The following is a 56087-nucleotide window of genomic DNA, read 5'->3' as shown; positions in this document are numbered from 1 at the left end:
CAGAGCCCCCTGATGGCGACGTGCTCCTCCTCCCAGCGGTGCACTTCGGGCTGCCAGGCCCGGCGTTCCATTCCCGCCAGGACCGGACCGCGCCAGAGGGAAAGGGCCTTCTTCAGCGAGGCCAAGGCGGCCGAGGGGTCCCCGGCATCCACCTGCTGTCGTGCGTCGAGGCGCAGTTGCTGCACCACGTGCGTGTCCAGCCGCACGCCTTCCGTGGAAAACCGGTAACCGGGCGGTTGGGTAAAGAGCAATTCACGCCTGATGCCGCTGTCCCAGAACTTCCGCCGGAGCATCGACACACATGCGGCCACCTGGTTGGCCGGATCCCTTGGCGACGCCCCTTCCCAGATGCTCTCCACGAGTTCCTGCACCGACACCGTGGAATTCCCTCGAAGGAGCAGTGAGCCCAGTACCGCCTGAAGGCGGGGGGCGGTTATCTGGACGGGCTTTCCCGACGCGCGGATGTCCAACGGCCCGAGCAGGCCGATTTCCAACGCATCGACTTCCTCTGAACCTGTGGCGGACACGCCAATCCCCCTGGATTTTAGCCAACCGCTTCCCGGTGACAGGTGGATTCATGGCATGCGCATCGCCTCGTGGGGCGCATGGGTGAAGAATCAGGCGCGGCTGGTCGATGAAGTGCGGTGGACCACGGTGGCTGCCGGAACCGGAATTCCCCCTTCGCGCGACGAGTTCGGCGAGGCATGCGGTCCATGTCGAAGAATCAGAGGCCTCGTCGGCGCGGGCTTCGGCGCGAACTCATGGATCACCAACAGCGGGCGACACTATTCACAACCCAGATGAACGTCAACTGAGGTAAACAAGAACGGGCAAGATCCGGCCAATCTATTCTCACCAGCTATCAACCGGCATCCCGCAGCGGTAAGTTGCGGCTGAAGTCTGAGTGACGTTTCCCGCGGCATCGGACGGCGTCCACCATCTCCGCCCCACTCCGGACAAACCGCGACACCGCCGAGACGTGGTCGCCCCCGGTGACGACGCATCGACGGCCGCACGCCCCAGGGCGCCGCCGTCGGTCCGCGCCACGACCAGCGCACCGCCCCGGCTCGGCAGACGACGCCGCACACCGCCACCTGCGCACGCATCGCACCACCGCGCCCGCGAGTTGCCCCGCGGCCGCCCGCACCATGCCCCTCCGCGTCAGCGCACCCCGACCCGGAGAACAGCATTCCGCCCCTCCGCTCCCCCACCACCCGAACAATCCGCACGCGAAACCGGTCCGGCGTCAACCAGCATGAATACCCGAGGCGTATCAGACGTGATTTCGCGCCCGTTTTCCGGCCACCGGTCAGGTCTCATATCGACTCCGCTTCCCGATACCCGCCGACCCCACATATAGGGTGCGCATATGTCGATGAACGCAGAAGAAGACCGCTCGGCCGAGGTCCACTTAACCGTTTCGGAGAAACTCGACCATCTGCTCGAACTGCGCGCCCAGCTGAGCGAGGACGGCGTCCCCTCGTACAAGAAGCTGGCGGCGGAAATCGCCGCGCAGTCAGGTGAGTCGTTCTCCGGTGCGTACCTGTGGCAGCTGCACCGCGGCGAGCGCGCCAACCCGACGCTGCGGCATCTGCGGGCCCTGGCCGGGTACTTCTGCGTTCCCGTGTCGTACTTCACCGACGACGAGGTGGCTCGCCGGATGATCGACGAAGACCTCCTGTCCCGCCGCGAGTTGGACCAGTCCATGGCCGAAGCGGGCGTGAGTCTGCACTATCTCCGGGGAGATCTCGCGGCCCTGTCCCCGGAGGGCAAGCGGATGGCCGCGGACATGATCCGGCAGCTCCGTGAACTGGAGCAGAAAGCCGGCCGCCCGGGCGACCCCGGTCAGCGGCCGGACTTACCTCGCCCGCGTCGGGCATCGCCTGGTTGACTCTCCCACGAGGGGAGAGTCGAGGGTGGGGCGCATGCACGTCGATGACGCGGTGGTCTGGAACATCGGGGAGATCGCGCGGAAGACCGGACTGTCGGTGAAGCTCATCCGGCACTGGTCCGATGCCGGAGTGGTACCGCCCGCCGGGCGGACCGCCGCCGGGTACCGCGTCTATGACTCCGAGTCCCTGGCCCGCCTGGAGTTGGCACGGACCCTGCGGGATCTCGGGCTGGGGTTGTCGCAGATCCGCGACGTCCTCGACCGTGGGCACACCCTGGCGGAGGTGGCCGCGGCCCATGTCGACGCGCTGGAGGTGCGGATCCGCGCGCTGCGCACGCAGCAGGCGGTACTGCGCTCCGTCACCCGCCGGACCACCACTGCCGAAGGACTCGCCGCCATGACCCGATCCGCCCGTCTGTCCGCCGCCGAACGCCGCACGCTCATCGAGGAGTTCGTGACCGGGGCGCTCATCGACCTGGACGTACCGGCGTACCGCCGCGGACTGCTGGCCGCCACCCCGGACCTTCCCGACGACCCCACCGACGAACAGGTCGATGCCTGGCTCGAACTGAGCGAGTTGGTGACGGATCCGGATCTGCGGGCCGGGATGCGGCGGATGGCCCGGTACGCCGCCGAGCATGCGCCCGGCGACCATGACGAGGGTGCGCTGCGCGAGGCCCGGCAGCTCACCGATGACTGGACGCTACGGGTGAACACGGCGATCGGCGAGGGGATCGCCCCGGACTCGCCGGCCGCCGACGAGGTGGTCGCCGCCGTCGTCGCCGCCTGGATCCCCACCCAGGCACGCACCCGCAACGCCGTGCGGACGGACGGGGCGCAGGCCCGCCGCGTGTTGCTGGAGCAGCTCGACGCCGCCTCCGACCGCAAGGTCGAGCGGTACTGGCAGCTGATCTGCCTGGTGAACGGCCAACCCGTGCGGCCGGCCATGGCGGCGGTCGGTGACTGGCTGACGACCGCACTGCGCACCAACCCCGCTCCCGGCGCCCGGGCCGAGGAGCTCGGCACCCTGTACGACGCCGGGGAGGATGCCTGGCGGCCCGCGGGAGTGCTCGACGCCTGCGAGCGGACCCTGGCCGCCGTGGAGGAGCTCGTCCGCGCCGTCGAGCCGGACCAGTTCGGCCTGCCGACGCCCTGTGGGGACTGGGATGTGCGCGCCCTGCTCAACCACCTGGTCTGGGAGAACCTGTTGTGGGCCGGCCTGGCCGACGGCACCCCGCGCTCCGATGTCACCGCCGACCACCTCGGCCAGGACCCCGTCGCGGCGTTCCGTGCCGCCGCGGGGAGCGCGCTGGCCGCGTTCCGCCGGCCCGGGATGCTGGACCGGCGCTACGGTCCTGCGCCGGGCCGACGGCTCGTCGAGCAACTGGTCATCGAGATGCTGGTGCACGGCTGGGACCTGGCCACGGCCCTCGGGCGCCCGCGTGACCTCGTGCCGGACCTCGCCGGTTCGGCGCTACCGGTGGTGCGGGAGGTCTACGGCGGTCTGCCGCGGACGCCCGGCGGTTCCTTCGGCCCGTCCCGGCCCGTGCCGCACGACGCGCCCGCGCTCGACCAACTCGCCGGCCACCTGGGCCGCACCGTCACGGAGCTCGGCGGTCGCTTCAGCGGCCGGGCTCCCGGAGCATGCACCACGTGACGGGGCCGTCGTCGGGCAGGGGGACCTCGGCGGTGACGGTGAAGCCGAGACGTTCGTAGAACCGCACGTTGCCTGGGCTGGAGGTCTCCAGGAAGGCCGGGAGCCCCGCGCGCTCGGCCGCTTCCAGGCCGGGCCGGATGACTGCGGCGCCGCGGCCCTGGCCCTGGACCGACGGGTCCACCCCGACCGTGGCCAGGAACCACACCGGTGCGCTCGGGCGGTGCGGTGCCAGCGCCTGCTCGGCGGAGGCGAAGGCCGCCGCCCGGTCGCCCGCGAGCTCGGTGATCAGGGGCCCGATCTCGGCGAAGGCGGGCCCGGGGTCCTGCTCGGGGGTGGTCCAGGCGGCCACCGCACGGCAGTCGTCGGCGACCCATGAGCGGCCGTACTGCATCGCCACCCGGGTCAGGAACAACTCCTGGAAGCGGCGCACCCGTTCCTGGTGGTCGTCGGCGGCGACGACGTGCCGGGTGAAGGCGTAGTCCGCGAAGGCGCGGGCCAGGGTCCGTACGCAGGCGGGTACGTCCTCGTCCGTCGTGGGGCGTACGGGCGGGGTGGTGATGGGCAATGCGGCCTCACAGCGTCGGTGGTCTTCCGTCACCATCCTCACTGCGGTCGGCGGGCGGGCAACCGGTTTTCCCGTGGTTCTCCCCTCGGGGGTCGGGGCCGGGCGCCGTCCGGCAGGCGCACACGGGCGTGGGCGGTTCCTCGTGCGCGGGCCGTGCGCCTCGGACACCCCCGGTTTCCGGCCAAGTTCGGGCCGTATATAGGCTCACGGCGCGTAACGAGCTTGAGGGGGAAGAGTGGAGAGGCTGCGGTCGGACGATCCGGCGCGGATCGGGGATTTCGTCACGTTGGCGCGGGTCGACGCCGACGGCAGCCGGGGGGTCCCCGACCGCCGCTATCTGGCCCGCAGTGCCGACGGCGGCCGGACCGTACTGGTGTGTCTGCCGCCGCCCGGTGGGGATCCGGTGCGGTGGGCGGCCGAGGCGCAGCAGGCGGCCCGGCTGACCCAGCCCGGGTTCTGGCCGGTCGGGCAGCTCGGTGGGACGCCGGCCTTCCCGTGGTACGCCGCTCCCTACCGGCCCGCGCTGCCGCTGCCGGCCGTCCTGGCCGCGCACGGCGGCCCGCTTCCCGAGGCGCTGGTCCGGACGCTCGGCGGGACGTTGGCCGAAGCCCTGGCCTCGGCCCATGTGGTGGGCGTCGTGCACGGTGGTGTCTGTCCGGCGGGTGTGTTGGTGACCGCGTGCGGGCCGCTGCTGGGGTGCTTCGGCGCGACCCGCGCGCAGGCGTCGGCCGGGGCCTCCACCGCGCAGGGAGCGGTGTTGGACAGTGGTTGTCTGGCGCCGGAGGTGGCGGCGGGCGGGCCGGTGGACCGGGCCGGGGACGTCTACGCCCTGGGCGCCGTGCTGGCGTACGCGGCGACCGGGCACACCGTGCCCGAGCAGCAGGAGATCCCCGCCGGCCTGCGGGACCTCGTCACCGCGTGCCGTTCCCGCGATCCGCACGGCCGGCCCGAACCGGCAGGTGTGCTGGCGGAGTTGCTGCCGGGCGCGGCGTACGGCTCGCTGGCCGGTGCCACCGAACCGGTGTCGCTGCCCGGCCGGGTCGTCGCGGCGTTGTCCCGTCAGTCGGCGCAGCTCCTCGCCGCCGCCCTCCCCACCCAAGAGCGTTGAGGCCATGATTTCCGCACTGCTGCACGACGACCCGCACACCGCCGGGCCGTTCCGGCTCCTCGCCCGCCTCGGCGGGGGCGGTATGGGCACCGTCTATCTGGCGCGTTCCGCGGACGGGCGCACGGTCGCGGTAAAGACGCTGCACACCCGGCTCGCCTCGGACACCACGCTGCGGACCCGCTTCCGACTGGAGACGGACGCGACGCGCGTCGTGGGGTCGCAGCACGGCGCGGCGGTCGTCGACGCCGACCCGCAGGCGCCGACCCCGTGGATGGCGACGGAATACGTCCTGGGCCCGCCGTTGGACACCGCCGTCGAGGTGGGCGGGCCGCTGCCGGAGCCGGTGGTGCGCGCCCTGGGTGCGTCCCTGGCCGCCGGGTTGGCGCAGCTGCACCGCTCGGAAGTGGTGCACCGCGATCTGAAGCCGTCCAACGTCCTGGTGACGGCGCAGGGTCCGCGGATCATCGACTTCGGTATCGCCCGGGCCTTCGGCGACGAGCATCTGACCAGCGTCGGCAGCGCGGTGGGCACGCCGGCGTTCATGTCGCCGGAGCAGGCGGCGGGCCTGGAACACGCGGCGGCGGGCGATGTGTTCGCCCTGGCCGGGGTGCTGGTCTTCGCCGCCACCGGAGTCGCTCCGTTCGGCGGCGGGGCACCGACCGATCTGCTGTACCGGGTCCGCTACAGCGAGCCCGACGTCGGTGGGGTTCCGCTGTCGCTGCGTCCCCTGCTCCTGTCCTGCCTGGCCAAGGATCCCGCGCAGCGCCCCTCCACCGCCGAGCTGCGCAGCGCGCTGGGCGGTCCCGAAGGCGCCCCGGGCGAGGGCGGCTTCGCGGAGCTGCTGCCCGACGCGGTGCTGCGGGAGATCTCCCGGCGCGGCGACGAGGTGTGGCGCGAGCTGCCGCACCGCATGCCGCCGCCGGCTCCCACCCAGGCACCGCGCGCCGAGGTCGCCTCCGCGTCGGGCGTCTCGCGGCGGCGGCTGCTGGCGGTGGCCGGCGGCGCCCTCCTGGGCGGCGGTCTCCTCGGCGGCGGGGGGTGGGCCCTGTTCTCGGACTCCGGGGGCGGCGACACTCCGAAGAAGGACGCCGTCGACCGGCCCAAGCCCCCGGCGCCGCTGTGGAGCGCCGGCCTGTGGTGCCCGGAGTCCGGCGGCGAGGTGATGCCGGTGGGACGCAATCTCGCCCTGCGGGCGGGGATCGTGCTGTGCGGCATCAACGCCGAGTCGGGCGCCTCGACATGGCAGGCGAACATCGCCGAGACCTGGCGGTCGGCCACCGACGGAACCCGGATCTACGCCCTGCGCGGGTTCACCGAGCAGGCGCCGCTGGCGGTGTGCGAGGTGTCGCAGACCGACGGCCGGCCGGGCAAGCCGCTGGTGGAACTCTCCGCGTACGCCGGCATGGAGCAGTACAGCCAACTGCTGTGCGTGGCCGACGACATCGCCTACCTGGTGGCCCGGGCCGCGTCCGGCAAGGGCTGGTACCTGGTCGCGGCCGATCTGCGCACGGGCAGGGAGCGCTGGCGCAGCCCGGTGGACGGCCCGCGGTCCCAGGGCCTCCCGGCGGTGCTGTGCGGTGGTGTGGCGGGGTCCACGGTGGTGCTCTACGGGAGTCCGGATTCGGGCTCGAAGTTCCTCCACCTCTCCGTGCACGACAAGGGCAGCGGCCGCCGACTGTGGGAGTTGTCCGAGACGTTCGCCGGCACCCCGCCGACCCGGCTGGTCGCCGACGACCACAACCTCTACCTGGGCGCGGAGAGCCTCACGGCCCGCCGGCTGTCCGACGGCAAGCTGGCGTGGCTGTTCGGCAACGGGCGTGAGTCCGGCGACAGTTCGGACGAGCAGCGGCGGTACGGTGCGCCCCTGCTCCAGGACGGGGTCGTCTACTGCGTCGCGGCCGACCGGGGGCTGCTCTCCGTCGACGCCGCCTCCGGCACCCTGAACTGGCAGGAGAAGGGGCACTCCGGCCAAAAGGACCTGCGGGACGTGGCTCCGGCGGTCGGCAGGCGGTACGCCTACTGCGCCGACGACAAGGGAGTGCGTGCCGTCGACCTCCAGGCGCACCAGGCCGTCTGGACGTACGAGGCCAAGCCCGTCGTCCTGACCGCCGACCCCAAGGGCGGCCGGCTGTACGTCCGCCAGGAGAAGCGGACCGCCGCCCTCCCGCTCGCCTGAACGCCCCGCACCGTTCCCGATCCAGGAGACGATGGTCTGTGAAACCCCTCGGCCAGGGAGATCCGCTGCGCCTGGGCCCCTACCGCCTGCACGGCGTCCTCGGTGCGGGCGGTATGGGCAAGGTGTACTTCGCGGCGGACGCCTCCGGACGCCCCGCGGCGGTGAAGGTCCTGCTGCCGGAGCTCGCCCACGACGGGCATCTGGCCGAGCGCTTCGTCCGGGAGGCGCAGACCGCGCGGGCGGTGACCAGTGAGGGCGTGGCGCGGGTACTGGCCGCGGAGTTGGCGGGCGGCAGGCCGTGGATCGCCACGGAGTTCCTGGCCGGCCCGACGCTGGACGACGCCGTCGAGCGCTTCGGGCCGCTTGCGGAGCCCGCCGTACGGGAGTTGGCGCGGTCGTTGGCCCGCACGCTCCAGGACGTGCACGCCGCGGGGCTCGTCCACCGTGATGTGAAGCCCTCCAACGTCGTCCTCACCCTGCGCGGCCCCCGCCTGATCGACTTCGGCATCGCCCGTCCCGAACACGGCCTGACCCTCACCCGTACCGGGCAGATCCCGGTCACTCCCGGCTACGGTGCGCCGGAGCAGGTGTTGGGGCGGCGCGTCGGGCCGGCGGCCGACGTCTTCTCGCTGGGCGCCGTCCTCGCCTTCGCCGCGGCCGGTCGGCCGGCGTACACCGGCGCCGAGGTCACCGCCGTGCTGTACGAGGTCGTGCACGGCAATCCCGATCTGGCGGCCGTTCCCGAGGGCCTGCGGTACCTCGTCACGCCCTGCTTCGCCAAGGACCCGGCGGCGCGCCCGCTGACCGGCCAGGTCGCCGAGGCCGCGGCCGCGACCGGGCAGCCCGAGCGGCTGTGGAGGTCCGGCAAGCTCGGGGAGGAGATCCGGCAACGGGAGGCGGCGGCCCGCCGGTTGACGGCCCGTGCGGCCGCCCCCTCCCCCGCCTCCGAGCATCAGGTGGCCGGCGACGGCCCCCGGCTGAGCCGGCGCGGGCTGCTCGCCGCCGGCGGCGGGGCGCTGCTGGCCGCGGCGGGCGGCGGGACCTTCTGGTGGCTCAACCGCGGTGATGCGCCCGCCGACCCCTTCGACATCCCGCCGCCCGCGAAGGTGCAGGCCGCGCCGCTCGGCTCCGCCGCGGGCTCCCCCACCCCCCTGTGGGGCCCCCTCCAGGACGTGGCCGCCGCCACCTCGCCGGCACCGCTGCCGGTACGCGATGTGGTGGTGTTCGCGGCCTCCGGCGGCGGCATCGCCGCCCGCCAGGTCACCGACGGCCGCGAGCGGTGGCGGATCGCCGACGCCGAGGCGGACGCCGGCTACCTCTCCATCGGCGACCGGCTGGTGGCCACCGCCGACAGCAAGGGGACGCTGCGCACCTGGGTGGCCGCGACCGGTTCCCCGCGGTGGACGGTGGACGCACAGGTGGGTGCGCTGCTGGCCGCGGACGCCCACGCCGTCTATCTGCTCACCTCCGACGGCCGACTGCGCTGCGTGGGGACCGACGGGAAGGTGCGGTGGACCCGGCAGCCACCGCTGGCGCTGTCGGGCCACCCGGCCGCGGCCCTCGGCGCGGGCCTGCTGGTGCTCTGCACAACGGGCGGCGACGTGGCGGCGGTCCGCACCGGGGACGGCACCCGTGCCTGGCTCCGCAAGGGCCAGGCAGCCGGACCGCTGCGCCCGGCCGTCGACCGCACCACCGTCTACCTGGGCGGCCGCAGCCTGGCCGCGGTGCGGGCCGGCGACGGCCACGAACTGTGGAAGCTCGAACCGCACTACCCGCCCCGGCAGAACACCTACGGATGGGGCCCGCCCGCGGTGGCCGACGACGTGGTCCACGCACTGGACAGCGACATGATGCGGTCACTGCGCCTGGACGGCAGCCAGGCAGCCGACCCGGTGATGATCGCCGGCGTCGCGCCGCCCTGGCAACCACCGGTCATCCAGGGCAGCGGCTTCTGGATCGTCGAACGCGAGGAGACCGGCGTGAGCGGCCTACCGCTCTCCGGCGAAGGCCACCCCCAGACATACCCCCTGACCGCCGGCCGGTCCCGCACCATCGCCGCCAGCGACAACCGCCTCTTCGTCCTCAACGACACGACGTTGCTGGCGCTGCCGGTGTACTAGAAACGGGCGCCGGCCCGTCGGGCGGGAGCAGGTGCGGGGCGTGGGCGCGGACCGACTCCCGTACCTGGCGGGCGGTGGGACGGGTCAGCGGCCGCCCGGCGCAAGCTCTGCGCGCCGGGCACGCAGAGCGGTCAGCGACTCCGCGGCGAGCGCGGCGAGGGCGACCGGGCACAGGAGGTTCTCCAGGGGTGCGGTCCGGTACGCCTGGTGGTCGCGCGCGTAGCGGGCGCGTCCTCCCGCGGAGGAGAGCGTGATGCCGAGTTCGGCGAGATCCGGTGCCCAGCAGGGCAGTTCGGCGTGTTCGGTGTGATCGCACGTCGCGTCCGCGTAGTGGGGCAGGGTCTCCTCCACAGCGCGGATGAGTTTGTCGAGCGTGGACGGCTCCTCGCACATCTCGGACGCGGCGTAGGCGGCGACGGCCCGGACGGTCAGCAGGTGTCCGGGCCGCTCCTCCGCGTCGGCTCCCGACCGGCCCGACCGCCCCGGCCGTGACACGCACGCCCGGCCGCGAAGAACGGGCGCATCTGAGTAGGCTTTCCGGCCGAGCAAAGGAGCACATCACACATGAGCTGCCATCTGAAGGCGATCAGCCGCGAGGAGCACGCGGCCTTCGTCGCGGCCCGCCCCTCGGTGAGTCATATGCAGGTTCCCGCCTGGGGGGACGTGAAGTCGGACTGGCGGGCGCAGAGTCTGGGCTGGTTCGACGAGGGCGACCGCCTCGTCGGGGCCGGACTGGTACTGCTGCGGCCGTTGCCCAGGCTCAAGCGGTACCTCGCCTACCTGCCCGAGGGACCCGTCATCGACTGGACCGCGCCGGATCTGGAGCAGTGGCTTGCGCCGATGCTCGCGTATCTGAAGAAGCAGGGGGCCTTCTCGGTGAAGATGGGGCCGCCCGTCGTCACCCGCCGCTGGAGCGCCGAGGCGGTCAAGGCCGCCATCGCCGCTCCGCAGGCCGGCAGGCTGCGGGAGGTGGCGGCGACCGCGCACGAGCCGGGGGCGTCGGACGTCGCCGACCGGCTGCGCCGGATGGGCTGGCAGCAGACCGAACCCGGCGCCGAGGACGGCTTCGCCGCGGGCCAGCCGCGCTATGTGTTCCAGGTCCCCATGGCCGGGCGGTCGTTGGAGGAGGTCTACCGGGGCCTCAACCAGCAGTGGCGGCGCAACATCAAGAAGGCGGAGAAGGCCGGCGTCAAGGTCGTCCAGGGTGACTACGAGGACCTGCCCGCCTTCCACGAGATCTATGTCGAGACCGCCGAGCGGGACCGGTTCCTCCCGCGTCCGCTGTCCTACTTCCAGCGCATGTGGACCGCGCTGCGGGCCGAGCACCCCGACCGGATGCGTCTCTACCTCGCCCGTCACGAGGGCGAAGTGCTCGCCGCCGCAACGATGTTGACCGTCGGTGAGCACGTCTGGTACTCCTACGGCGCCTCCACCGGACGCAGGCGCGAGGTCCAGCCGAACAACGCCATCCAGTGGCGCATGATGTCCGACGCCCACGAACGGGGAGCCGGCGTCTACGACTTCCGCGGTATCACCGACACCCTGGAGGAGGACAACCACCTGCTGGGCCTCCTCCGGTTCAAGGTCGGCAGCGGCGGCGAGGCCGTCGAGTACCTCGGCGAGTGGGACTTCCCGCTCAGCAAGGTGCTGCACAAGGCGTTCGACCTCTACATGTCCCGCCGCTGAGGCCGGCGCGCCGCGAGGAACGGCGGCGGCGCCGGCCTCAGTTCCAGGGGCGGTCGAACGTGATGCCCAGGTGCTCGCGGAGCCCGGCGCGCTGCTCCGCCGTGGCCAGGACCATGAGGTCGTCGTCGAGGTCCGGGCCCTCCTGCGCGACGCGGCGGAAGTCCCGGGGGTCGTCTTCGGGGCTGAGCGCCTCGATGGCCATCTGGGCCGCGCCCATGTCGAGGTAGTCGTTGGACTCCTGCTCGACGGCGAGGGAGACGGGCTTGCCGTTGCACTCGAAGTGCATCGTTCCCAGGCCGCAGTCCTCGTCGTCCGGGTGGTCCTTCTCGAAGCGGTAGTGGGAGACGGTGACCTTGCCGCCGGTGAGGGCCGCGGCCTCGCCCGGCGGCCCGCTCGGCTTCTTCAAGGGCCGAAGCCCGTCAACCGGCCCCAGGCAGACCGGAACGGCGGCGACGCAGCGCGATTCCCGCCCCTCGGACCTTGACGGACGGACCTCTCCTCAACGCCAGTTGCAGCCGATAGTGTGCCGAACGCGGTGGATTGCACCACCGCCACTCCGACTGGACAAGAGGGGGTTGTTCTGGCGTGAAACCCTACAGACCCACGGCCTTCCGCAGAGCGCTGACCATCCTGATAGCTGCTCTCGGCCTCACCCTGGGCCTGACCGCCCAGGCCGGCGGCGCACAGGCCGCCGAGAACTGCGCGGACCTGTCCTGCCTGACGTTCACCTCGGCCAACAGCGGCCGGAACCTCGACGTGCAGAACGGCAACAGCGGCGACGGCGTCTTCATCGTCACCAACTCCGCACCGGGCTACCACCAGAAGTGGCAGGCCCGCCTCCAGGGATCCGACTCCTCCTTCACCCTCGCCAACGACGACACCGGCAAGTGCGTCGAGGCCGGACTCCCGCTCAAGCAGCAGTCCTGCTCCGGCTCCTCCGCACAGCGCTGGTACTTCCAGCCCGTCAACGGCACCACGGACACCTTCATGATCCGTAACGCCGGGGACGACAAGTGCATCGACGTGGTCCTCGCCGCGCAGTACGACGACGCCTGGACCCAGACCTACGGCTGCAACGGCTCCAAGGCCCAGCAGTGGAAGCTCCCCGGCAGCGCCGGCGCGGCGGCGCTCAAGGCCGCCGTCGACCACGCGTCCCAGCGCTGCCAGAAGGACGGCTCCACCTGCTCGTGGACGAAGGGCTCCCAGGCCCCGGCCGAGCCGCTGCCCAAGACCTGCGTCTCCCCCGTCTGGTACAACGGCACCGCGGCGCCGGTGCCGTGGACGTTCTCGCTCAACACCTCCTCCGGCTGGTCGAGCCAACTCGGCGTCAGCTTCACCTCGGGGATCGGTGCGGGCAACACGAGCCCCGTCCAGGCCACCGTCAGCGTGACCCTCTCCGGCCAGGTCACCTACGACCTCCGGCAGGACCTGGGCAACAGCCTGACCATCGAGGTCCCGACCCACCAGTACGGCTGGGTGGCACTGTCGGAACTGGCGACGAAGGTGACCGGCGAGTGGACCTTCGACGCGAACGGCTTCCCGTGGCAGGCCAAGGACACCGTCACCGTTCCGCTCAAGAGTGACGACCAGGGCCGGTCCAGCATCTACCTGGCCCAGACAAGCCCGGACTTCACCACCTGCAACAGCTGAACGCGACGCCCGGGGTGGGCCCGCTCAGGCGCGGCCAGGCGGGCCCACCCTCCGCGCCGTCCGGCGCCTTCCCCGGCCGTCCCTTCACCCGGGCCCGAACCGACGCCGGTATGCCGACGGGGTGATGCCCGTCTCGCGGCGCATCAGCGCACGCAGGTTGGCGGCGGTGCCCAGCCCGCTGCGCCGTGCGACCAGCTCGAAGCGGGACTCGCCCCGCTCGATCAACCGGCAGGCCAGGGCCAGCCGTTCGCCGGTGAGCCACATCAACGGGGTCGTTCCCAGCTGGGCCCGGAAGCGGCGATGCAGCGTCGCCGGGCTGACCGCCGCCCGCGCCGCGAGGTCCGCCACCGTGAGGGGTACGTCCAGTCGTTCCTGCGCCCAGGCCAGGACCGGTGCCAGGGACTCGTCCGGCAGGTCGGGCAGGGGACGCTCCACGAACTGCCGCTGCCCGCCGTCCCGGTGCGCGGCGAAGACCAGTCGCCGGCTCACGGAGTTGGCGATCTCCGCGCCGTGGTCGCGGCGGACCACATGCAGTCCGAGATCGAGCGCGGCCGCGCTCCCCGCGGCCGTGAGGATGTCGCCGTCGTCCACGAACAGCACATCCGATGCGAGGTGGACGGCAGGGAAGCGGGCCCGGAAGGAATCCGCCCACTGCCAGTGCGCGGTGGCCCGGCGTCCGTCGAGGACTCCGGCCTCGGCCAGGGTGAAGGCGCCGCTGCAGAAGCCGATCAGGCGCGCACCGCGCGCATGCGCCCGTCGGACGGCGTCGAGCACGGCGGGCCGGCGGGGCACCTCGACGTCGGGGCGGTTGGGGACGATCAAGGTGTCCGCGGTATCGGCCGCCGCCAGGCCGGCGACTCCGGTGAGCGTGAAGAATCCGTCGCGCATCGGGGTGCGGGGCTCGGGCGAGCAGAGCGTGAAGTCGTAGAGCTCGCGGCCGATCTCGGGTCTGCGCAGGCCGAAGACCTCCGTCGCGCAGCCGAGTTCGAAGGGGTTCGAGTTCTCGTCCACGATCACGACCACCCGGTGTACGTCCGCCGCGCGCGCGTGGTGCGAGGATCCTTTCGCCATGTGCAATTCCTAGCACTCACCCGGCCCGTGCGAAACGGTTCAGGATGAGCCCATGAGCAATCGTCCCCTCTCCCTCCACCAGGCTCTGGCCTCCTTCGACGCGCTGTGGAGTCCCCGCGTCGTCACGCGCGTGAACGACTACGACGTCCGTATCGCCAAGGTCGAGGGCGAACACCTCTGGCACGCCCACGACGACACCGACGAGTTCTTCCTGGTGCTCGACGGAGAGCTGCACATCTCCCTGCGCGAACCCGAGGGCGAGCGCACGGTCCTGCTCCCCCGGGGATCGGTCTTCACCGTCCCGCGCGGCACGGAGCACAAGCCCTCCGCCCCGTCCGGCGCCGCGATCCTCATGTTCGAGCCGACCGGAACGCCGTCCGTGGGCGATCGCCACGACGAGATCCCCGACCATGTGGACGCCACGACGGGCCACGCCCTCGACGCCTGAGCCGCGCCGGAGGCCGGACGTCAGCCCCGCTGGACGCCGGCGAGCAGGATGTCCGCGAGCTTGTCGGCGTAGTCGTCAGGGTCCCTATGGGGGTTGCTTCTCAGATATCCGAGCATCACGTCGATCGCGCCTTGGTAGGTGACGGCCATGACGCGGGTGTCGAAGTCCCAGAGGGTTCCCTCGGCCTGGCCGCGCCGGAACAGCGACTCCTGTGCCTGGTAGGTCTCTTCGTAGGCGTCGAAGGTCAGACGCAGGCTGCCGTCGGGGTGCCGGAGGTTGTGCACGATGCTGTCGAGCGCGGCGAGTTCCACCCGGTGGGTGAGGTGCAGGGACGCGGCCTGGCGCAGCGCTGCCCGCAGGATGTCCGGCACGGGGTCGGTCAGGTCGAGCGTGCCCGCGATGCGGTGCCTGATGGAGGTCATGGTCGCCTTGGCGGTGGACTCCATCAGGTCGTCCTTGCCGGCGAAGTAGTGCCAGATCAGGCCCTTGGAGACGCCGGCCCGCTCGGCGACGCGGGTCAGCGTGAGGCCGTCGTAGCCCCGGTCGGCGAGCTCCTCCACGGCCGCGGTGATGATCTGCGCCCGACGTTGGTCCTCGTCGAGTCGTTGCCGGCGCGCGCCCGGTCCCGAGGCCGGTGAGGACAAGCTTGTCATGGCGACAAGCTTGTCATGCCGTCGCCGCCGGTCGGCGGCCCGGTCACCGTCGACCGGCGGGCAGGGTGCGGCGGGCCCGGACCGACAGGGCCGCAAGGGCCAGCATCATCGCGGCGATGACCAGCATCTCCACGCGCATCCACGGCGGGAAGACACCCGGCAGCGCGGCCTCGACGAGGTTCACCGCCAGCAGGACGCACCCGATGATGGTGACCGCGCGGAGACCCGTGCGGCTCCCCTTGAGCGCCGCGCGGGTCCGCAGCGGGAGCACGATCGCGAACACCGCGACGACCACGGCGTGGCCCCATGCCTCCGAGGTCGCCCATGACGGCGCCAGCTCCGCCATGACGGCCAGCGCCACCAACGTGCCGAGGGTGAGCGTGACATAGGCGCCCACCAGTCGCTTCATCTGCATCAGCGGGGCAGACGCGATCGCTGCCGCGTCGCATGCGCCTGCCTCTACGTTATTGACCATGCGGTCAACGCTATCCACTGTTGACCACGGGGTCAATATCGGGAGTCCCGCTGTCCGCGGATTCGCCGCAGCCCCAACTGGCCCTGCCGGCACGGAGGGAGCGGGCCACTGCGGTGCCGACGCACCGCCCGCGCCGCCACCCGGGTCGACCCGCCGTGACGACGCAGTGGCCGGACATCCGCCGCGGCGCCGGCGGCGATGATCGGATCGGTCGCCCCAGGCCGTGACCGGGCAGGAGGAGCGGCGTTCTTGAAGGCATGCGAAGGATCGTCACGCGCGGCAGGCCGGTCATGCGGCGTTCATGGGAGAGCTGCCTTGATGCCGCAGGCATCCATGACCGGTCGTTGCGCGCCGACTACACGTGGGCCGCGCGGAGTCTGCGTCGCAGGAGGATGTCGATGTGGGGGCCGGCCAGGCTGCTGGTGCCGCCGGAGTGCCAGCCCTTCGGGTTGGCGTGTGCCGCACTGCATGTCTTCTCCGACGACGTCTGCGACACGGGCCCGGCGGCGGTGCGGCGTCGGCGTTTCGAGGCCTGGCGCCGGGAGGTGCGTTCCGCGTTGGAGACGGGCGACTCCCACCATCCCGTGGTGCGGGCCTATCTGCATGCGTCCGGCAGGCGAGGAGTGTCCCACCGGTGGCTCCTCTCCTACCTGGACGGCGCACTCGCCGACCTGGACTTCGCCGGATTCGTCGACGAGGCGGCCTATCAGCAATATGTGGAGACCCTCACCTGGCCGGCGCTGATGCTGACGGCCGGGCTGACGCCCCGACTGGTTCCGGAAGACGTCTTCGCCTCCTCCTGGCGGCTGGTCGCCGACACCGTCCAACGCACCGACTTCCTCATGGACCTGCGGCAGGACCTGCGCGATGGCCGCCTCTACCTGCCGCTGTCCGATCTCGAACGGTTCGAGGTGACGCCCGCCGACCTGGCGGCCGGGCGTGACACGCCTGCCGTCCGCTCGCTGATCGCCGCTTCCGCGCGGCGCGGGCTCGCCTCTTTGAGCTCCGCTCAGCGCGTGATGGAGGAGATCTCGCCGCCCTACCGGCCGGTGACCCGCTTCCTGCTCGACCTGTGTCATCACCGGCTGCAGACGATCGCGGCGGCGGGGGCCGCGGTGACGCGCCGGAAGTTCCGGGACGAACCGGTGGCCTGTCTGCGGCTGTTGGCGCGGGCCCGGCACACGGGGTGAAAGGGCCGCACCCTGCCGGCAACGAACCCCCGCCGTCCGGCATTCATCCCTCCCTCTCCCCCGCCTCGGAGCCTTGGAATGAGCCGCCGAGCACTGGACGCAGCCGGCATCACGGACCCGGCGCTGCGCGGCGAGGAATGCGCCGCACCGCAACTGCGCACCCTGGCCCATACGGTGACCCGCTACGCCATCGACCGCCGGCACCTGGACGACTTCATGAGCGCCACCGCCCTGGAGTTCGCGGCCAGGTCATCGCCGCCCGCCCGACGCGCTCGTAGCGCCGGGGAAGCCGGCCCGCACGAAGTGCTCGTAGCGCCGGGGAAGTTGACGTCGCGGCGGCCGTCGTGCCGGGCGGGCCCCCTCGCACGTGAGGCGGTCCAAGGCCGCCCGGATACCGTTCCCGTCGCCTGCCCACCTGCCAGTCTTTGACATAGGCACGCCAAAAATCATGCGTCATCTGCCTTGTTCTCTTCAGGGGTGCGTGCCTCAATTGGCACCCCCTCACAAAGGCGGTGTCCCATGAGACACAGCACACTCGGGATCGGCTCCCTGCTCGGCGTCGGCATCGCCCTCGCGGGCACCCTCGCGATGGCTCCGGCCTCGGCCGCGGTGACACCAGACACCGCAACCCTCTCGTTCGACTGCGGCAGTTACGGCTCCGGCACGGCCACGCTCACCGCAACCGAGGACGGCACCAACGCGACCATCAGCCTGTCCACGTCGGCGATCACCTCCCCCATACCGATCGGGGCGAACTCGGTCTCCTCGCAGCTCACGCTGACCAAGAACGGCTCGGACACGGCAGTGTTCAGCGGCAGCTCCAATCCGGCGATCCCGGCCGGCGGCGCGGTCTCCACCGGGCCGCTCTCCGGCACCGTCGCCTCGGGCGACCAGCTGGAGGCCACCTCGCTTCAGGTCGTGGTGCTGGGCATCACCGCGACCTGCAACGCCACCTCGCCGCAGTCCCCGGGGCCGTTCGTGTTCTGACGGCGGGTCGCGACGGCACAGATCGACGGCAAGAGGGGCCGGCGGACCGCGGCCGCCGGCCCCGCACACCGGCCACCTTCTTTCCCCGAGGGAAAGAAGGTGGTATTTTCCTGTCAGGAAAGTACGTGGTTGCCGAACGATCAGGAACACTCATGACCTCTTTCGATGCCCAGGAAGCGCTCGACGCCATCCACCAGCGCCAGGAGCAGACCCGCGACGAGTACGTGCGCCACAACTCCTCCGGCCTCTACGGGTTCTTCGCGGCACTGGCCGTGTTCGCCGGGGGATCGTCCGTCGATCTGCCGAGCCCCTGGAGCCTGGTCGCCAGACTGGTGGCGACCGGCCTGCTCGTCGGCGGGCTGATCGTGCAGTACCGCCGGACCCGGGTGCGCAGAAAGGCCACCCTCGCCGAGACGATGTTCCTCGGGTGGGTGGCGGTGGCCATCGTCGTGCTGTTCATCGCGGCGACGATCTGCGCCCATCTGCTCGATCTGCCGATCCCCTCCATGGCCGCCGCGGCCGTCGCCGCCGTGGCCACGCTGGTGGCCACGTACGCTGGCCGCCCGATCATCAAGCGGATCACCAGGAGGGACGGCCAGCACGATGGACCCGGACTTCGATGAATTCCTGCACGTACAAGCCCGGTTGTCGATCGTCGCCCTGCTGGCGCCGGCCGACTGGGTGGACTTCGGCTTCGTGCGGGATGCCGCGGCCACCAGCGACTCGGCCCTGTCCAAGCAGGTCGCCGCGCTGGCGGACGCCGGCTATGTGGAGGTGCGCAAAACCCGGAACCGCACGGGACGCCACACCCACCTCCGGCTCACCCCGCACGGACGGCAGGCGTTTCAGCGGCACGCCTCGGCCCTGGAGCGGATCGTGGCGGCAGCGCGCGCCGCAGGAGACGGCTAGCCGCACCAGGCGGCGTCCGCCCCGGCTGACCCGTCACGGTACGGCCGCCATCGGGCAACGCGGCAGGGCCGGAGTCGGCCGAAGTCAGCCTCCCAGGCGCAGCCGCATCCGCACGTAGTCGGCAGCCCGGGGCCCGGGCCGCCGCTCACCGTCCTCCTGCCAGCCGCGCTCGGCGTAGAACCTCCGGGCCCGCACATTGGCCTCCCACGCCTCCAGCACACCGCCGGTGTACCCGCCTGCCACCAGATGGTCGGTGAACGCCTGGTGCAGGGCCCCGCCCGCGCCGCGCCCCCAGACGTCCGGATCGACGTGGATCTGGAACAACTGCCGGTAGCGCGAGGCGTCGAGGTCCGCGTCCTTCGGCGGTCCCATCGCAAGGACGCCCACCACTTGGCCGTTGCCCGCCACCGCGCACAGGGCGGTCATGCCGGGTGAGGCGATCGCCCTCGCCCAGGCAGCCTGCCGTTCCTCCCGGGCGGCCGGGTCGGCCGACGCCTCCCCCGCCGCTCCGGCAGCCGCGTAGTAGGCAGAGCGAGCCCTGGTGTGAATCTCCGCCATCGCCCCCGCGTCCCCGGCGAAGGCCCCGCGCACCCGCATGCTGTGGTCCATGCACGGTACGACGTCGGGCACGGGGGCGTCCGGTTCCCGCCGGCGGACGTGCCGTGCGCGGGCACGGCGGTTCGGACACCGGTGTCGTTGCTACGGTCGCCGGGTGGAGAGCTGGGATGAGGACGGCGTACGCGGTCGGCTGCGGCAGATGGCGGCAGCGGATCCGGGACGGGAGCGTTTCGGGGCGGACACGCACCGGTACGCGCTGGCGCCGGCGCTGCCGGAGGCGGAGATCAGGGCGTTCGAGGACGCCCATGGCGTCGAACTGCCCGCGGAGTACCGGTCCTTCGTGGCACAGGTCGGCGACGGTCCCGCCGGTCCGGCTCACGGGCTGATGCCGCTGACCGTCCCCCGGGCGGAGGCCGGCGAGGAGTGGGCCGTGGACGACGAGTGGACGGAGGACCGGCTTCCGGGGCGACTCGCCGAGCCGTTCCCCCTCACGTCGCCCCGGCCCGGCCGCATCGGCGCACCCGCCGACGCGTTGACCCGGGGCACGCTCATGTTGGCCGAAGGGGGCTGCGGCATGTACGTCCGGCTGGTCCTGAACGGCCCGCGAGCGGGTGAGATCTGGCAGATCGACGTGGACTGGGCCGGCTTCGTCCCGGTGAGCCCCGGTTTTCGCGCCTGGTACACCGACTGGTTGCGGCGCGAGTGACGTTGCGGCCCTCGGCGCACACCTCACGGGCGACGTGGCGTTCTCCAGGCTCAGGCTCGGCTTCCCGAGCGGTTCGGGTCAACTCTCGGGTGGGTGGGGCGTGTTGGGCGCCGCCGGCAGGGGGACGACACGCCCTAGTGGCGGAGGTGCACACCTGGTGTGTGCCCGAAGGCCCGTCGGAAGACGTCGATGAAGGCGCTGGTCGAGGACCAGCCGCAGCGGCGTGCCACGGTGGTGACCGGGTGGCCTTCGCTGAGCAGCACCACGGCGTGGTAGAGCCGCAGTTGGGTCCGCCACTGGGGAAAGGTCATTCCGAGTTCGGACCGGAACAGCCGGCTGAGGGTGCGTTCACCGGCGCCGACCCGCGCCCCGAAGGCGGCCAGGGTGCGGTCGTCGGCGGGGTCGTGGTGGAGCAGGGCGCAGACGGCGGCGAGTCGGGGGTCGGTGGGGGTGGGCAGGTGCATCGGCTGCTGGGGCGAGGCGCGCAGCTGGTCGAGGAGTACGGCGCGCATCCGCAGCCGCTCGGGGCCGGCGCCCGCCCCGGCGGAGGCCGCCACGTCGCGGGTGTAGGCGAGGATCAGCTCACGCAGCAGCGGACCGACCGTCAGGGCCGTCGGGGCGTGCAGGCCGAGCGGGTTGACGGACCGCGGCAGGCCGAGGGTGTGCAGGTCGAGGTCGCCGTGTGCGCGGTGGGAGTGGGTGGTTCCGGCGGGGACCCACAGGGCGCGGTTCCCGGGGGCGATCCAGGTGCCGGCGTCGGTGGTGACGGCGAGTACCCCGCGGCCCGCGTAGATGATCTGGTGCTCGTCGTGCCGGTGGGCGTCGACGCCCTGGCCGGCGGCCAGCGGCCGGACCACGGTGACGGCTTTCGGCTGGTGGCGGACTTCCGACATGTGATGGCATTTTATCGGAAGCGCGCTGCGCCCCGCCGCGACGAGGATCGCCTCATGTCGTCGCCTACGCACCCCTCTTCCCTGTCCGACCGCTCGTCGCAGCAGTCCGGCTCCCCGCGCACGCCGGGGTCCCGGGCCCGGCGGCCGATCGCCGTCCTGTCCGTCGGTCACGCCTGCGTGGACGTGTACCAGGGGGCCGTCTCCGCGCTGGTGCCGTTCTTCGTGGCGGAGCGCCAGTACTCCTACGCGGCGGCCTCGGGGGTGGTGCTCGCCGCCTCGCTGCTCTCCTCGGTGGTCCAGCCCGTCTTCGGGGCGCTGACGGACCGCCGTCGGATGCCCTGGCTGCTGCCGTTGAGCACACTCGCGGCCGGGTTGGGGATCGCGCTGAGCGGAGTGAGCCGTTCCTATCCGCTGACGCTGCTGTGCGTCGCCGTCGCCGGGGTGGGGGTCGCCGCCTACCACCCGGAGTCGGCGCGGGTGGCGCGGCTGGCCGGCCGCGGCAGCCACACCGCGATGGGCTGGTTCTCGTTCGGTGGCAACGTCGGGTTCGCGCTGGCCCCGCTGCTGGTCACCCCGGTGGTCGCGGCGGGCGGGCTGGGTGCCACCCCCGTGCTGGCCGTCCCGGCGGTGATGGGCGCGGCGCTGACCGTGTTCGCCCTGCGGCGGGGCTCGGTCGGCGGGGACGAAAGCCGTGCGGGAGCGCGCTCCACCGGGCGGGACGACCGGCGCTCCTTCGTCCGGCTGGCACTGGCGATCGTCTGCCGGTCGATCGTCTTCGTGGTGCTCGGCAGCTTCGTCTCGCTCTACGCCCGCCAGCGGACCGGGGGCGGCGCGAGCGCGGGGGCGGCGGCGCTCTTCGTCCTCTACCTGGGCGGCGCGGTCGGCACCGTCCTGGGCAGCCGGCTGGCGGCGCGCTGGGACCGGGTGCGGGTCGTGCGGTGGTCGTACGCCGCGACGGTGCTCGCCGTCGCGGGTGTGGTCCTCGTTCCGGGCCCGGCCCTCTATCTGTGCGTGGCGCTGGCCTCGGCCGGTCTGTACATCCCCTTCTCCCTCCAGGTGACGTTGGGTCAGGACTATCTGCCGTCCCGCGTCGGCACCGCCAGCGGGGTCACCCTCGGCCTCGCGGTCAGCGTCGGCGGGGTCGCCAGCCCTCTGGTCGGTGCCCTCGCCGACGCCACGTCCCTGCACACCGCCCTCCTCCCCCTCATCGCCCTCCCCGCCGTGGGCTGGGTCCTCACCCGCCGTCTCCCGGAGCCCCCGGCCCCGCCGCGGAGTTGACGCCCGGCGGTCGGGGGCGTGCGGTGACAGCCGCGAGGTGGTCGCCCTCGTTCATCCCCGGGGTGCCTGGGCCAGCCTCGGGACGAGGACGGCCGCGTCGACCGTGCCGAGCCCGGAGGCCAGGTCGTAACCCGGCTTCGCCTGGAAGCCGTTGGGGCCGTTGTTCCCCTCGGTGATGTCGATGACCCCGCCCCGGGGATCGGTGGCCAGGCCGTAGAGCCGCTGGTGGATGTCGCCGAGCCGGTGGCCGGCCTTCTGGTTGGCGAGGGCGACCAGCGCAGCGAACATGGGGGCGGCCTCGCTGGTGCCGCCCACCGTCAGCCAGCCCCGGCCCGCGGGGAGGAATCCCTGGTAGACGAGGGTGCCGCCGGCGGCGGAGCCGTCCATGACGATGTCGGGGGTACCGCGGCGCCCGCCCACGACGTGCGCCACCCGGTCCTGGTAGCCGGGGCGGGCGAAGGTCTGGGAGGGGCCGCCGCCGGAGGCGCCGCCCCGGTCGCGCCAGACCGAGTCCGGCCGGGTGCGCCGGCCCTGGCCGTCGAGGTGCAGGCGGGAGCCGCCCAGGGCCAGCACGCTGGGGTCGGAGGCGGGCCAGGAGACGGACCTGACGCGTGCGCCGCCCGGTCCGATGGGCGGCGCGGCGCCGGTGTCGCCCGTACTGGCGGTGAGGGTGGTGCCCTCGGCCACGACCTCGGCCAGTGCGGGGCGGAACGCGGCCAGGTCGCGGGCGGGTGCGTGGTTGTTGCCGGCGGCGGTGTACTCCTCGATGCCGAAGCTGATCGAGATCGCGTCGGGGTGGTGCCTGCGGGCGCTCTGCGCGATGCCGTCGAGGATCAGGGCCGCGCCGGCCGCCGCCGACCGCCTGGCATCCTCGGCGCTCGCCGCCTCGGGCACGGCCCGGGGGGTGCCGGGCACCGGGGAGGGAGAGGTGAAGGCGCGCTGCGGCAGGCCGATCTGGGTGACGACGATCTTCGCGTCGGGCGCCAGCATGTGCACCATCTGCGTGTCGAGGGTGGCCTCCAGGGCGATGTCCGCCATCTTCTTGTTCGTCGCGTCGAACGGTGCGATGCGTCCGATCGGGGCGTACCGGTCGACGGTCAGGTCCGGGGCGGGCAGCTTCATGGTCGCGCTGAAGGTTTCGAGGTCCTTCTTCAGCGTGTCGGGCACGACCTCCTCGTAGACCACGACGGTCCGTCCTTTGCCGGTGATGCCGGCGGAGTTGAGCTTGTCGACGCCGTACGCCCCGCGCACCAAGTCGGCGGTGTAGCAGGCGGAGCCGAGCGTCCGCAGGCAGGTGGCCTGGGACGGGAGGTGCCTGAAGGGGCGGAACGTGGCCGACGGCGGGGAGGCGGCGGGGGCTGCCGCCGATGACGTCCTGGGCGTCTCGGGAGCGGGGGCGGGACCGCCCGCGCAGCCGGGGACGGCAACGATCAGGGCCGCGATCGACGTCGCGGCGAGGGAACGACGCAGGGATACCAGGCTCGGAATGATCACATACCGATCATGAGCACAGCCGGCGGGCGGGCGCCCCTCGCGCTGGTCCGTCGGGAGCCGCGGGCCGGTGGTGGCGTCAGGGGCCCCTCTTCCCGGCGCCCGCCGCTCATCCCACTCCCGGGCTCCGCATCGGCTCGCGCAGCGGCTGCTCGGCGACGCCCTGCTTCGGTGGTGCGAGGTGGATCAGGGCCGCCGACGCCAGTGCGACGACGCCGCACGCTCCCCACAGCAGCAGGTAGGCGGTCAGCGACGGCTGGTGCGTGGACTCCTGCAGCAGGCCGTTGAAGACCGCGGCCGCCGCGGCACCGGTGATGCTGCCGCCGGCCGTCTTGAGGTTGTAGTAGACCGCGGTGGACGCCGCCCCCCGGTCGCGCGGGCTCCCCTCGCTGATGATGGTGGGCAGCCCGCTGATCGCCAGGCCGACGCCCGCGTCCGAGACCATGTGGCCGGCGTACCACAGCGGCAGGACGGCGTATCCCACGATCTTCAGCAGGAATCCGGCGGCCAGGAGGAGGAAGGCGAGGGCGAGCATGGTGCGGTAGCCCAGCCGTCGGCCGACGGCGGCCGAGACGCCGGCGGTCGCGAAGCTGACGAGGGCCGGGACGGCGATCCACAGGCCGATCTGCCAGTGCGGCAGCCCGAAGCCGTATCCGGTCTCTTCGGGAACGGCGTCGAGGAAGGCGACGGTGACGCTCTGGCTGCCGAGGACCACGACGCCCACGGCGAATCCGCAGCCGAAGGCCGGTGCGATGCTGCGGCTCGCCATCGCACGCACGTCGATCAGGGGTTCGCTGCTGCGCAGCGAGACGGCCACCCACAGGGCCAGGACCATCGGTGCGAGGAGCAGACCGCCCAGGACCAGTGGGGAGAGCCAGCCCCGCGTGGTGCCCTGGGAGACGGCGCCGAGCAGCAGGGTGAGGCCGAGGCCGAGCAGTATGGCGCCCCTCCAGTCCATCCGTCCGTTCGCCCGCTGTCCGGTCGCGGCGATGCGGGGGGTGAGGGCGAGGGCCAGGCACAGGACGGCCAGCGCCGCCAGGTTCCACAGCACCGTGCGTCCTCCGCCGGTGACGGAGGCCAGCGGTCCGGCCGAGGCGGTGCCGGTCGTCGCGCCGAGGATGAGCGCCGCGGCCAGGAGGCTGACCGCGCGGCGGCTGCCCGCGGTGTCCAGCCGGTCGCGCACCAGTCCGACGGACAGCGGGAGCAGCGAGTCGAGCGGACCGAGCAGGACGCGGCCGGCGAGGAAGACCTCCAGCGTCGGCGCCACGGCGCACAGCACGGAGCCGACGGTGATCGTCACGAGCGCGACGCGCAGCATGAGGCGATGGCCGTGCAGGTCCCCCAGGCGCCCGAAGGCCGGCACGCACACGGCGGCGGACAGGAACTGCGCGGCCGTGATCCACATGGCCTGTCCGGTGCTGGTGTGCAGCGCGTCGCGGATGACGGGCAGCAGGGAGACGACGCTGCCCTGGATGAACCCGTCGAGCAGGACGAAGGTGAGGAGAGGGACGATAAGAGCTGAGGGAACAGACACGGATACCCTGCGGGCAACAACCGTGCTCATGGCACTCCAGGGGGATTCGCAACCGGCGGTGGCTGCGGACCGGTCCGCACGGCGTCGAATGGCATTGCCCGCGCCACGGTGGTGAAACCCGGCGCGCCGACAACACCGCACTCCCGGGCGACACGATTGCGCTGTGTGAGTGCCCCGGCGCAGCGCCGGGGCATCGCAGCATGGAGAGGTAAAGGCCCCCGGAACAGCCGAAGTTCGAAGATCAGCGGTCGATGCGGCGCCACGCCCCCCTCCACCGCATCAACACGCCCATCACACCCACCAGTTCGACTCCCCGCCGCGGCGCCGCCCTCACCTCCGTCGAGCACGGCTTCCCTCAACACCTGTATGCCGAACGCGAGATGGGCGCACCCATGGACCAGGAGGCAGCGCCGCCCAGAGCCTTCGCGGCCGCTCCACACGTCCGCCCAACAGGAGTTCGGCCCGCGGTGCGTTCACACCCTGGCGCCCCGGCCTCCTGAGACCGCACGCCCCAGGAGGCCGATCACGTCGCCCGGAGCGGCGTCAAGGGCTGGTGAGGATGACGAGTTGCCGAGTCGCCCGGGTCATCGCGACATAGCGGTCCACCGCTCCCTCGACGCCCTCGCCGAACGCCTCCGGGTCGACGAGGACGACCAGGTCGAACTCAAGCCCCTTCGACAGCCCGGGAGTCAGCGACCGGACCCGGGAGGTCGCCCGGAACGTGGGATCGCCGATCACACAGGCGATCCCCTCGGCGTGCGCATCGAGCCAGGCATCGAGGATCGCGTCCCGCTGCGCGACGGACCCCTGCACGACGGGGGCGCCGCCGCGGCGGATGGACGTCGGCACACTGGCATCCGGGAGCACGGCGCGGATGACCGGCTCGGCCTCCGCCATCACCTCTTCCGGTGTGCGGTAGTTGACGCTCAGGGACGCCACCTCGACCCGGTCGAGCCCGATCCGTTCGAGCCGCTCCCGCCACGACTCCGCGAACCCGTGCCTGGCCTGGGCGCGGTCCCCGACGATGGTGAAGCTCCGGGACGGGCAGCGGAGCAGCAGCATCTGCCATTCCGCGTCGGTCAGTTCCTGCGCCTCGTCCACGACGATGTGCGCGAACGGCCCGGCGAGCACGTCCGGGGCGACGGTGGGCAGTTCGGCCTCGTTGACCAGACTCACCTTGGCGTCCTCGCCACGCAGCATCCTCACCAGGCCCTCGCCGTCGTCACCGTCGGCGCCGGAGTCGGCCGCGGCCTGGATCAGATTGTCGACGACCTGGTCCATCTGCGCGCGCTGGGCAGCGAGGACGGCCTCGTGCCGGCGCTTGCGACGGGCCGCCTCCGGGTCGCCGAGCCGCTGCCGCGCCGCGTCCAGCAGCGGCAGGTCGGACACCGTCCATGCCTGGGCGTCCGCGCGCTGCAGCCTGCGCACCTCGTCGCGGCTGAGCCAGGGAGCGCACCTCCGCAGATAGGCGGGGACCGACCACAGGTCTCCGACGAGGTCGGCCGCCTCCAGCAGCGGCCATGCGCGGTGGAGGGCGGTGACCAACTCCTCGTCGTGCCGCAGCGACCTCCCGAACAGTTCGGCCGGGATGTCGTCGCCGCACTTGTCCAGCAGGATCGCGACCAGTTCGTCCCAGATCTGCTCGCGCGCCTCGTTGTGCGGCGTGCCCGGTCCCGCCGCGTCGAACGCCTCGGCCCAGTCATCGGCGCTCAGCCAGAGGTCGGCCCAGTCCTTGGTGACCGCCATCCCCTCGGCGGGCGGCTCCTCGTAGAGCCGCACCGCCGCCTCGATCGCCATCACCATCGGCGCGGACGACTTCAGCAGGGCCACCTCCGGATCACACTCCTCGGCCGCTGCGGCCCCCTCGGCGACGAGGTCCCGCACGGTGCAGGTCTGCACGCCCTCCTCCCCGAGACTGGGCAGGACGTCCTCGACATAGGCCAGATAGGGCTGGTGCGGTCCGACGAACAGCACGCCGCCCCGACGGTGGCCAAGGCGCGGCTCGGAGTAGAGCAGATGGGCGGTGCGGTGCAGCGCGACGACCGTCTTCCCCGTGCCCGGGCCGCCGTCGACGACGAGCGCGCCGCGGGAACCGGCCCGGATGATGGCGTCCTGGTCGGCCTGGAGGGTGGCGAGCACATCGCGCATCCGGGCCGACCGGGTGCTGCCCAGACTGGCGATGAAGGCGGACTGGTCGTCGAGGGCGGCATGCCCGTCCAGTCCGTCGGCGGCGAACACCTCGTCCCAGTAGTCGCTGATCCGGCCGCCGGTCCAGCGGTATCTGCGGCGGCTCGCCAGTCCCATCGGGTTGGCGTGGGTCGCGGCGAAGAACGGCTCGGCCGCGGGCGAACGCCAGTCGATCAGCAGCCGGCGCCCGGAACTGTCGGTGAGGCCGAGCCGGCCGACGTACACCGGCTCGGGATCGTCAGCGCCGACGATGCGCCCCAGGCACAGGTCCAGTCCGAAGCGGCGCAGGGCACGCAGCCGACCGGTCAGCCGGTGGACCTCCGCGTCCCGGTCCATCGCGTCCCGGCCGACACCACCGGGCGCCTTGAGCTCGGCATCGAGGCGCTCGGACAGTTCGCCGATCGTCTGCTCCAGGCTCTCCGCGATGTCCCCGAAGTGCTTCTCGTCGTCGGCGATCAGCCTCGGATCGGCCTTGGCGGCGAGGCGGCCGGAAAGGCGGAATGCACTGGCGGTCAGGTGACTCATGCCATCCACTCCGCTCCGATGCCGTGTCCGCGTACACATCCGCATCCGCATCCGCGAATTCCCGCGGCATGCACCCCTGCACCCCTGCACCGGACGCCCGCACCGGCAGCGCGCATCCCACCCCCGGGCCCGGCGCCCGCACACACCCCGAAGACCGACAACACCACATGCACTTCGCAAATCCCCCGTTCCCGCAGGTTCTGGCTTCGGTCAGCGATTTTGCGGCATGACCGGGGCCTTGCGGCAAGCCCCCCGGTGCGCTATAGGTTGAGAGTGGCAAGGAGCGGTCGCTCTCCTTGCCTTTCTTATTGCCTGGATTCACCTCGACAGGCGCAAACTGGGCCAGGCATCCCCTCTCCGGGCACGTCGCCGTTGCCGGCGCGGAGCGGAGGGCCGAACCGCGCCAGGCAGTGCCAGACCTTCTTGAGATCCTGCGGGTCGTAGCAACCTGCCTGGGCGGCTGCGCCGATGGCCCTGGGGTCGAGCCGGCCGTCGACCGCGATCTCGGCTCCCAGGTCGACGTACCGCTGGCCCCGGTACTCCGAGTGGCGCCGCAAGTGATCGACGGTGAGCCGGAAGCCCGGATGCCACTCGATCGGACAGGGCAGTGCGCGGGCCGCCTCTTCCACGACCGTGCCGCGATAGCTGGGATCGAGAACCAGCGCCTCGACGTCACGGTCGAACCTGACCGACCCGTGGACCTGCGCCTCGATGTGGCCGTCCACGGCATCGAGGCCGTCGGCCGCCGCCAACTCGACGAGCGAGCAGGAAGCCGCAACACCGAAGGCGGTGGGGGACGTTGAGCTGTCCGGGTAGCAGAACGTGGCTCGGGCGAGCGCCGTCCAGACCTGGTGGGTGAGGCCGGGCCCCGGATGCGTGCCGGGGCCCGACCCGTCGGCCCCTACGCTGCGGCTCCGCTGCCACCGCCGGCAGTGGCCTTGCGGCGGCGTACGGTGATGACCGCGCCCGCTCCCACGGCCATCGCCACGCCGCCCACCAGGGCGATCGTCGGCAGTGCGGAGGACGAACCGGTCGCGGCCAGTTGCCCGTTGGCGGCGGTCTCCTCGGCGCCGCCCTGCGGAGTGGACCCGCCCGTGGACCCGCCCGTGGCGCCACCACCGGGGTTGGCGCTCTCACTCGGCTTACCCGGCCTACCGGGCTTGCCTGGCTTGCCGCCCGCGGGGAGGATCTTGAAGTCGTACTGCTCGTGGTTGGAGTCGCCGCAGGAGCCGTCCTTGTTGTAGAACGTCCCCTCGATGATCGCGTAACCGGCTCCGGGCTTGGCCGAAACGATCGCACGGACACGCAGCGGCAGCGTGACGGTGCTGTGCGCGGCGACCGGGAAACCGGTGAACTCGCTGTCGATCGTGGCGTCTTCGAAGGTCAGCCACTTGCCCGTCACGGGATTGCGGAACTCCGCCTCCAGCTCGTCGTACTGCCGGTCGACGATCTCGGAGGAGGCGATGTACGGCTGCGGCCGGACCCTCTCCATCGCCTTGTCGGAGGTGTTGGTGACGGTGATGGATGCCTGGCTCCAGTCGGCGCCGACGACGAACCCGGACGGCAGTCCCTTGATCGCCATCTGCAGGTACGTCGGCGCGCTCTCGCAGTGCGGGCCCGGAGGCGAGTCGTCGGAGGAACCGCCGGAGCTCTCAACGGAGTTGCTGCCGGATGCCTGGTCGGGCTTGGCTTCAGGCGCGGGGCCCTTGTCCGGCTTGGCCTCGGGTGCGGACTCCTTGTCCGGCGTGGCTTCGGGCGCCGGCTTGTCGCCGCTTCCCGTGCCGGGTTCCGCGGCACCGTCGGCCGCGGTGGTCGGGCGCTGCGCCCCGGGTGACTCGCCACCCTTGTCTGAACTTCTTGTTCTCTGTGGCTCGTTGGCGTGCGCCGACGGGCCCGGCGTTTCCGTGGCGAGCGCGGCGGCAGGCGTGGCCAGTACGGCCGCGGGTGCGATCACCGTCGCCGCCGCGGCGGCCGTCAGGACTTGGCGGAACTTCATGATGAAGACCTTCCTGGGACGTCGCCCCATCTGTTGGACGACTGCCTCTACATGACCGTTGAAGGGGAAAATGGTTGCGGCGCACGGCCGGTTGTGAGGGGTAGATCACAGCGCCGTTGGCTGTCTGGGGCGTGGTGCCGCGTTCGGCCGTTGGCCCTTGCCCCGTCCGGGAGTTGAGCGTCCGTTCGGTCTGTCGGGGCTCGCCGCTGTGCCTCCGATTTCGGCGCAGGGAGGGGCGGGAAGGGGGGCGGGAAGGGCGCGGAAGAGCTCTCCGCGGGCACCGTGGCCCGGCTGCGCGCCCGCCTCGGACTGCCCGCCGACGCGCCCTCGGCGTCGCTCGGGGACGTCCGGCCGGTCTTCCACGGTTTCAGTCCGCTGGTGGTGCCGCGCCCTGCGGACTGGCCCTCCCGGGTCGATGTGACGGGCTACTGGTGACCGGCCCGGCCGCGCGACTGGCGGCCCCCGGCCCGGCTGGTCGATTTCCTCCAGGCCGGCCCGCCCCCGGTGTTCATCGGGTTCGGCAGCATGGCACCGGGCCAGGGGGAACGGCTGAGTGAGCTGGTGGGCGCGGCGGTGCGGCGGGCGGGGGTGCGCGCGGTGGTGCAGGCGGGGTGGGCCGAACTGGGCGGCGGTGACGAGGACATCCTGGCCGTGGGGGAGGTGCCGCACGACTGACTGTTCCCCCGCACCGCTGCCGTCGTCCACCATGCCGGGGCGGGGACCACCGGAGCCGGACTGCGGGCGGGGGTGCCGGCCGTCCCGGTGCCCGTCATGGCCGACCAGCCGTTCTGGGCGGCTCGGCTGCACCGCTTGGGGGGTCGCTCCCCGACCGCTGCCGTTCCAGGACCTCACCGCCGAAGCCCTCGCCGCCGCGATCACGGCCTGTGTGACCGAGGAGTCCCACCGCCACCGCGCGGCCGAACTCGCCCGCCAGATCGCCGCGGAGGACGGCGCGGCCGCCGTGCTGGCCCACGTCGGCGCCAGGCACGCCGACTGAGACCACCGGCCCCGCTCCGCCCCTCTGCCTTCCTTGCGTCTCCCCTCCCCCCCCCGCACAGGCTCCCGCGGCTGGTGGAGCCCCCTGTTATGTTCGGGCGGTGACGGACTACGAAGCGGCCGACGAGCGCCGCAAGGGGTATCTGCTGGACAATCGGCAGGCCGAGGCCGGGGAACGCTTCACGGCGTTGGCGGAGTTGTTCGATCCGGTGACGTTCCGGCGGCTGCGGGCCCTGGGGATCGCGGGCGGGTGGCATTGCTGGGAGGTCGGGGCGGGCGGCCCGAGCGTGCCCGGGTGGCTGGCCGAGCGGGTCGGGGAGCAGGGCCGGGTGCTGGCCACCGATCTCGACACGTCGTGGATGCCGCAGGCCGGGGCGCCGTACGAGGTGGTCCGACACGACGTGGGTACCGGCGAGGCGCCGGAGGGGCAGTTCGACCTGGTGCACGCGCGGCTCGTCCTGGTGCATGTGCCGCAGCGCGAGGCCGCGTTGCGGGCGATGGTGCGGGCCCTGCGTCCCGGCGGGTGGCTGCTGCTGGAGGATGCCGATCCGGCGCTGCAACCGCTGGCCTGCCCCGATGAGTACGGCCCTGAGCAGGAGCTCGCGAACCGTATCCGGCGCGGCTTTCGCTCACTGCTCGCGGAGCGGGGCGCGCAGCTCGCCTTCGGGCGGACGCTCCCCCGGCTGCTGCGTACGGCCGGGCTGGTCGACGTCGAGGCCGATGCCTACTTCCCCATCACCTCTCCGATCGGGAGTGCGCTGGAGGCCGCGACCGTGCGGCAGATCCGCGAGCGGTTGATCGAGGGCGGGCTGGCGACGGCCGAGGAGATCGAGGAGCATCTGACCAACATCGCCTCCGGGCGCCTCGACACGGCGACGGCGCCGTTGATCTCCGCTTGGGGGCGGAAGCCGCTGGAGCCGGTCGTCGGCAACGCATAACGGCCGTGCCCCCCGGCGCGACATGACGGCCGTGTCGTCAGCAGCGCCCGGCCGTTTCGTCAGCACCACATGGCGGCCGTTTCGTCAGCATCACATGGCGGCCGTGGCGCTCGGCGGCACATGGCGACGGTGGCGCTCAGCAGGCTGATCCGTTGCTCGTACCGGACTGTGTGAGGAGGCGCCGAAGCCAGCGGGTGCGGGCGGTGTGAGCGTCCTGGCTGAGGGCCGCCTGCGGTGCGAGGGTGTCGAAGCCGTGGCAGGCTCCGGGCCATACGTGCAGTTCGGCTTGGCCGCCGGCCTGCCAGATCGCGTTGGCGTAGGCCACGTCCTCGTCCCTGAACGTCTCGGCCGACCCGACCTCGATATAGGCCGGGGGCAGCCGGGACAGATCGGTGGCGCGGGCGGGAGCCGCGTAGGCGGGGAGGTCCTCGGCGCCGTACCGGTCGCCGAGCAATGCCTGCCAGGCAGTTGCGTTGGAGGTGCGGTCCCAGGTGTCGATGCCGGCCATCTGGTGGCTGGAGAAGGTGTTGTTGCGGTCGTCGAGCATCGGGCACAGGAGCAGTTGCCCGATCGGCGCGGGCCCGCCGCGGTCACGGGTCAACAGGGCGAGTGCCGCGGCGAGTCCGCCGCCGGCGCTCTTCCCTCCGATGACGACGCGGTCCGCGTCGATGCCCAGTTCGGCCGCGTGCGCGGCCACCCAGACCAGCCCGGCGTAACAGTCCTCCACCGGTTCGGGATACCGCGCCTGCGGTGCCAGCGGGTACTCGACGGAGACGACCGCCAACTCCAGTGTGAGAGCCCAGTCGCGAAGCAGCCGCGGGAGCACGGACCACGCGTTGCCCGTGATCATCCCGCCACCGTGCAGGTAGTACAGCAGCGGCAACTGCCTGGCGATCCCGGCGGGTCGGGCGCTGATGAGCGTGAGGTCCCGGCCGTCCGACGCGCCGGGGACGCTCAGCTCGGCCACCTCGAAGCGGCCGTCGGCCCGGAGGTCCCGGACCGTCGGCCTGGGCCGGGCCGCGGCGTCCCGCGCCTGCCGGCCCGCCAGGTTCTCCGGGGTGAACGGCTTCCTCGCCTCCTCCCCCAACCCCGCCAGAACCACGCGCAGTTCAGGGTCCAGGAGAACCGCTTCCCAAGCCCCCGCACCGGGCCCTTCGAGCTCCGACGACGCGTCACCCACACTCACCACAGGCCACCCCTCCGGGAGCGGAAACACCGGCCGACGCCCTGACCGGATCGACTGAATCCACTCATTTGCCTCGACCGGCTCGACCCACTCGACCGGCCCGGCCGCACGACCGTGCATCGGGGGAACGCTCGCGCGCAGTCCATGCGGCGTAGTCAACCACCTGCCAGGCAGCGGCACATCCTCAGCGAAGCTCGTCATCCGAGGACTGGCCCAACCTGGCGGGAACTGGCCGGATATGGCCCGACCTCGCGGGATAGGGGCCGGCCGACATCGACCGTGACCCGTATGTGACCGGCGAACCGTAATGTCCCCCCGGACAAGGTTCACGGAGTACGTGACAAAGGGGGGAACACATGACATATCGGTGTGCGGTGATACCGGCAGCGGCTGGGGGGCTGCTGCTCACGGCCCTGTTGTGGTGGGCGGGTGCGAGCGCGCACGCACTGCAACTGCCTGGCACCGCCAATGTGGTCGACATCCCGACGGCAACCGAGTTCATGAGCTGGCTCACCCCCTGGTCGTACGACCCGCCCTTCGCGCTTCAGCCCGGCGGCGACGTTCCGTCCGACGGCCAGGTCTTCGGCGGGGCTGGGGACGCCGCCTTGGCGGACAGCGCCCACTACCTCTCCCTGTACACGACCGGGATGCAGGTCCGGTTCGGTGCGGTCTTCGTCTTCTTCGTGCTCGGAGCGTTGCTCCTGGTCCGCAGGATGCCGCCGGTGCGCGGCCGGACGCCGGCGACGCTGCTCGCGGTGTGGGCCTGGGGTCTGGTGGCCGGGACGCTGGCGGTGACCGTCTCCGCACCGTGGCTCCTCGCCTCGCAGGGGCACGCCAGTTTCCGTCTGCTGCCGCATCTGGCGTCCGTGGTCGCCTCCGGGCGGCAGGTCCTGGTGGGGGCCTCGCTGGCCGCCGCCGCGGCGACCGTGTTCATCGCGCGGATCGCCGCCAAGGGAACCGATCCGCTGCCGCAGAACGCCGTCCCGGCACGCGCCGCCCGCCTGGCCGCCACCGTCGGAACCGCGGTGGTCGCGTTCTCCGTCGTCGTCCTCTCGTACCTGCCGGTCGCCGCCGCCCTGCAGACGGTCTCCCCGCGCATGGGGCTGATCTCCGAACCGGGCGATCTCCTGCGCCAGTGGCTGCTGCTCGGTGGTTGGGCGGGGCCGGCGGGCACTCCGCTCGTCGACTGGCTCCTGTACCGCGCCACCGATGTACTGCTGCTCGCTGTGGTGTGGTGGGCCCTGCGGCGGCTGCCCGGACTGCTCACCCGGGCCACCGTCCCGGCGATGGCGGTGGGTTCGGTCTGCGCGACCGTCCTCGGGCTGCTGGCAAGCCAGTTGCTGCGGATGGTGTTGGACTGGGCGAGCCCGGGCGGGGGCCTGCTGCGTTCGTTCGCCGGCTTCGGCGAGGCGGTGCCGGCCGCCCTGACCTGCGGACTGGCGGCGGGCGTCGCGGCCGCCGTGACGCTGCGGTCGGTCGCGGGCCGCACGGCGCCCACCGGCACTGCGCCCGCCGACCAACAGCCGGCACAACCTTAGGGACCGGCACGACCTCAGGGACCTTCCGATGGGTCTGCGTGGACCAATCGCGGCCCATGCAGACCCGTCGGTTTCCGGCAGCCGTCGCCCTCCTGGACGACGAGCGCGCAGACATCTGCCCTGACATCGTCACCGCAGTCACAGTCACGGTTGCAGTTGCAGTTGCAGTCATCCACTGGCTGCGCTCGTGAGCGGAGTTGCCAACCCACCCCCTCCCGCAGCGGCCTCTCCCGTTCCGCGCAGGCCGGAAAGTAGCTCCGCGTTGCTCAGCTCAGCGTCTTCAACGCCGAGGCGTCGTACGGCTTCAGCTCGTCGAGGCGGTCCCCCAGGACCTTTGCCGCCCACTCCGGGTCCTGGAGCAGGGCGCGGCCGACGGCGACCAGGTCGAACTCGTCGCGCTCCAGGCGGTCGAGGAGGTTGTCGATGCCCTGGACGGAGGCGCCCTCGCCCCGGAACGCGCGCACGAAGTCGCCGTCCAGGCCGACCGAGCCGACGGTGAGGGTGGGCCGGCCGGTGAGCTTCTTGGTCCAGCCCGCGAGGTTCAGGTCCGAACCCTCGAACTCCGGGAGCCAGTAGCGGCGGGTGGAGGCGTGGAAGGCGTCGACGCCGGCGGCGGCGAGCGGGGTCAGGATCGCCTCCAGCTCTTCCGGGGTCTCGGCGAGCTTCGCGTCGTAGACCTCCTGCTTCCACTGCGAGTAGCGGAAGATCACCGGGAATTCGGGCGAGACCGTCGCGCGGACCGCGGCCACGATCTCGGCCGCGAACTTCGTACGGGCCACCGGGTCGCCGCCGTAGGCGTCGGTGCGGTGGTTCGTGCCCGCCCACAGGAACTGGTCGAGGAGGTAGCCGTGGGCGCCGTGCAGTTCGATGCCGTCGAAGCCGATGCGCTCGGCGGCCGCGGCGGCTTCGGCGAAGGCGCCGATGACGTCGTCCAGGTCGCGCCGGGTCATCGCCTTGCCGGTGCCCTCGGTGCCGTCGACGCGGAGGCCGGAGGGGCTGACGGAGGGGGCAGTGGCGAAGGGCGGCTCGCCCTCGTTGCGGACCGTGCCGATGTGCCACAGCTGCGGCACGATCGTGCCGCCCGCCTCGTGGACGGCCTCAACGACCTTCGCCCAGCCGGCGAGCTGCTCGTCGCCATGGAAGCGCGGCACCCGGTCGCTGTTCCCGGCCGACTCGTGGCCGACGTAGGTCCCCTCGGTGATGATCAGTCCCACGCCCGCGGCGGCGCGGCGGGCGTAGTACGACCGCACGTCCTCGCCGGGGATGCCGCCCGGGGAGAACATGCGCGTCATCGGCGCCATCGCTATGCGGTTCGGGACGGTCAGACCGTTCAACTGGACGGGGCGGGAAAGGATCCCGGCCGCGCGGGAGGTGGAGGACGCGGGGACGGTCACGAAGGACTCCTCAGGTGCTGACGGTGGGTGCGCGGTGGGTGCGCAGTGGATACGTGTACGCACCAACCGCGCCGACCCCCGCGGCATTCCTTCGGTGCGCCGAACTCGCCGCCGCGTTCGAATGCGTCGCCCGGGACCTCCCTCGCCATAACCTGACAAATAGGCAGATACCCTGCCTCTCGGACGGTGATCGGCCACCCCGCACCGGTGGCCTCGAACCGGCGGCCCCTCCCCCGGCGCCCCCCTTCGTTCACGAAAGGCCCTCACCATGACCGCAGCGCAGACCCTCACGCTCGGGCCCGAAAGCGACCTGTCCCAGCTCTTCGAACTCGCGCAGCAACTCCGGGTGGACTCGGTGCGGGCCAGCACCGCGGCCGGCTCCGGGCACCCCACCTCAAGCCTGTCCGCGGCCGACCTGATGGCGGTCCTGATGGCGCGCCATCTGCACTACGACTGGGAGGCGCCCGACAACCCCGCGGGCGACCACCTGGTCTTCTCCAAGGGGCATGCCTCTCCCCTGCTGTACGCGATGTTCAAGGCGGTCGGCGTCGTCAGCGAGGACGAGTTGATGACGACCTACCGGCGCTTCGACCACCGCCTGCAGGGCCACCCCACCCCCGTGCTGCCCTGGGTGGACGTGGCCACCGGTTCCCTGGGCCAGGGCATCGGCTACGGCGTCGGGATCGCGCTGGCCGGCCGGGACTTGGAGAAGCAGCCCTACCGGGTGTGGGTGCTGTGCGGGGACAGCGAGATGACCGAGGGGTCCGTGTGGGAGGCCCTCGACAAGGCCGGCCAGCACGAGCTGACCAACTTCACCGCCCTCATCGACGTCAACCGCCTCGGGCAGCGCGGCCCCACCGAGTTGCAGTGGGACACCGCCGCCTACGCCCGCCGCGTCGAGGCGTTCGGCTGCCGCGCGCTCGTGATCGACGGGCACGACCTCGACGCGATCGACCAGGCACTGACCACCGCCGCCGACGGCGAGGCGCCGACCGTCATCATCGCCAGGACCGTCAAGGGCCGCGGCGTGTCCGAGGTGGCCGACAAGGAGGGCTGGCACGGCAAGGCCCTGCCGGAGGATCTGGCCGACCGCGCGGTCGCGGAACTGGGCGGCGTGCGCCACCTGCACGTGCGCGGTCCCCGGCCGCCGGTCGTCGCGCCCGTCCCCGTCCCGGCCGCCGGCCCCGTGGAGCTGCCCCGCTTCGGCGTCGGCGAGAAGGTCGCCACCCGCGTCGCCTTCGGCCGGGCGCTGGCCGCCCTCGGCGCCCGGCCGGAGATCGTCGCCCTGGATGCCGAGGTCGGCAACTCCACCCATTCCCAGGACTTCGAGAAGGTCCATCCCGAGCGGTTCTTCCAGACCTACATCGCCGAACAGCAGATGATCGCCGAGGCCGTCGGGATGGCCGTCCGCGGGTACCGCCCCTACGCCACCACCTTCGCCGCCTTCCTCACCCGTGCCCACGACTTCATCCGCATGGCGGCCGTCTCCCAGATCACCATGGCGCTGTGCGGCACCCACTGCGGCGTCGAGATCGGCGCCGACGGCCCCTCCCAGATGGGGCTCGAAGACCTCGCGATGATGCGCGCCGTCCACGGCTCCACCGTCCTCTACCCCAGCGACGCCACCTCCGCGGCCGCCCTGACCGCCGCCATGGCCGACCTCGACGGGATCTCCTACCTGCGCGCCACCCGCGGTGGCTACCCCGTCCTCTACGCGAGCGACGAGACCTTCCCCGTGGGCGGCTCCAAGACCCTCCAGCACGGCAAGCAGGACCGGGTCACCCTCGTCGGCGCCGGTGTCACCCTCCACGAGTGCCTCGCCGCCGCCGAACACCTCGCCGCCGACGGCATCCAGGCCCGCGTCATCGACCTGTACTCGGTCAAGCCGCTCGATGCCGCCGCGCTCGCCCGCGCCGCCCAGGAAACCGGCGCCCTCGTCGTCGCCGAGGACCACCATCCCGAAGGCGGCCTCGGGGAAGCCGTGCTGTCGGCGCTCGCCGCCACCGGCAGCCACCCCGCCTTCGCCCACCTCGCCGTCGCCAACCTGCCGGGCTCGGGTACCGCCGACGAACTCCTCGACGCCGCCGGCATCTCCCACGCCCATATCGCCCGGGCGGCCCGCGCGCTGGTCCAGGGGTAGCCCCACTCCGGCCCCGCGCCGTCGACGAGGGCAGTACCGGCCATGGGGCGGCGGTCCGCACGGAGGGTCCACCGGTAGGTGGACAACGGATCCCACCGGCCGTGCTGTCGGGCGCCGGGGCTTCCCGGACAACCTGTCAGGCATGACAGACATCCCTGTGGCAATGGCGCGTTGGAGCGCCCGGCATCCGTGGCGGGCGCTCCTCGGCTGGTTCGTCTTCGTCGCCCTGTGCCTCGGCGCCGGGGTCGCCGCCGGCACGCATGAGGCCACCACCGAGGACTACCGCGTCGGCCAGGCCGGTCGCGCGGAGGCGTGGGCCGCCGCGGCCGGTCTGCAGCGCAGCCCCGTCGAGTACGTCAGCTCCTCTCCCAGACCGGCAAGGTGCGGGCGGCCCATCCCGGCCTGGTCATCGAGGAGACCGGCGCCCCGTCGATCAGCAAGGGCGTCAACGACCAGCGCGGCGCGGACCTGGCGCTGTCGGAGCGCCTCTCGCTGCCGGTCACCCTGGTCACGCTGCTGGCCGTCTTCGGTTCCGCGGTGATGGCGGGGGTGCCCCTGCTGCTCGCGCTCACCTCTATCGCGGCCGCCATGGGCCTGAACATGCTGGCCTCGCACCTGATCCCGGACGCCGGCGTCGGCACGAACCTGATCCTGCTCATCGGTATGGCGGTCGGCGTCGACTACACGCTCTTCCACCTCAAGCGGGAACGGGAGGAGCGGGAGCGGGCCGGCGGTCGGCTGTCCTCCGAGGCGCTGGTGGAACTGGCGGCGGCGACGGCCGGCCGGGCGGTGGTGGTCTCCGGAGTCGCGGTGATCGTCTCCACGGCGACGCTCTACTTCTCCGCCAACGTCATCTTCTCCTCGCTCGCCACCGGCACCATCCTCGTCGTGGCGGTGGCCGTGGCCGGCTCGCTGACGGCACTGCCCGCACTGCTGGTGCGGATCGGCCACCGCGCCGAGCGGCGCGCGGCGCGTCGGGCCCGGCGTGGCCGTACGGAGCGTCCGCAGCGCCGGCCCGGGTCCGGCCGCCGCACCGGCGCGCTGCTCCGTGCCGCCCGGCGCCGTCCCGCGGCCACGCTGGTGGTCTCGGTGCTGGGCCTGCTGGCGCTGGCGGTGCCCGCGCTGGGGCTGACGCTGGTGGATCCGGGCAAGGACACCTTCTCCCGCCGCATCCCGGCGATGCAGGCGTACGACCGGCTGACCGAGCGGTTCCCGGAGCTGCTGGTGACGCACGACGTGGTGGCGCGGGGTGGTCCCGGCCAGGCGGGCGAGATCCGGCGGGCGCTGGCGGAGCTGGGTGAACTCACCCGGACCGACCCGCTGTTCGCGACGGACGGCGCTCCGGCGATCCGGTCCTCGGCCGACGGCCGGACCAGTGTGCTGGAGGTGCCGGTGGCGCACCCGGCACCGTCGTTCGAGGCCATCCGCTCGCTGCGAAAGCTCCGTGACGACTACGTCCCGCGCACCACGGGTCGGCTGCCCGGCGTGGAGACCGCGGTGAGCGGCGATGTCGCCCGCGGCCAGGATTATGTGCAGCATGAGCGCGGCACGCTGCCGCTGGTGGTCGGACTGCTGCTGGCGGTGACGTTCACGATGACGGTGTGGGCGTTCCGGTCGGTGGTGATCGGGCTGCTCGGTGTGGTGCTGAATCTGCTCTCCGCCGCTGCCGCCCTCGGGTTGATGGTGGCGGTCTTCCAAGGGACGTGGGCCGAGGGGTTGTTGGGCTTCAGCTCGCTCGGCGCGATCGCGTCGAGGGTGCCGCTGTTCCTGTTCGTGATCCTCTTCGGGCTTTCCATGGACTACCAGGTCTTCGTGATGAGCCGGGTCCGGGAGGCGCGGCTGCGCGGCCTGCCGGCGGGCGCGGCGGCGCTGGAGGGCATCGGCCGGTCGGCGACGGTGGTCACCAGCGCGGCCGCGGTGATGGTCACGGTCTTCGGCGGCTTCGTGGCGCTGCACCTGTTGGAGATGAAGCAGATCGGCTTCTGCCTCGCGGTGGCCGTGCTGCTGGACGCGGTGGTGATCCGGATGCTGGTGCTGCCGTCCGCGCTGTTGCTGCTCGGCGAACGGGCCTGGTGGCCCGCGCCGCGACGGTCGGCCGCCGCAGCGGCCCCGGAGACCGCGTCAGCCACATCCGTAGGCTGACCGCATGACTCTCTGGCCGCAGTCCGAAGACCGGACCGGTCGGCCCGATCAGGCCGATCAGCCCGACCGGTCCGGTATCGGATCCCTGCACGGGTGGTACGACGCCTGCTGGGTGCTACTCGGGTTGAGCCCGTCAGCCATCGCCGCACTGGGCCACCACGGCCCGTCGGCACGGATGTCGCTGGCGCTGCTGACCGCGCTCGGCCTCGGTTACGGCTTCGTCCGACTGCGGCCGGGCAACCGCGTGCTGCCGTCGCGCGCCCTCGTCCTCGGCGTCGTCCCCGTGTTGGGCATGATGGCCATGCTCCCCGGCGGTGGCGCCGCCCTGCTGATCGTCTCGCTCCCGCTCTTCTGGATCCACACGGGCGGACGGCGGCAGGCGATCGCGCTCAGCGGTGCCGCCACCCTGGCCACCGCGCTCGGCAGCATCGCGGCCCAGGGGCGGACCCTGGATTTCCGGACCGGCAATGCGACCGCCGCACTGGTCGGTTTCGCCGCGAGCGTGCTGGCCGGTCTGTGGGTGAGCCGCCTCCTCCTCCAACGCGACGAGCGCACGGCCCGGCTCGGCGCGGAGTTGGAGCAGACCCAGCGTCAACTGGCCGACGCCCACCGCAGGGAGGGCGCCGCGCAGGAGCGGGAGCGGCTGGCGCGGGAGATCCACGACACCCTCGCGCAGGGCTTCGCCTCCATCGTCGTGCTGGCCGAGGCGGCCCGCGCGGAACTGGACGGGGACACCGCCCGCGCGCACCGGCAGCTGCGGTCCATCGAGCAGACCGCCCGGGAGAACCTGGCCGAGGCCCGTGCGCTGGTCGTTTCGACGCCGCAGAGCCCGGGCACGACCGGCACGGTCGCGGACCTGCTGCGGCGCACGCTGGACCGCTTCACCGAGGACACCGGGCTCACCGTCGGTGCGGAGCTGGCCGATGTGGACTGCGACCCGTCGACCCGGATCGCCCTGCTGCGCTGCGCCCAGGAGTCGCTGGCCAACGTCCGCAGGCACGCGGCCGCCGGCACCGTCGGTGTGGTCCTCGCCGAGGGCCCGGAGGACATCGAACTGGAGATAACGGACGACGGGAGGGGTTTCGTGGTCGGGGCATCGCCTGGCTTCGGGTTGGCAGGCATGCGCAAACGGCTGGCCGAACTGGGCGGCGCGCTCACGGTCACCAGCTCGGTCGGGGACGGCACCCGCGTCCTCGCCGTACTCCCGCGCACCAGGAAAGAGGTGTGACATGGCGCCAGCCGCAGTGCGTGTCGTCGTGGCCGACGACCACACGGTGATGCGCACGGGCCTGGTGGCCCTGCTGGCCGCCGAGCCGAGCATCGACATCGTCGGCGAGGCGGGCGACGGCCGCACCGCGGTCGGGCTGGTGGCCCGGCTGCGGCCGGATCTGGCCCTGCTCGACCTGCGGATGCCGGTCCTGGACGGCGTCGGCGCCACGCAGGCGATCGTCGACGCGCACCCCGGCACCCGGGTGCTGATCCTGACGACCTACGACACGGACGCCGACATCGAGCGCGCGGTGGAGGCGGGCGCCACGGGCTATCTGCTCAAGGACGCCACGCGCGAGCGGCTGGTCGAGGCGATCCACGCCGCCGCCCGCGGCGAGACGGTGCTGGCCCCCCGGGTGGCGCAGCGACTGGTCACGCGCATGCGCCGCCCGGCACCGGTGGCACTGACGGCACGTGAGACGCAGGTGCTGAACGCGGTGGCGGACGGGCTGTCCAACGCCGAGATCGGCGGGCGCCTGTACATCGCCGAGGCCACGGTGAAGACGCATCTGCTGCGGCTCTTCGCCAAACTCGGCGTCAACGACCGTACGCACGCCGTGGTGGTGGCACTGGAGCGGGGCCTGCTGCCGCGACCGCGACGGACGGAGTGAACCGAGGCGAGGCGGAACGAGACGGATGACGTGCGGCGAGGTGCGCGATACGACGACGCCCCAGGGGCACGCCCCGTGCACGTTCACGAGGCACATCGTCACCGCGCGGCTGCGCCAACCCCGCCACCGCGCAGCGCTCTTGAGTACCCGGGGCAGGCGGACGACGGCGCTCAGCCAGCGCCTCATCCGAGGAACAGCGGGAGTCTCGGGGCCAGTTCGCCCAGCTCGGCCTGCTCCGCGGTGGTCGGGGCGCGCCGTCCGGTGCCGACGAGCAGGGCGTCCCGGTCGGAGAGCGACGCGGGGAACGGGGCCCCGATGATCTTCTCCAGCATCTCGCGGGACCGGGCGAGCCCCTCCGCGGGCGGTCCTGCCACGTCGGGGAGGTGCGCGATCAGGTCGAGGTGGTGCAGCGTCCATTCCAGGACGTAGGCGGAGAGGTAGTCGCCGGCGGTCAGGACCTGGTCGCGGGTGCTGACCCGGAGGTGCGGGTCGGCGAGTTCGGCGGCGCGGCCGGCGGCGGAGCCGAGGTCGTCGAGGTGGAACGTGAGCAGCCGCGGCTCCTCGTAGGCGGCGGCCAGCCGGACGGTCAGCGCGTCGAGCGGGTCGTCACCGGTCGGCGGCGTTGCGGCGATGTCCCAGTAGGTCACCGCATCGCGGGTCGGTTCCGCTGCGGCGGGGGTCACGAGGGTGATCAGGACGTCCTGTGCGTCGATGACCGCCACCACTGCCCGGCGCCCGGACGAGGAGGGCGGTTTCGAGGGTGCGGGTGTGCGGGGCCGCCCAAGCGGAAGCGGAGCGGTTTATTCGGCTAGTGCGGATGATCTTTCGTTGAGTAGGGTGAGGCGCCGATTTCCGGACAGTCGGCCGCGCTCGGCGACTTGGTCTCTGCCAGGCACGCAGGCACATAGCCACATGGGCACGTAGAAGTCGGTGCGGCGGGAACGGCACCGGCGGGCCGTCGACGCCGCGGAGAGGCAAGAAGCCGATGCCTCAAAGAGGCAGGAATGTGAGTGAGGACATGCAACCTACCTTCGTCCTGGTCCACGGAGCCTTCGCGAACTCCTTCTCCTTCGCGCCGCTCCAGGCCGAACTCGGCCTTCTCGGGCACCGTTCGGTCGCCGTCGACCTGCCGGGCCACGGGTTCGGGGCCACCTATCTGCGTGCCTATCAGGCGCCGCAGGACCCCGAAGGGCTCGCCACCGCACCCAGCTCGATCAAGGGCGTCACGCTCGCCGACAACGCCGCCCACCTGATCGGGATCCTGGAACGGGCCAAGGAGAACGGGCCGGTGATCCTCGTCTCGCACAGCCGCGGCGGCGTCACGGCCACCGCCGCGGCCAACGCACGGCCGGACCTGATCGACCGCCTGGTCTACGTCTCGTCCTGGTGCCCGGTCGATCTCGACGTCAACGACTACTACGCCGAGCCGGAGATGGCCTCGGTCGACGCCGCCTCCCTGGCACTGGCGATGGCCGGGAACCCGGCCGAACTCGGCCTGCTGCGCGTCAACTTCCGCACCGCCGACCCGGCCGCCCTCGCCGCCTTCAAGGCGGCCTTCCTCGCCGACGGCACCGACGAGGAGTTCCTGACCTTCCTCAACACCTTCCAGCCCGACGAGAACCTGGACGTCGGCACGTCCGCCGACCGGGCACAGGCCACGACCTGGGGCCGCATCCCGAAGACCTTCGTCCGCCTGACGGACGACGCGGGCCTGCCGCTCGCCCTCCAGGACCGGCTGATCCGCGAGGGGAACGCGCTCACGCCGGACAACCCTTACGACGTGCGCACCCTCCAGGGCAGCCACCTGAAGTGGCTGGTCGCCCCGGCGCCGGCGGGCCGCGTTCTGGGCGAGCTCGCCGCGCTCCTGCCCCCGTCCGCCGGGGCGTGACCGGAGGCCGTGGAGGGGGAGGCCGGCCCTCCCCCTGGCGGTCCGCGGCACGGAGTAATTGGCTGGCACGCGGGCGCGGGCGCCCCCTAGCCTGCGCGCCATGGCAAAGACACCCGTTCTCACACCCCGGGCGGACGACTTCCCGCGCTGGTACCAGGACCTGATCAACAAGGCCGAACTGGCCGACAACGGGCCGGTGCGCGGCACCATGGTCATCCGACCGTACGGGTACGGCCTGTGGGAGCGGATGCAGCAGGAGCTGGACTCCCGGATCAAGGGGGCGGGCGCCGCCAACGCCTACTTCCCGCTCTTCATCCCGCAGTCGTATCTGACGAGGGAGGCCGAGCACGTCGAGGGCTTCGCTCCCGAACTCGCCGTCGTCACCCACGGCGGTGGCAGGGAGCTGGAGGAACCCGTCGTCGTCCGCCCCACCTCCGAGACGATCGTCAACGACTACTTCGCCAAGTGGGTGCAGAGCTACCGGGACCTTCCCCTGCTCATCAACCAGTGGGCGAACGTGGTGCGTTGGGAGCTGCGCCCGCGGGTCTTCCTCCGCACGACGGAGTTCCTGTGGCAGGAGGGCCATACCGCGCACGCCACCTACGAGGACGCCCGGGACTACGCCGCGCGCATCCACCGGGAGGTGTACGCCGACTTCATGGAGAACGTCCTGGCCATGGACGTGGTGCCGGGGCGCAAGACGGCCCGGGAGCGGTTCGCCGGCGCGGTCAACACGCTCACCCTGGAAGGCATGATGGGCGACGGGAAGGCCCTGCAACTGGGCACCAGTCACGAGCTGGGCCAGAACTTCGCCAAGGCGTTCCACACCCGGTACCTGTCGAAGGACGGTCGCCAGGAGTATGTCTGGCAGACCTCCTGGGGCTCCACCACGCGGATGGTGGGCGCACTGGTGATGATGCACGGGGACGACGACGGTCTCCGCGTCCCGCCGCGCCTGGCCCCGATCCAGGCGGTGGTCGTCGCCATCAAGGACGACGACGCGGTGCTGACCAAGGTCCGCGAGTTGGGTGAGCGGTTGGCGGCGGCCGGTGTCCGCGCCCATGTCGACGACCGGACCGACACGCCGTTCGGCCGGCGTACGGTCGACTGGGAGCTCAAGGGTGTGCCGGTGCGGATCGAGGTCGGGCCGCGCGATCTGGAGAGCGGCACCGCCGTGGTGGTCCGCCGGATCGCGGGGAGCAAGGAGCCGGCGGCGTTCGAGGCATTGCCCGCGCTGCTGCCCGGGGTGCTCGCCGAGGACCAGGCGCTGCTGCTGTCCCGGTCCCGCGAGCGGCGCGAGGCGCGGACCGCCGAGGTGGCCACCGTCGAGGAGGCCGTGGAGGCCGCCCGCACCGGTTGGGCGCGTATCCCCTGGGACGTGCTGGGCCCGGAGGGCGAGGCGGAGCTCGCCGAGCAGGGGGTGTCCGTGCGGTGCCTGGTTGCGGCGGACGGTTCCGTCCCCGAGCGGGACGACCAGGTGGGGAACGTCGCCGTCGTGGCGCGCGCGTACTGACACGCGGCGTTCGGCGCCCGTGGCCGCGGTGGTCACGGGCGCCGCTGCGGCACATGACGTCAGTCGGTGTGTGCGGTGTGTGCCTGGATCGCGTCGATGATCTCGGGCCAGAGTGGGCGCGGCCGGTCGTGGCCCATGTCGGGGAGCAGCAACAGCCTTGCGCCGGGGACGAGTTCCGCGGTGCGTTCGCCGCCGCTCGGGGCGATCAGGGTGTCGTCCAGGCCGTGGATCACCAGGGTCGGCACACGGAGCGTGCGGAGCGCGTCCGCGCGTGAGCCGTCGAGGACCATCGCCGCGAGTTGGCGCCCGATTCCGGCCGGGTAGTGGGCGCGGTCGTAACTGCGGGCGGCCAGTTCGCGGAGGGGGGCGGGGTCTCCGTAGCGCTTGGAGGCCCACACCAGCTCCCGTTCGGCGGCCGCGACGTATCCCTCGCGGTCGGTCGGCTTCGGCGCGAAGAGCACCGCTTGGGCCTCGGGGCTCGACCGGCCGTATGCGGGCTCGCCGGTCGAGGACATCATGGATGTCAGGGTGAGGACCCGGGACGGCTGGGTGAGGGCCATCTTCTGGGCGATCGCTCCGCCCATCGAGGCCCCGACCACATGGGCCCGTGCGAGGCCGAGCGCGGTGAGCAGACCGAGACTGTCGGCCGCCATGTCCTGGAGTGTGTAGGGGGCCATGGCGCGGGCGGATGCGAGGTCTCCCGAGCTCACGGTGGCGATGAACCGGCCCATGTCGACGGGGTGGTCGTCGAATGTGGTGGACAGGCCGCAGTCGCGGTTGTCGTAGCGGATCACATGGCGGCCGCGGTCGGCCAACGCGCGGCAGAGGTCCTCGTGCCAGGCGATCATCTGCGATCCGAACCCCGCCACGAGGAGGACGGGTGGGTCGGCCGGGTCGCCGAACGTCTCGTAGGCGAGGGACACTCCGGGCGAGACTTCAACGCACGTCATGCCGGAATCCTCCCACCGCCGAACGCCGGCGCGCATCCGCATAACGACCGCCTGGCGCGGGCGGCTCTGGTGCGGGCGGCTCGACGAGGGGCCGTAGCCGCGCGCCGTCGCGGGACGGGCCGCTCAGGGGCGTGACAGGCACCGTCGACATCAGCGCCTGGTCAGGCAGAGACGGGGGCGCGCGGGGCGCCGGGGGCTTCAGGACGGGGCGTTCTCGGTGCGGTCGATGAGTGTCTGGACGCTGTCGAGGATGCGGTCGAGGCCGAAGGTGAGCGGGTCGAGTGCGGTGGGTGCGAAGACGCCCTGGGCGACGGCCCTCGTCAGGGCGGGGTAGCGGTCGGCGTGGCGGTCGAGGAGTTCGCCGGTGAGGCGTTCCCATTCCCGGTTGTGGTCCTCGTCGTGGTCGATGCGCTGCTGGGTGAGGTTGCGGACGAGTCCGATGAGCAGGAGGAAGACCTGGTGGCGTTGGGCGGCCGGCAGGCCGGTGGGTTCCAGGGCGGCCAGTGCGGCGTCCAGCCAGGCGAGTTGGTTGGGGCCCATGACCTGGCGGCGCATGGCGGTCGCCGCGAGGAGCCAGGGGTGGGCCTGGTAGACGGCCCATGAGCGGCGGGTCCACTCGGCCAGTTGCGGTCGCCAGCCCTCTCCGGCGGTCGTGGTGTCCGGGCGGTCGGCGAGGACGGCTTCGACCATCAGCTCGACCAGGCTCGTCCTGTCTGGCACGTAGCGGTACAACGCCATGGTGGAGACGCCGAGTTCGGCGGCGACCTTGGTCATGGAGGCGGCCTCCAGCCCCTCCGCTTCGGCCAGGGCCACGGCGGTCGCGGCGATGCGGTCGGGGGTGAGGCTGGGCTTGGGCCCCCGGGTGGGCCGGTCCTGCTCGCCCCACAGCAGTGCGAGGCCGGCGCGCAGATCGCGCGGCTTCTCCTTGGCTCTGCTGGCCCGTGTACTCCTGCGGGGTGCTCCGGCCTCGGCCATGGCGCTCTCCTGTCCGTTCCGTAGGTGCGTGCCGCACCGGGAGGTTGACGTCCCCTTCCCACCAACTGTATATACCTTAAACCGAACCGCGTAACACTTAAACAGTTTACGGAGGCACCTCATGCTGGGCACGATCATCACCGCTGCCGCCGGCCTCGTCGCCGCGCCGGCCGCCGGACTGCTGGGCTACCGGCGGCTCAAGCGGGCCGGCCACGCGAAACTGCTGCGCCTCACCACCCCGAACGGCATCGACGAGGCCGGGTTCGTCCGTGTCGGCGGGATCGACCAGTGGGTCTCGATCCGCGGCGAGGATCTGCGCAACCCGGTCGTCCTCGAAGTCCACGGCGGCCCCGGCGCCGCCAACCACGTCTTCCTCCCGCGCACCCGGGCCTGGGAGCGGCACTTCACGATCGTGCGCTGGGACATGCGCGGCGCGGACCGGACCTTCGCGCGCTCGGGACCGGAGGGACAGGGCGAGATGACCCTGGAGCAACTGCACCGCGACGCCCTGGAGATCACCGCGTATGTGCGCGAACGGCTCGGTGTGGCGAAGGTCCTGCTGGTCGCCAACTCCTTCGGCACCGTCCTCGGACTGCGACTGGCCCGCAGCCACCCCGAGCTGTACTCCGCCTACGTCGGCACCGACCAGAACATCAACGACGGCGGCCGCGAGAGGACCGCGCACCGGGCACTGATCGACCGGCTCCAAAAGGCCGGCAGGCGGAAGGAGTTGGCGATGCTCGCCGCGACGGACACCGACACGTCGCCCTGGAGCGCGGAGCAGTGGTCGCGGTACAACAAGCTCGTCGTCACCTCCGACCCACTGACCTACGACACCATGAAGACCGTGGTGATCCGCTCACTGTGGTTCTCCCCGCAGCACAGCCTCCGCGCACTGCGCACCTATCTGCGCGGCATGACGTTCTCCGAGTGCCTGGGACCGCAGGCCGCCACGATCGACGAACGGGCCGAAGGCACCGCGTTCCAGATCCCGTTCTTCATCTTCCAAGGCGCTCACGACGTCATGACGCCGCCCGCACCGGCCCGGCGGTTCTTCGACGAGGTCACCGCCCCGGTCAAGGACTTCGCGCTCATCGAGGACGCCAGTCACTTCGCCTCGTTCCGCCGCCCGGACCGGTTCCTCGGTCTGATGCTCACCAAGGTCCGTCCGGCGATCACCGGTGCGCCGACCGCTCCGTGAGCAGGCGCCGGCCCTCGGGGCCATTCGACTCCGGGGTGCGGCCGTGCCGCCGGCGCGCAGCTCGTCATGCGTCCGCCCCGGGCGCGACGGCCTCACGACCTCGTCGTGACGTCATAGGCGGCGCGGTACGGGGCGAGGAACTTCGCCAGAGCGGCCCCCACGGCCTCGGGGGCCTCCTCCGCCGGGTAGTGGCCGCAGTCGGGCAGGATCAGGCTTTCCACGTCGTCGGCGGCCAAACGCATGGTGTCGCCGACGAGTTCGCCCGTGCACTGGGCTCCGGCGAGGGTCAGGACCGGGAGCGTCAGCCGGCGCCGTGCGCGCCGACGGTTCTGCGCGGAGGTGGTGTCCAGGGCCCGGTAGAACGCGAAACTGGCGTGCAGTGCCTGCGGATCGGCGGCGAGGGTCTCGACGTAGAGGTCGACGGCGTGGGCGGGCAGTGCGGTCGGGCTCGCCGCCTTGGTGGCGAACTGGCCGCCGAAGAAGAGTCGTTCACGGCCCCTGACCAGTTCCTCGTTCAGTGCGTCGAGCCGGTTGAAGGCGAAGTGCCACAGCCGGGCGTTGGCCTCGCCACTGCCCCATAGCGGCGGGCTCGGGGAGAGGCCGGGGACGGCCGCCTCGGCGACGGCCAGGCGGGTGAGCCGGTCGGGGTGATCGGCGGCCAGGGCGTATCCGATCCACATGCCGATGTCGTGCCCGACCATGGCGAACCGCCGGTGCCCCAAGGCCTCCATCAGCGCCACGAGGTCGTCGGCGAGGGTTGCGGTGTCGTAGCCGTCCTCGGGCTTGTCGGTGAGGCCGATGCCGCGCGGATCGACGGCGACGACCCGGTAGCGGGCCGCGAGTTCCGGCATGACGAGCCGCCAGGCGTACCAGGTCTGCGGCCAGCCGGCCACCAGCAGCAGCGGGGGCCCGTCGCCGCCGATGACGGCGTGCATGCGCAGCTCACCGGCGTCGACGTAGCGGCTGGTGAAGGTGTCGGCGAACCCCGGTGGCAGGTGCGGCGCACCGGAGACCGAGCCGGGGCCCTCGGGGTCGGGGGCGGAGTGGGTGGCGGAGGTGCTCATGCTGTCCTCGCTTCACGGGAGCAGATGGACGTGCGGGGAGGGCGACGGTCGGCGGGCCGAGCGGCCCTGACGCGTCGCTCTGCGCCACGCTAACACCATCTTGGACCGATCATTCCAGCATCGCGGCGCTTGTTGGACTCATCGTTCCAAGAAGGGGTTAGGGTGGTGGGGTAGTCGCACACGCCGTACGGAGAGGTCCCCATGGCAGGCCGGAAGCAGTTCGACGTCGAGGAGGCGCTGGAGCGCTCGATGCGGGTCTTCTGGGAGCGCGGGTACGCAGACACCTCGCTCGATCTGCTGGGTTCCGCCACGGGTCTGGGCCGCGGGTCGCTCTACGGCACCTTCGGCAGCAAGGACGCCCTGTTCCGCACCTGCCTGGACCGCTATGCCGCGGCGTACGGCGCGCGCTACGAGCAGGCGCTGGCGGCCCACTCCGGCGAACCGGTCCGCGCGATCGAGGCGTTCTTCGCCGTCACCCTGGACCGCATCGCCGACCGTTCGGCGCCCGACGGCTGCCTCCTCGCCCAGTCCGCCTCCCAGTCGGCCACGTTGGACGCGGACAGTCAGCGGCTGATCCGGGCGCACCTCGGCGCACAGCGGGAGCGGGTGCGCGGCGCACTGGCGTCGGCTCCCGGGGTCGGCGGCGCGGAACTGGACGACCTCGCCCTGTACGTGGTCGCCGTCAATCAGTCGCTCGCCGTCCTCAGCCGCGCGGGAACGCCGCTGGCGGAGCTGCCCGCCGTCGCCCGGATCGCCTGCGCCACGGTGGCCGACCGGCTCACGCGAGCGGCAGCCCCCACGGCATCGTGAACCACCGGCACCGGTAACGCGGCGGAGCGGCCAGGCACCGTCGCTCCGAGGCCGGACCGCGCGGCCACCCGTGAGATGCCCGCGCCATCCCGTGAGATGCGCGCCCCATGGGAAGACATGTCCCGCTTCCCTTCCCCGACGGCCTCTCCGGGGGATCTCGGAGTTGCCTCAGGGCTCTCCCCGATGCTCGGCGGATCTCGTCGGAGAAGACTCGGCATCAGTTTCCGATTGCTCCTGACATCCGTCCTCCCTCACTGGAGACCGCATGCGTCGCTCGTCGGCCTTGGCCCTGTCCCTGACCACCATGACGGCCGCCCTCGCGGCGTTCGGCACGGTGATCCCCGCACAGGCGCAGCAGGCGTCCGCGCGCCTGGATCCGCAGGCGTTGCGCGCGGCGATCGCGGTGCAGCCGGGCGGCGGGGCGGCGGGTGCGGTGGCCCGGGTGTTCACGTCCGGACAGACCTGGCGGGGAGCGTCCGGGGACCTCGTCACCGGCAAGCAGGTCAAGGACGAGGCCCACTTCCGGATCGGCAGCATCGCCAAGACATTCGAAGCGGTGGTGCTGCTGCAACTCTCCGCCGAGGGGCGGGTGGACCTCGACGAGACCGTGCAGCACTACCTGCCGGGTCTGCTGCCCGAGGCCTTCGCGCCCGTCACCGTACGGCAGTTGCTCAACCACACCAGCGGGCTGCCCCAGGACTTCGAGGGTGCACCGCAACCGTCCCAGGACGAGGTGATCGACAACCGCTTCGCGTACGACACCTTCGACGAGGTGATCCAGCAGACGCTTCGCCCCGAGGGCAGGCCGTGGCCCGGTCCGCGGTTCGCCCCCGGCACCGAGCAGGAGTACAACTCCTTCGGCTACCGCATCGCCGGCAAGCTCATCGAAGCCGTCACGGGCCATCCCCTCCAGGACGAGATCGCCGCCCGCATCCTGACCCCGCTGAAGCTGCACGACACCTCCGCGCCCGGCCGCGACGCGGAGGTGCCCCGCCCCTCTCTCCCCGGATACCTGCCCAACGGCAAGGGCGAACTGGTCGACGTCAACGAGCAGGGCGGCAACCCGTCCAGCATGATCTCCACGACCGCCGACCTCGACCGCTTCATCACCGCGCTGTTCGACGGCCGCCTCCTCCGCCCCGCCCAGGCCGCCGAACTGCGCACGCTGCCCCGCGGCAGCGACGGCAAGCCACTCCCCTATGCCGACGGCTCGAACTGCAACACCGGCCCCGACAAGGGGTCCGCCTGCTTCAGCATCGGCCTGATGTCCTTCCCGCTCCCCGACGGGACGGTCATGTGGGGCAAGACCGGCAGCGACCTCGGCTACAAGAGCGGCGTCTTCGCCACCCCCGACCTGAACCGGCGCGGCGTCTACGCGGTGGGCACCGCCGCCTTCGACGACACCGACGCCTCCGCCATAGGCAAGCGCCTCGCCCTGACCGCCTTCGGGTCCTGAAGCCGCCGCCGTCCGCCGGCCGGGCCCTCCCTCAGGCCCGCATCGAGCCATCTGCCCGGCCGGGCCGTACAACCGTCGCCCCCGCCGCGGCAGTTGGCCGGCGGGCGGGGACGTTCACGCGGGCGAGCACGGGCAGGTCGAGCGGGCGCCGTCACGCGCCCCCGGTCTCCTCGGCCGCGAGGAGCGCGAGCAGGCCGGGGAAACGCTGCTCGACGTCGGCCCGGCGGAGCGTCGCCATCCGGCTGTTGCCGCGGTTGACCTGGCGGATCAGTCCCGCCTCGCGGAGCGTACGGAAGTGATGGGTGACCGTCGCCTTGCCGACCGGCAGCGCGAAGGAACTACAGGTACGCGCCTCGCCGTCGGGTCCGGCCGCCAACTCCCGTACCACGCGCCGCCGCAGCGGGTCGGCAAGCGCGGGCAGGATCCTGCCGAGTTCCATTTCCGCCGGCTCCGGGTGCCCTTCCTCGTCGGGCATCGCCACCACCTCCCAGGTATGACTTGCATCGTACCTCGATGGCCGTTAACGTCCCCGAGGTACGAAATCGATCGTACCTATGCATGTGGAGGTCACCCATGGACCAGCCCTTCACCCTCGTCGGCTTCGCCCGTCCCAAGCCCGAGCGCGCGGAGGACCTGCGGCAGTTGCTGCTCTCGTTCGTCGAGCCGACGCGGCAGGAGCCCGGCTGCCTGGAATACCACTTCCATGAGGACCGGAACGAGCCCGGCGTCTTCGTCTTCTACGAGGCATGGCGCAGTGAGCAGGACCTCGACGCCCACCTCGCCCTCCCCCACCTCCGCGACTTCTGGGAACGACGCATGGAGTACCTGGAGCGGGACCTGGAGATCCGCTACCTCGCGATGCACAGCCCGTACGAGGAGCGGGGGCGGGGGCGGGAAGCCCGCGTGTGAGGAGTCCGTGAGCGGCCGAGCGGCCGATCGGCTGCCGTATGCGGCGGTGGCGGTGGGGTCCGGTACGGGACTGGACCACCTCGGGCGGTCCGCCGGCGCCCCGCTTCCGACCGGCGCCCCGCTTCCGACCGGCGCATCGCGTGCCGATCGCGCGCCGAGCAGGCACGTGGGGCCACGCGCGGGCCCGAAGCGCCCGGGTTCCGCGGAACCGACAGCACGGTGCCGTGCGCACCGCGTCGCATATTCTTGGCGGTCCGTCTTCCGGGGCAGCGCTCCGCGGAGCCACGACCCCTTCGGGGACGGGAAGTTGGCTTGCCGCCGACCACCGCGTGTGGCCATCGGCCGTGACCGTGCAAGGAGTAGGACGGGCGTGCTACCCGAGATCGTCTTTCGGAGCGAGGACCTGCCGGTGCGGGACCGGTTCGACGCCTGGCGCGAGCGGATGCGGAACACCCATGCGCCGACGTTGATGACCAGCGAGCACACAGCGGACTTCTTCGGCCACCAACGGGTGCTCCAGTTGGGGCCGGCGTCGGTGTCGTCGGCCACCTTCCAGCCGATGGTGTTCCGGCGGACGCCGAAAATGATCCGGGAGTCGGACCCCGAGGTGTGTCACCTCTCGCTCCCGTTGCAGGGGACCCTGGGCATCGTGCGCGACGGCCACGAGAGCAGGTTCGGCCCCTATGAGATGCACCTCAACGACTCCTCGCTGGCCAGCGACATGCTGACCGCCGCCGACGGGAGGGTCATCGGGATCGGCCTGGAGGTCCCCAAGGCCCTGATCCCGTTGCCGCGCCGCGATGTCAACCGGGTGATCGGGCAGTGCATTTCGGGGCGGGACGGGGTCGGTGCGCTGCTCGCCGGGTTCCTGACCCGGCTGTCGGAGGACGCCGGCTCCTACCGCGCCGCGGATGCTCCGCGCCTGGGCACGGTCCTGATCGACATGATGGCAGCGGTCTTCGCCCACGCCCTCGATGCCGAGACCGCCCTGCCGCCCGAGACCTATCAGCGGTCCCTGACCCTGCGCGTCAAGGACTTCATCCGGCAGAACCTGCACGATCCGGACCTCACTCCCACCCGGGTCGCGGCCGCGCACCACATCTCCATCAGCTACCTCCACCGCCTCTTCACCACGGAGACCACCACCGTCGCGGCGTACATCCGCCAGCACCGCCTGGAAGGCGCCCGGCGCGACCTCGCCGCCCCGGCACTGTCCGCCACCCCCATCCACGCCGTCGCCGTCCGATGGGGTTTTCCCCGCGCGGCCGACTTCACCCGCGCCTTCCGCACCGCCTACGGCCTGCCGCCGAGCGAGTACCGGAGCCGGAGTCGCGCGGAAGGTGCTGCGGAGTGCGGGCAGGACGGTGGGCGAAGCGGCGGTGACGCGGAGCCGCGGGCGCGCTCCTGATCTACCGGGCCCTCTGCCGAACCCGCGCTCCCGTGAGGCGGCCGCATGCCCCGACGGGACCGGCCGCATGCCCTGACCCGACAGGACGAGCGCTCGCCTATACCCCCTCCCCATGCCTTCCTTCTGTGTCTTCCGTGGCGCAGAATCCGAGCGGCGGGAGACCACCGCCGACCGGACGGACCGTCAATGTGCTGCCATCGGGAGGCTGTTATGCGCCTGCGTCGCGCCACCACGTCCCTCGCCCTGGGCATGGCCCTGCTCTGTGCCGTGCCCGCCACCGCGCCCGCCGCGGAGCCGGCGGCGGGCGGGACAGCGGCGCGGACGGTCGCCGGGCCGCGCGGCCGGACGGCCGCCTGGCCCGTGCCCTCCGGCACCGTCACCTCGCCGGACGGCCGTACGCTCTTCACCGACCAGCAGGGCCGCGTCCTGCGGTTGCGGGGGCTCAACCTCGGCAAGACCGGCACGGTGACGCAGGAGCAGATCGCCCAACTGGCCCGTGACGGTTTCGGTCTGGTGCGGATCAACATCGAGTGGGGCAAGGCCGAACCGCGCCGAGGACACTACGACACCGGCTATCTGCGCTACCTGGACCGGATCCTGGGCTGGGCCGACCGCCACCGGGTCCTGGTGCTGATCGACTGGCATCAGGACGTCTTCGGCCCGGCCTTCGGCCACAACGGCATTCCCGCCTGGGCCACCCGCACCGATGGACTGCCCTTCACCCCCGACCCCGACGACTGGTTCGCGGAGTACTTCCAACCCGCCGTCCAGGCCGCCTTCACCCACCTCTACGACGACCCCGACCTGCGCGCGGCCCAGACCGCCGCCTACGCCAAGGTCGCGACCGTGCTGCGCGGGCACCCGTCCCTGCTGGGCTACGACCTGTTCAACGAGCCGTTCGGGCCGGTTCCCGGAGATCCGACCGACCCCGAGAACCAGGCCGCCGCCTCCGCCGCCCTGGAGCGCGGCCGACTGGCCGGTATGTACCGGCGGTTGATCAACGCCGTCCGCTCCGCCGACTCCCACGCCTGGCTCTTCCTCGAACCCACCGTCCTGGTCGGCCAGGGCGTCCCCACCAGCCTGCCCGGCTTCACCGACCCGCGGCACGGCGCGGCCCGCCTCGGCTACGCCCCGCACTACTACGACACCGCCGTCGAATCCGGCGCCGACTGGAACCCCTCGGGCCGCTTCATCGAGAACTACCAGGCCGCCATCGGCCACTACCCCACGGCCCACCGCATGCCGGTGCTGGTCGGCGAATGGGGTCCGCCGCAGGCCACCACTCCCGGCAACGCCGAACTGATACGGCGTCAAGTCACGTCCATGGAGCGCTTCGCGTCCGGCTGGGCGCTGTGGTACGACTGCCGCGCCGCAAGCGGCGGCGGCTACTGCGCCTACGACCCCGACGGCACCCCCGCCCCGGGCAAGGAGCCGGCGTTCGCCCCGTACGCACCGGCGGTGGCGGGCATCCCGGGCACCGAGTCCTACGCCCCGGCCGGCCGCACCTACACCCTCACCCTGACCGCCGACCGCACCACCCGCCGTGCCTGGACTCACCTTTCGCTGCCCGCCACCGCCTATCCGCACGGCGCCCGGATCACCGTCACCGGCGCCGGCCCGCGGGTGGTTGTGGTGCAGGACGGTCCGGGGCGGGCCCGGCTCCTGCTCCCGACGGCGCGGCCGGGGGCGGCGGTGCGGGTGGTGGCGACGGCGTCGGCCGCCGCCCGATGACCTCGCGTCCCACCCTGGATCGCCACGTAACCGGGCTCGCAGCCGCAACCCGCTGCGGATGAAAAGAAGTTGACGCCCGCTGGCGACCGACGGTCGGATGGCGCCCCATGGGCGCAGGGCAGATGCATCACGGCATGTTTCCGATCGACGCCGGCCTCGTGGCGCGTTTGGTCGCCGGGCAGTTCCCGCAGTGGGCGGGGCGGGCGGTGGAGCG

At 72.3% G+C, this 56087-nt stretch carries 53 protein-coding genes and 1 pseudogene (2 of these 54 cut by a window edge); 33 read left to right on the top strand and 21 right to left on the bottom strand.

The annotated features are described in order from the left end of the window. Nucleotides 1-206 carry the 5' end (the start) of an ATP-binding protein gene (locus ACIQE0_RS31345; protein ID WP_402338644.1) on the bottom strand. Its footprint begins 2557 nt before the window's first position, so the window shows 206 of its 2763 coding nt (coding positions 1-206); the start codon lies at nt 204-206; its stop codon lies off the left edge, out of view. A gap of 1163 nt (nt 207-1369) precedes the next feature. Here ACIQE0_RS31345 and ACIQE0_RS31340 point away from each other — a divergent pair. Continuing rightward, nucleotides 1370-1891 carry a hypothetical protein gene (locus ACIQE0_RS31340; protein ID WP_402338643.1) on the top strand — a complete coding sequence of 174 codons (522 nt, stop codon included), beginning with the start codon at nt 1370-1372 and terminating at the stop codon, nt 1889-1891. Between the two features lie 34 nt (nt 1892-1925). Next, complete coding sequence (locus ACIQE0_RS31335) at nt 1926-3548, top strand: TIGR03086 family metal-binding protein (RefSeq protein WP_402338642.1); 1623 nt, start codon at nt 1926-1928, stop codon at nt 3546-3548. Here ACIQE0_RS31335 and ACIQE0_RS31330 read toward each other — a convergent pair. After that, nucleotides 3514-4113: a GNAT family N-acetyltransferase gene (locus ACIQE0_RS31330; protein WP_402338641.1), complete on the bottom strand. Its 600-nt coding sequence runs from the start codon at nt 4111-4113 to the stop codon at nt 3514-3516. The genes ACIQE0_RS31335 and ACIQE0_RS31330 overlap by 35 nt on opposite strands. A 235-nt stretch (nt 4114-4348) precedes the next feature. On the opposite strand from ACIQE0_RS31330, the gene ACIQE0_RS31325 reads away from it, so the two are divergent. The 3 genes from ACIQE0_RS31325 to ACIQE0_RS31315 are packed head-to-tail and all read left to right on the top strand — an operon-like array spanning nt 4349 to nt 9517. Next, on the top strand, nt 4349-5221 hold the full coding sequence (locus ACIQE0_RS31325; protein WP_402338640.1) for a serine/threonine protein kinase: 873 nt from the start codon (nt 4349-4351) through the stop codon (nt 5219-5221). A 4-nt stretch (nt 5222-5225) separates the two neighbouring features. Beyond that, nucleotides 5226-7397: a protein kinase gene (locus ACIQE0_RS31320; protein WP_402338639.1), complete on the top strand. Its 2172-nt coding sequence runs from the start codon at nt 5226-5228 to the stop codon at nt 7395-7397. 38 nt (nt 7398-7435) lie between these two features. Continuing rightward, nucleotides 7436-9517, top strand: a complete 2082-nt coding sequence (locus ACIQE0_RS31315) for a serine/threonine-protein kinase (protein ID WP_402338638.1) — start codon at nt 7436-7438, stop codon at nt 9515-9517. A gap of 84 nt (nt 9518-9601) precedes the next feature. Here the strand turns inward: ACIQE0_RS31315 and ACIQE0_RS31310 are convergent, their stop codons facing one another. Then, nucleotides 9602-10012: a hypothetical protein gene (locus ACIQE0_RS31310; RefSeq protein ID WP_402338637.1), complete on the bottom strand. Its 411-nt coding sequence runs from the start codon at nt 10010-10012 to the stop codon at nt 9602-9604. A 69-nt stretch (nt 10013-10081) separates the two neighbouring features. Here ACIQE0_RS31310 and ACIQE0_RS31305 point away from each other — a divergent pair, with 69 nt between their 5' ends. Further along, complete coding sequence (locus ACIQE0_RS31305; RefSeq protein ID WP_402338636.1) at nt 10082-11203, top strand: lipid II:glycine glycyltransferase FemX; 1122 nt, start codon at nt 10082-10084, stop codon at nt 11201-11203. A gap of 37 nt (nt 11204-11240) precedes the next feature. Here ACIQE0_RS31305 and ACIQE0_RS31300 read toward each other — a convergent pair whose 3' ends face one another. Continuing rightward, nucleotides 11241-11609, bottom strand: a complete 369-nt coding sequence (locus ACIQE0_RS31300) for a hypothetical protein (protein WP_402338635.1) — start codon at nt 11607-11609, stop codon at nt 11241-11243. Nucleotides 11610-11788: 179 nt separating this feature from the next. Between ACIQE0_RS31300 and ACIQE0_RS31295 the strand changes: the two genes are divergently transcribed. Then, complete coding sequence (locus tag ACIQE0_RS31295; protein WP_402338634.1) at nt 11789-12853, top strand: RICIN domain-containing protein; 1065 nt, start codon at nt 11789-11791, stop codon at nt 12851-12853. 84 nt (nt 12854-12937) lie between these two features. Here the strand turns inward: ACIQE0_RS31295 and ACIQE0_RS31290 are convergent, their stop codons facing one another. Continuing rightward, on the bottom strand, nt 12938-13924 hold the full coding sequence (locus ACIQE0_RS31290; RefSeq protein WP_402338633.1) for a GlxA family transcriptional regulator: 987 nt from the start codon (nt 13922-13924) through the stop codon (nt 12938-12940). Nucleotides 13925-13976: 52 nt separating this feature from the next. Here ACIQE0_RS31290 and ACIQE0_RS31285 point away from each other — a divergent pair, with 52 nt between their 5' ends. Continuing rightward, the gene (locus tag ACIQE0_RS31285; protein ID WP_366332049.1) at nt 13977-14372 is read left to right on the top strand and encodes a cupin domain-containing protein; all 396 of its coding nucleotides are present in this window, start codon (nt 13977-13979) and stop codon (nt 14370-14372) included. Nucleotides 14373-14392: 20 nt separating this feature from the next. On the opposite strand, the gene ACIQE0_RS31280 is transcribed toward ACIQE0_RS31285, so the two are convergent. Both ACIQE0_RS31280 and ACIQE0_RS31275 read right to left on the bottom strand, forming a co-directional pair. Further along, the gene (locus ACIQE0_RS31280; RefSeq protein WP_402338632.1) at nt 14393-15025 is read right to left on the bottom strand and encodes a TetR/AcrR family transcriptional regulator; all 633 of its coding nucleotides are present in this window, start codon (nt 15023-15025) and stop codon (nt 14393-14395) included. A 43-nt stretch (nt 15026-15068) separates the two neighbouring features. Continuing rightward, nucleotides 15069-15500 (bottom strand): hypothetical protein, encoded by a 432-nt coding sequence (locus ACIQE0_RS31275; protein WP_402338630.1) that lies wholly within the window; start codon nt 15498-15500, stop codon nt 15069-15071. A 398-nt stretch (nt 15501-15898) separates the two neighbouring features. Here ACIQE0_RS31275 and ACIQE0_RS31270 point away from each other — a divergent pair, with 398 nt between their 5' ends. The 5 genes from ACIQE0_RS31270 to ACIQE0_RS31250 all read left to right on the top strand — a co-directional run bounded on the left by ACIQE0_RS31270 (nt 15899) and on the right by ACIQE0_RS31250 (nt 18586). Next, nucleotides 15899-16690: a squalene/phytoene synthase family protein gene (locus tag ACIQE0_RS31270; protein WP_402338628.1), complete on the top strand. Its 792-nt coding sequence runs from the start codon at nt 15899-15901 to the stop codon at nt 16688-16690. Nucleotides 16691-16768: 78 nt separating this feature from the next. Beyond that, the gene (locus ACIQE0_RS31265) at nt 16769-17119 is read left to right on the top strand and encodes a hypothetical protein (RefSeq protein ID WP_402338626.1); all 351 of its coding nucleotides are present in this window, start codon (nt 16769-16771) and stop codon (nt 17117-17119) included. Nucleotides 17120-17209: 90 nt separating this feature from the next. Further along, nucleotides 17210-17677: a hypothetical protein gene (locus ACIQE0_RS31260; RefSeq protein WP_402338624.1), complete on the top strand. Its 468-nt coding sequence runs from the start codon at nt 17210-17212 to the stop codon at nt 17675-17677. Nucleotides 17678-17829: 152 nt separating this feature from the next. Then, complete coding sequence (locus tag ACIQE0_RS31255; RefSeq protein WP_366332055.1) at nt 17830-18300, top strand: hypothetical protein; 471 nt, start codon at nt 17830-17832, stop codon at nt 18298-18300. Further along, nucleotides 18281-18586, top strand: coding sequence for a transcriptional regulator (locus ACIQE0_RS31250; protein WP_366332056.1), 306 nt, complete (start codon nt 18281-18283; stop codon nt 18584-18586). The genes ACIQE0_RS31255 and ACIQE0_RS31250 overlap by 20 nt, the downstream gene beginning before the upstream one ends. 84 nt (nt 18587-18670) lie before the next feature. Here the strand turns inward: ACIQE0_RS31250 and ACIQE0_RS31245 are convergent, their stop codons facing one another. Further along, nucleotides 18671-19195 carry a GNAT family N-acetyltransferase gene (locus ACIQE0_RS31245; protein ID WP_402338622.1) on the bottom strand — a complete coding sequence of 175 codons (525 nt, stop codon included), beginning with the start codon at nt 19193-19195 and terminating at the stop codon, nt 18671-18673. Between the two features lie 103 nt (nt 19196-19298). Between ACIQE0_RS31245 and ACIQE0_RS31240 the strand changes: the two genes are divergently transcribed. Continuing rightward, nucleotides 19299-19850 carry an SMI1/KNR4 family protein gene (locus ACIQE0_RS31240; protein ID WP_402338620.1) on the top strand — a complete coding sequence of 184 codons (552 nt, stop codon included), beginning with the start codon at nt 19299-19301 and terminating at the stop codon, nt 19848-19850. 134 nt (nt 19851-19984) lie between these two features. Here the strand turns inward: ACIQE0_RS31240 and ACIQE0_RS31235 are convergent, their stop codons facing one another. Next, on the bottom strand, nt 19985-20743 hold the full coding sequence (locus ACIQE0_RS31235) for a helix-turn-helix transcriptional regulator (RefSeq protein ID WP_366332059.1): 759 nt from the start codon (nt 20741-20743) through the stop codon (nt 19985-19987). Between the two features lie 147 nt (nt 20744-20890). Between ACIQE0_RS31235 and ACIQE0_RS31230 the strand changes: the two genes are divergently transcribed. Further along, nucleotides 20891-22021, top strand: a complete 1131-nt coding sequence (locus tag ACIQE0_RS31230; RefSeq protein WP_402338678.1) for an MFS transporter — start codon at nt 20891-20893, stop codon at nt 22019-22021. Nucleotides 22022-22072: 51 nt separating this feature from the next. On the opposite strand, the gene ACIQE0_RS31225 is transcribed toward ACIQE0_RS31230, so the two are convergent. The 4 genes from ACIQE0_RS31225 to ACIQE0_RS31210 all read right to left on the bottom strand — a co-directional run bounded on the left by ACIQE0_RS31225 (nt 22073) and on the right by ACIQE0_RS31210 (nt 28510). Then, the gene (locus ACIQE0_RS31225; protein WP_402338618.1) at nt 22073-23515 is read right to left on the bottom strand and encodes a S8 family serine peptidase; all 1443 of its coding nucleotides are present in this window, start codon (nt 23513-23515) and stop codon (nt 22073-22075) included. Between the two features lie 106 nt (nt 23516-23621). Beyond that, entirely contained in the window at nt 23622-25046 is a 1425-nt protein-coding gene (locus ACIQE0_RS31220; RefSeq protein WP_402338616.1) for an MFS transporter, read from the bottom strand. A gap of 543 nt (nt 25047-25589) precedes the next feature. Continuing rightward, nucleotides 25590-27758: an RNA polymerase recycling motor ATPase HelR gene (helR, locus tag ACIQE0_RS31215; protein WP_402338614.1), complete on the bottom strand. Its 2169-nt coding sequence runs from the start codon at nt 27756-27758 to the stop codon at nt 25590-25592. Nucleotides 27759-28063: 305 nt separating this feature from the next. After that, nucleotides 28064-28510 carry a DUF3626 domain-containing protein gene (locus ACIQE0_RS31210; RefSeq protein WP_402338612.1) on the bottom strand — a complete coding sequence of 149 codons (447 nt, stop codon included), beginning with the start codon at nt 28508-28510 and terminating at the stop codon, nt 28064-28066. Here ACIQE0_RS31210 and ACIQE0_RS31205 point away from each other — a divergent pair. Then, a complete protein-coding gene (locus ACIQE0_RS31205; RefSeq protein ID WP_366332064.1) occupies nt 28470-28574 on the top strand; it encodes a tail fiber protein in 105 nt (34 codons plus the stop codon). The two genes, ACIQE0_RS31210 and ACIQE0_RS31205, sit on opposite strands and share 41 nt — an antisense overlap. Before the next feature lie 85 nt (nt 28575-28659). Here ACIQE0_RS31205 and ACIQE0_RS31200 read toward each other — a convergent pair whose 3' ends face one another. After that, a complete protein-coding gene (locus ACIQE0_RS31200) occupies nt 28660-29754 on the bottom strand; it encodes an LPXTG cell wall anchor domain-containing protein (protein WP_402338610.1) in 1095 nt (364 codons plus the stop codon). Nucleotides 29755-30036: 282 nt separating this feature from the next. Here ACIQE0_RS31200 and ACIQE0_RS31195 point away from each other — a divergent pair, with 282 nt between their 5' ends. The 3 genes from ACIQE0_RS31195 (at nt 30037) to ACIQE0_RS31185 (ending at nt 31688) form a co-directional block, all read left to right on the top strand. Continuing rightward, on the top strand, nt 30037-30189 hold the full coding sequence (locus ACIQE0_RS31195) for a hypothetical protein (RefSeq protein WP_402338608.1): 153 nt from the start codon (nt 30037-30039) through the stop codon (nt 30187-30189). 90 nt (nt 30190-30279) lie between these two features. Next, a complete protein-coding gene (locus tag ACIQE0_RS31190) occupies nt 30280-30429 on the top strand; it encodes a hypothetical protein (RefSeq protein ID WP_402338606.1) in 150 nt (49 codons plus the stop codon). Between the two features lie 422 nt (nt 30430-30851). Beyond that, a complete protein-coding gene (locus ACIQE0_RS31185) occupies nt 30852-31688 on the top strand; it encodes a methyltransferase domain-containing protein (protein ID WP_402338604.1) in 837 nt (278 codons plus the stop codon). A gap of 136 nt (nt 31689-31824) precedes the next feature. On the opposite strand, the gene ACIQE0_RS31180 is transcribed toward ACIQE0_RS31185, so the two are convergent. Then, nucleotides 31825-32784: an alpha/beta hydrolase gene (locus tag ACIQE0_RS31180; protein ID WP_402338677.1), complete on the bottom strand. Its 960-nt coding sequence runs from the start codon at nt 32782-32784 to the stop codon at nt 31825-31827. A 446-nt stretch (nt 32785-33230) separates the two neighbouring features. Here ACIQE0_RS31180 and ACIQE0_RS31175 point away from each other — a divergent pair, with 446 nt between their 5' ends. Continuing rightward, nucleotides 33231-34412: a hypothetical protein gene (locus ACIQE0_RS31175; RefSeq protein ID WP_402338602.1), complete on the top strand. Its 1182-nt coding sequence runs from the start codon at nt 33231-33233 to the stop codon at nt 34410-34412. Between the two features lie 266 nt (nt 34413-34678). Here the strand turns inward: ACIQE0_RS31175 and ACIQE0_RS31170 are convergent, their stop codons facing one another. Next, nucleotides 34679-35806: an NADH:flavin oxidoreductase gene (locus ACIQE0_RS31170; protein WP_402338600.1), complete on the bottom strand. Its 1128-nt coding sequence runs from the start codon at nt 35804-35806 to the stop codon at nt 34679-34681. A 268-nt stretch (nt 35807-36074) separates the two neighbouring features. On the opposite strand from ACIQE0_RS31170, the gene ACIQE0_RS31165 reads away from it, so the two are divergent. The 4 genes and pseudogenes from ACIQE0_RS31165 to ACIQE0_RS31150 all read left to right on the top strand — a co-directional run bounded on the left by ACIQE0_RS31165 (nt 36075) and on the right by ACIQE0_RS31150 (nt 41968). Then, nucleotides 36075-37946, top strand: a complete 1872-nt coding sequence (locus ACIQE0_RS31165; protein WP_402338598.1) for a transketolase — start codon at nt 36075-36077, stop codon at nt 37944-37946. Between the two features lie 142 nt (nt 37947-38088). After that, nucleotides 38089-40088: pseudogene (locus ACIQE0_RS31160) on the top strand (MMPL family transporter). A 4-nt stretch (nt 40089-40092) separates the two neighbouring features. After that, entirely contained in the window at nt 40093-41316 is a 1224-nt protein-coding gene (locus ACIQE0_RS31155) for a sensor histidine kinase (protein ID WP_402338596.1), read from the top strand. 1 nt (nt 41317) lies between these two features. After that, nucleotides 41318-41968: a response regulator transcription factor gene (locus tag ACIQE0_RS31150; protein WP_366332071.1), complete on the top strand. Its 651-nt coding sequence runs from the start codon at nt 41318-41320 to the stop codon at nt 41966-41968. Between the two features lie 182 nt (nt 41969-42150). Here ACIQE0_RS31150 and ACIQE0_RS31145 read toward each other — a convergent pair whose 3' ends face one another. Next, nucleotides 42151-42690: a maleylpyruvate isomerase N-terminal domain-containing protein gene (locus tag ACIQE0_RS31145; RefSeq protein WP_402338594.1), complete on the bottom strand. Its 540-nt coding sequence runs from the start codon at nt 42688-42690 to the stop codon at nt 42151-42153. 296 nt (nt 42691-42986) lie between these two features. Here ACIQE0_RS31145 and ACIQE0_RS31140 point away from each other — a divergent pair, with 296 nt between their 5' ends. Both ACIQE0_RS31140 and proS read left to right on the top strand, forming a co-directional pair. Then, entirely contained in the window at nt 42987-43856 is an 870-nt protein-coding gene (locus tag ACIQE0_RS31140) for an alpha/beta hydrolase (protein ID WP_402338592.1), read from the top strand. Between the two features lie 100 nt (nt 43857-43956). Next, nucleotides 43957-45369, top strand: a complete 1413-nt coding sequence (gene proS / locus ACIQE0_RS31135) for a proline--tRNA ligase (RefSeq protein ID WP_402338590.1) — start codon at nt 43957-43959, stop codon at nt 45367-45369. A gap of 59 nt (nt 45370-45428) precedes the next feature. Here proS and ACIQE0_RS31130 read toward each other — a convergent pair whose 3' ends face one another. Both ACIQE0_RS31130 and ACIQE0_RS31125 read right to left on the bottom strand, forming a co-directional pair. Further along, nucleotides 45429-46319 carry an alpha/beta fold hydrolase gene (locus ACIQE0_RS31130; RefSeq protein WP_402338588.1) on the bottom strand — a complete coding sequence of 297 codons (891 nt, stop codon included), beginning with the start codon at nt 46317-46319 and terminating at the stop codon, nt 45429-45431. 198 nt (nt 46320-46517) lie between these two features. Further along, nucleotides 46518-47294, bottom strand: coding sequence for a TetR/AcrR family transcriptional regulator (locus ACIQE0_RS31125; RefSeq protein WP_402338586.1), 777 nt, complete (start codon nt 47292-47294; stop codon nt 46518-46520). 121 nt (nt 47295-47415) lie between these two features. Here ACIQE0_RS31125 and ACIQE0_RS31120 point away from each other — a divergent pair, with 121 nt between their 5' ends. Continuing rightward, the gene (locus tag ACIQE0_RS31120; protein WP_402338584.1) at nt 47416-48495 is read left to right on the top strand and encodes an alpha/beta fold hydrolase; all 1080 of its coding nucleotides are present in this window, start codon (nt 47416-47418) and stop codon (nt 48493-48495) included. A gap of 92 nt (nt 48496-48587) precedes the next feature. On the opposite strand, the gene ACIQE0_RS31115 is transcribed toward ACIQE0_RS31120, so the two are convergent. Next, the gene (locus ACIQE0_RS31115) at nt 48588-49559 is read right to left on the bottom strand and encodes an alpha/beta fold hydrolase (RefSeq protein ID WP_402338582.1); all 972 of its coding nucleotides are present in this window, start codon (nt 49557-49559) and stop codon (nt 48588-48590) included. Nucleotides 49560-49760: 201 nt separating this feature from the next. Here ACIQE0_RS31115 and ACIQE0_RS31110 point away from each other — a divergent pair, with 201 nt between their 5' ends. Both ACIQE0_RS31110 and ACIQE0_RS31105 read left to right on the top strand, forming a co-directional pair. After that, nucleotides 49761-50369, top strand: a complete 609-nt coding sequence (locus ACIQE0_RS31110) for a TetR/AcrR family transcriptional regulator (protein ID WP_402338580.1) — start codon at nt 49761-49763, stop codon at nt 50367-50369. Between the two features lie 265 nt (nt 50370-50634). After that, nucleotides 50635-51825 (top strand): serine hydrolase domain-containing protein, encoded by a 1191-nt coding sequence (locus tag ACIQE0_RS31105; RefSeq protein WP_402338578.1) that lies wholly within the window; start codon nt 50635-50637, stop codon nt 51823-51825. 151 nt (nt 51826-51976) lie between these two features. Here ACIQE0_RS31105 and ACIQE0_RS31100 read toward each other — a convergent pair whose 3' ends face one another. Continuing rightward, nucleotides 51977-52300 carry an ArsR/SmtB family transcription factor gene (locus ACIQE0_RS31100; protein WP_402338576.1) on the bottom strand — a complete coding sequence of 108 codons (324 nt, stop codon included), beginning with the start codon at nt 52298-52300 and terminating at the stop codon, nt 51977-51979. Between the two features lie 98 nt (nt 52301-52398). Between ACIQE0_RS31100 and ACIQE0_RS31095 the strand changes: the two genes are divergently transcribed. The 4 genes from ACIQE0_RS31095 to ACIQE0_RS31080 all read left to right on the top strand — a co-directional run. Further along, entirely contained in the window at nt 52399-52734 is a 336-nt protein-coding gene (locus ACIQE0_RS31095) for a putative quinol monooxygenase (protein ID WP_366332081.1), read from the top strand. 370 nt (nt 52735-53104) lie between these two features. After that, entirely contained in the window at nt 53105-54142 is a 1038-nt protein-coding gene (locus ACIQE0_RS31090) for a helix-turn-helix domain-containing protein (RefSeq protein ID WP_402338574.1), read from the top strand. A gap of 210 nt (nt 54143-54352) precedes the next feature. Beyond that, nucleotides 54353-55873: a cellulase family glycosylhydrolase gene (locus ACIQE0_RS31085; RefSeq protein ID WP_402338572.1), complete on the top strand. Its 1521-nt coding sequence runs from the start codon at nt 54353-54355 to the stop codon at nt 55871-55873. A 107-nt stretch (nt 55874-55980) separates the two neighbouring features. Further along, nucleotides 55981-56087 carry the 5' end (the start) of an aminoglycoside phosphotransferase family protein gene (locus tag ACIQE0_RS31080; RefSeq protein ID WP_402338570.1) on the top strand. The gene runs 796 nt beyond the window's last position, so 107 of the gene's 903 nt are visible here — the first part of the coding sequence; the start codon lies at nt 55981-55983; its stop codon lies off the right edge, out of view.

This window comes from Streptomyces sp. NPDC093097 (assembly GCF_044754325.1).
GTDB lineage: Bacteria > Actinomycetota > Actinomycetes > Streptomycetales > Streptomycetaceae > Streptomyces.
The sequence above is the reverse complement of the archived record's forward strand: the minus strand, read 5'-3'. Positions and strand labels throughout refer to the sequence as shown.

Bases quoted from the DNA above. Each gene is read 5' to 3' on its own strand.
- ACIQE0_RS31165 (WP_402338598.1), top strand. From the start codon at position 36,075: ATGACCGCAGCGCAGACCCTCACGCTCGGGCCCGAAAGCGACCTGTCC.
- ACIQE0_RS31100 (WP_402338576.1), bottom strand. From the start codon at position 52,300: ATGCCCGACGAGGAAGGGCACCCGGAGCCGGCGGAAATGGAACTCGGC.
- ACIQE0_RS31250 (WP_366332056.1), top strand. From the start codon at position 18,281: ATGGACCCGGACTTCGATGAATTCCTGCACGTACAAGCCCGGTTGTCG.
- ACIQE0_RS31285 (WP_366332049.1), top strand. From the start codon at position 13,977: ATGAGCAATCGTCCCCTCTCCCTCCACCAGGCTCTGGCCTCCTTCGAC.
- proS (WP_402338590.1), top strand. From the start codon at position 43,957: ATGGCAAAGACACCCGTTCTCACACCCCGGGCGGACGACTTCCCGCGC.
- ACIQE0_RS31130 (WP_402338588.1), bottom strand. From the start codon at position 46,319: ATGACGTGCGTTGAAGTCTCGCCCGGAGTGTCCCTCGCCTACGAGACG.
- ACIQE0_RS31280 (WP_402338632.1), bottom strand. From the start codon at position 15,025: ATGACAAGCTTGTCCTCACCGGCCTCGGGACCGGGCGCGCGCCGGCAA.
- ACIQE0_RS31120 (WP_402338584.1), top strand. From the start codon at position 47,416: ATGCTGGGCACGATCATCACCGCTGCCGCCGGCCTCGTCGCCGCGCCG.
- ACIQE0_RS31270 (WP_402338628.1), top strand. From the start codon at position 15,899: ATGTGGGGGCCGGCCAGGCTGCTGGTGCCGCCGGAGTGCCAGCCCTTC.
- ACIQE0_RS31115 (WP_402338582.1), bottom strand. From the start codon at position 49,559: ATGAGCACCTCCGCCACCCACTCCGCCCCCGACCCCGAGGGCCCCGGC.
- ACIQE0_RS31085 (WP_402338572.1), top strand. From the start codon at position 54,353: ATGCGCCTGCGTCGCGCCACCACGTCCCTCGCCCTGGGCATGGCCCTG.
- ACIQE0_RS31340 (WP_402338643.1), top strand. From the start codon at position 1,370: ATGTCGATGAACGCAGAAGAAGACCGCTCGGCCGAGGTCCACTTAACC.
- ACIQE0_RS31335 (WP_402338642.1), top strand. From the start codon at position 1,926: ATGCACGTCGATGACGCGGTGGTCTGGAACATCGGGGAGATCGCGCGG.
- ACIQE0_RS31275 (WP_402338630.1), bottom strand. From the start codon at position 15,500: ATGGTCAATAACGTAGAGGCAGGCGCATGCGACGCGGCAGCGATCGCG.
- ACIQE0_RS31155 (WP_402338596.1), top strand. From the start codon at position 40,093: ATGACTCTCTGGCCGCAGTCCGAAGACCGGACCGGTCGGCCCGATCAG.
- ACIQE0_RS31305 (WP_402338636.1), top strand. From the start codon at position 10,082: ATGAGCTGCCATCTGAAGGCGATCAGCCGCGAGGAGCACGCGGCCTTC.
- ACIQE0_RS31290 (WP_402338633.1), bottom strand. From the start codon at position 13,924: ATGGCGAAAGGATCCTCGCACCACGCGCGCGCGGCGGACGTACACCGG.
- ACIQE0_RS31175 (WP_402338602.1), top strand. From the start codon at position 33,231: ATGACATATCGGTGTGCGGTGATACCGGCAGCGGCTGGGGGGCTGCTG.
- ACIQE0_RS31190 (WP_402338606.1), top strand. From the start codon at position 30,280: ATGGCACCGGGCCAGGGGGAACGGCTGAGTGAGCTGGTGGGCGCGGCG.
- ACIQE0_RS31110 (WP_402338580.1), top strand. From the start codon at position 49,761: ATGGCAGGCCGGAAGCAGTTCGACGTCGAGGAGGCGCTGGAGCGCTCG.
- ACIQE0_RS31205 (WP_366332064.1), top strand. From the start codon at position 28,470: ATGTGGCCGTCCACGGCATCGAGGCCGTCGGCCGCCGCCAACTCGACG.
- ACIQE0_RS31245 (WP_402338622.1), bottom strand. From the start codon at position 19,195: ATGGACCACAGCATGCGGGTGCGCGGGGCCTTCGCCGGGGACGCGGGG.
- ACIQE0_RS31265 (WP_402338626.1), top strand. From the start codon at position 16,769: ATGAGCCGCCGAGCACTGGACGCAGCCGGCATCACGGACCCGGCGCTG.
- ACIQE0_RS31150 (WP_366332071.1), top strand. From the start codon at position 41,318: ATGGCGCCAGCCGCAGTGCGTGTCGTCGTGGCCGACGACCACACGGTG.
- ACIQE0_RS31255 (WP_366332055.1), top strand. From the start codon at position 17,830: ATGACCTCTTTCGATGCCCAGGAAGCGCTCGACGCCATCCACCAGCGC.
- ACIQE0_RS31125 (WP_402338586.1), bottom strand. From the start codon at position 47,294: ATGGCCGAGGCCGGAGCACCCCGCAGGAGTACACGGGCCAGCAGAGCC.
- ACIQE0_RS31105 (WP_402338578.1), top strand. From the start codon at position 50,635: ATGCGTCGCTCGTCGGCCTTGGCCCTGTCCCTGACCACCATGACGGCC.
- helR (WP_402338614.1), bottom strand. From the start codon at position 27,758: ATGAGTCACCTGACCGCCAGTGCATTCCGCCTTTCCGGCCGCCTCGCC.
- ACIQE0_RS31320 (WP_402338639.1), top strand. From the start codon at position 5,226: ATGATTTCCGCACTGCTGCACGACGACCCGCACACCGCCGGGCCGTTC.
- ACIQE0_RS31095 (WP_366332081.1), top strand. From the start codon at position 52,399: ATGGACCAGCCCTTCACCCTCGTCGGCTTCGCCCGTCCCAAGCCCGAG.
- ACIQE0_RS31140 (WP_402338592.1), top strand. From the start codon at position 42,987: ATGCAACCTACCTTCGTCCTGGTCCACGGAGCCTTCGCGAACTCCTTC.
- ACIQE0_RS31235 (WP_366332059.1), bottom strand. From the start codon at position 20,743: ATGTCGGAAGTCCGCCACCAGCCGAAAGCCGTCACCGTGGTCCGGCCG.
- ACIQE0_RS31200 (WP_402338610.1), bottom strand. From the start codon at position 29,754: ATGAAGTTCCGCCAAGTCCTGACGGCCGCCGCGGCGGCGACGGTGATC.
- ACIQE0_RS31260 (WP_402338624.1), top strand. From the start codon at position 17,210: ATGAGACACAGCACACTCGGGATCGGCTCCCTGCTCGGCGTCGGCATC.